Source organism: Lyngbya sp. PCC 8106, from assembly GCF_000169095.1.
Classification (GTDB): Bacteria; Cyanobacteriota; Cyanobacteriia; order Cyanobacteriales; family Microcoleaceae; genus Capilliphycus.
This window is the reverse complement of record NZ_AAVU01000041.1, coordinates 1-57,671: the sequence shown is the minus strand read 5'-3', so window position 1 is coordinate 57,671 and position 57,671 is coordinate 1. Positions and strand designations below refer to the sequence as shown.

49 protein-coding genes (1 of these 49 running past the window's edge) are annotated in these 57,671 nt (G+C 41.8%); 32 read left to right on the top strand and 17 right to left on the bottom strand.

All coding sequences use genetic code 11. The features are described 5' to 3' along the window. A protein-coding gene (locus L8106_RS22680) for a glycosyltransferase family 4 protein (RefSeq protein ID WP_009786808.1) crosses the window boundary here: on the top strand, nucleotides 1–644 show its 3' portion. 433 nt of this gene lie to the left of the window's left edge; 644 of the gene's 1,077 nt are visible here — the last part of the coding sequence; its start codon lies beyond the left edge, outside the window; it ends in the stop codon at nucleotides 642–644. Between the two features lie 40 nt (nucleotides 645–684). Here L8106_RS22680 and L8106_RS22675 read toward each other — a convergent pair whose 3' ends face one another. Together L8106_RS22675 and L8106_RS22670 are read right to left on the bottom strand one after the other, a co-directional pair. Then, nucleotides 685–1,563 carry a restriction endonuclease gene (locus L8106_RS22675; RefSeq protein WP_009786807.1) on the bottom strand — a complete coding sequence of 293 codons (879 nt, stop codon included), beginning with the start codon at nucleotides 1,561–1,563 and terminating at the stop codon, nucleotides 685–687. 31 nt (nucleotides 1,564–1,594) lie between these two features. Then, nucleotides 1,595–3,421 carry an N-acetylmuramoyl-L-alanine amidase gene (locus L8106_RS22670; protein ID WP_009786806.1) on the bottom strand — a complete coding sequence of 609 codons (1,827 nt, stop codon included), beginning with the start codon at nucleotides 3,419–3,421 and terminating at the stop codon, nucleotides 1,595–1,597. Between the two features lie 68 nt (nucleotides 3,422–3,489). On the opposite strand from L8106_RS22670, the gene L8106_RS22665 reads away from it, so the two are divergent. Continuing rightward, a complete protein-coding gene (locus L8106_RS22665) occupies nucleotides 3,490–3,999 on the top strand; it encodes a KGK domain-containing protein (protein ID WP_009786805.1) in 510 nt (169 codons plus the stop codon). Nucleotides 4,000–4,051: 52 nt separating this feature from the next. Here L8106_RS22665 and L8106_RS29900 read toward each other — a convergent pair whose 3' ends face one another. After that, entirely contained in the window at nucleotides 4,052–4,933 is an 882-nt protein-coding gene (locus L8106_RS29900) for an AAA family ATPase (RefSeq protein WP_009786804.1), read from the bottom strand. A gap of 250 nt (nucleotides 4,934–5,183) precedes the next feature. On the opposite strand from L8106_RS29900, the gene L8106_RS22655 reads away from it, so the two are divergent. The 7 genes from L8106_RS22655 (at nucleotide 5,184) to L8106_RS34590 (ending at nucleotide 11,938) form a co-directional block, all read left to right on the top strand. Next, the gene (locus tag L8106_RS22655; protein WP_009786803.1) at nucleotides 5,184–5,375 is read left to right on the top strand and encodes a DUF4089 domain-containing protein; all 192 of its coding nucleotides are present in this window, start codon (nucleotides 5,184–5,186) and stop codon (nucleotides 5,373–5,375) included. A 40-nt stretch (nucleotides 5,376–5,415) separates the two neighbouring features. Further along, the gene (locus L8106_RS22650; RefSeq protein ID WP_009786802.1) at nucleotides 5,416–6,810 is read left to right on the top strand and encodes an Asp-tRNA(Asn)/Glu-tRNA(Gln) amidotransferase GatCAB subunit A; all 1,395 of its coding nucleotides are present in this window, start codon (nucleotides 5,416–5,418) and stop codon (nucleotides 6,808–6,810) included. A 293-nt stretch (nucleotides 6,811–7,103) separates the two neighbouring features. Next, nucleotides 7,104–8,270 carry a GuaB3 family IMP dehydrogenase-related protein gene (locus L8106_RS22645; RefSeq protein WP_039897000.1) on the top strand — a complete coding sequence of 389 codons (1,167 nt, stop codon included), beginning with the start codon at nucleotides 7,104–7,106 and terminating at the stop codon, nucleotides 8,268–8,270. Nucleotides 8,271–9,017: 747 nt separating this feature from the next. Beyond that, nucleotides 9,018–9,341, top strand: a complete 324-nt coding sequence (trxA, locus tag L8106_RS22640; protein ID WP_009786800.1) for a thioredoxin — start codon at nucleotides 9,018–9,020, stop codon at nucleotides 9,339–9,341. Nucleotides 9,342–9,463: 122 nt separating this feature from the next. Then, nucleotides 9,464–10,531, top strand: a complete 1,068-nt coding sequence (locus tag L8106_RS22635; protein WP_009786799.1) for an LOG family protein — start codon at nucleotides 9,464–9,466, stop codon at nucleotides 10,529–10,531. Nucleotides 10,532–10,701: 170 nt separating this feature from the next. After that, nucleotides 10,702–11,532: an RNA-guided endonuclease TnpB family protein gene (locus L8106_RS22630; protein ID WP_009786798.1), complete on the top strand. Its 831-nt coding sequence runs from the start codon at nucleotides 10,702–10,704 to the stop codon at nucleotides 11,530–11,532. A 10-nt stretch (nucleotides 11,533–11,542) separates the two neighbouring features. Continuing rightward, on the top strand, nucleotides 11,543–11,938 hold the full coding sequence (locus tag L8106_RS34590; RefSeq protein ID WP_009786797.1) for a zinc ribbon domain-containing protein: 396 nt from the start codon (nucleotides 11,543–11,545) through the stop codon (nucleotides 11,936–11,938). Nucleotides 11,939–11,988: 50 nt separating this feature from the next. Here L8106_RS34590 and L8106_RS22625 read toward each other — a convergent pair whose 3' ends face one another. From L8106_RS22625 to purE, 3 genes are all read right to left on the bottom strand, one after another. Then, entirely contained in the window at nucleotides 11,989–12,831 is an 843-nt protein-coding gene (locus L8106_RS22625) for an SGNH/GDSL hydrolase family protein (RefSeq protein WP_009786796.1), read from the bottom strand. Nucleotides 12,832–13,014: 183 nt separating this feature from the next. Continuing rightward, nucleotides 13,015–14,532, bottom strand: coding sequence for an ammonium transporter (locus L8106_RS22620; protein ID WP_039896999.1), 1,518 nt, complete (start codon nucleotides 14,530–14,532; stop codon nucleotides 13,015–13,017). A gap of 526 nt (nucleotides 14,533–15,058) precedes the next feature. After that, complete coding sequence (gene purE / locus L8106_RS22615) at nucleotides 15,059–15,622, bottom strand: 5-(carboxyamino)imidazole ribonucleotide mutase (protein ID WP_255348898.1); 564 nt, start codon at nucleotides 15,620–15,622, stop codon at nucleotides 15,059–15,061. A gap of 20 nt (nucleotides 15,623–15,642) precedes the next feature. Here purE and nagA point away from each other — a divergent pair, with 20 nt between their 5' ends. From nagA to L8106_RS22575, 8 genes are all read left to right on the top strand, one after another. Continuing rightward, entirely contained in the window at nucleotides 15,643–16,851 is a 1,209-nt protein-coding gene (gene nagA, locus L8106_RS22610) for an N-acetylglucosamine-6-phosphate deacetylase (RefSeq protein WP_009786793.1), read from the top strand. Nucleotides 16,852–16,905: 54 nt separating this feature from the next. Then, nucleotides 16,906–17,118: a DUF2839 domain-containing protein gene (locus tag L8106_RS22605; RefSeq protein ID WP_009786792.1), complete on the top strand. Its 213-nt coding sequence runs from the start codon at nucleotides 16,906–16,908 to the stop codon at nucleotides 17,116–17,118. Between the two features lie 587 nt (nucleotides 17,119–17,705). Continuing rightward, nucleotides 17,706–18,041, top strand: a complete 336-nt coding sequence (locus tag L8106_RS22600; RefSeq protein WP_009786791.1) for a DUF1815 family protein — start codon at nucleotides 17,706–17,708, stop codon at nucleotides 18,039–18,041. A gap of 548 nt (nucleotides 18,042–18,589) precedes the next feature. Next, nucleotides 18,590–19,468 (top strand): alpha/beta fold hydrolase, encoded by an 879-nt coding sequence (locus tag L8106_RS22595; RefSeq protein WP_009786790.1) that lies wholly within the window; start codon nucleotides 18,590–18,592, stop codon nucleotides 19,466–19,468. Nucleotides 19,469–19,524: 56 nt separating this feature from the next. Next, complete coding sequence (locus L8106_RS22590) at nucleotides 19,525–20,664, top strand: retropepsin-like aspartic protease (protein WP_232228555.1); 1,140 nt, start codon at nucleotides 19,525–19,527, stop codon at nucleotides 20,662–20,664. An 82-nt stretch (nucleotides 20,665–20,746) separates the two neighbouring features. Beyond that, entirely contained in the window at nucleotides 20,747–21,058 is a 312-nt protein-coding gene (locus L8106_RS22585; RefSeq protein WP_009786788.1) for a hypothetical protein, read from the top strand. A 254-nt stretch (nucleotides 21,059–21,312) separates the two neighbouring features. Further along, nucleotides 21,313–21,738, top strand: a complete 426-nt coding sequence (locus L8106_RS22580; RefSeq protein WP_009786787.1) for a KGK domain-containing protein — start codon at nucleotides 21,313–21,315, stop codon at nucleotides 21,736–21,738. A gap of 36 nt (nucleotides 21,739–21,774) precedes the next feature. Then, entirely contained in the window at nucleotides 21,775–22,248 is a 474-nt protein-coding gene (locus tag L8106_RS22575; protein WP_009786786.1) for a KGK domain-containing protein, read from the top strand. Between the two features lie 242 nt (nucleotides 22,249–22,490). On the opposite strand, the gene L8106_RS22570 is transcribed toward L8106_RS22575, so the two are convergent. Beyond that, nucleotides 22,491–23,270 carry a photosystem II S4 domain protein gene (locus tag L8106_RS22570; RefSeq protein ID WP_009786785.1) on the bottom strand — a complete coding sequence of 260 codons (780 nt, stop codon included), beginning with the start codon at nucleotides 23,268–23,270 and terminating at the stop codon, nucleotides 22,491–22,493. Between the two features lie 103 nt (nucleotides 23,271–23,373). After that, complete coding sequence (locus L8106_RS22565) at nucleotides 23,374–23,883, bottom strand: hypothetical protein (RefSeq protein WP_009786784.1); 510 nt, start codon at nucleotides 23,881–23,883, stop codon at nucleotides 23,374–23,376. A gap of 478 nt (nucleotides 23,884–24,361) precedes the next feature. On the opposite strand from L8106_RS22565, the gene serA reads away from it, so the two are divergent. Together serA and prmA are read left to right on the top strand one after the other, a co-directional pair. Next, nucleotides 24,362–25,945, top strand: coding sequence for a phosphoglycerate dehydrogenase (gene serA / locus L8106_RS22555; protein ID WP_009786782.1), 1,584 nt, complete (start codon nucleotides 24,362–24,364; stop codon nucleotides 25,943–25,945). A gap of 162 nt (nucleotides 25,946–26,107) precedes the next feature. Beyond that, nucleotides 26,108–26,998, top strand: a complete 891-nt coding sequence (prmA, locus tag L8106_RS22550) for a 50S ribosomal protein L11 methyltransferase (RefSeq protein ID WP_009786781.1) — start codon at nucleotides 26,108–26,110, stop codon at nucleotides 26,996–26,998. Nucleotides 26,999–27,020: 22 nt separating this feature from the next. Here the strand turns inward: prmA and L8106_RS22545 are convergent, their stop codons facing one another. From L8106_RS22545 to L8106_RS22535, 3 genes are all read right to left on the bottom strand, one after another. Then, nucleotides 27,021–27,641: a chorismate lyase gene (locus L8106_RS22545; RefSeq protein WP_009786780.1), complete on the bottom strand. Its 621-nt coding sequence runs from the start codon at nucleotides 27,639–27,641 to the stop codon at nucleotides 27,021–27,023. Between the two features lie 155 nt (nucleotides 27,642–27,796). Next, nucleotides 27,797–28,537 (bottom strand): trans-aconitate 2-methyltransferase, encoded by a 741-nt coding sequence (locus tag L8106_RS22540; protein WP_009786779.1) that lies wholly within the window; start codon nucleotides 28,535–28,537, stop codon nucleotides 27,797–27,799. 58 nt (nucleotides 28,538–28,595) lie between these two features. After that, nucleotides 28,596–30,983, bottom strand: a complete 2,388-nt coding sequence (locus L8106_RS22535) for an ATP-dependent helicase (RefSeq protein ID WP_009786778.1) — start codon at nucleotides 30,981–30,983, stop codon at nucleotides 28,596–28,598. 308 nt (nucleotides 30,984–31,291) lie between these two features. Here L8106_RS22535 and L8106_RS22530 point away from each other — a divergent pair, with 308 nt between their 5' ends. Both L8106_RS22530 and L8106_RS29895 read left to right on the top strand, forming a co-directional pair. After that, a complete protein-coding gene (locus L8106_RS22530) occupies nucleotides 31,292–32,149 on the top strand; it encodes a segregation/condensation protein A (protein ID WP_039896998.1) in 858 nt (285 codons plus the stop codon). Nucleotides 32,150–32,259: 110 nt separating this feature from the next. Beyond that, on the top strand, nucleotides 32,260–36,060 hold the full coding sequence (locus tag L8106_RS29895; protein ID WP_009786776.1) for an EAL domain-containing protein: 3,801 nt from the start codon (nucleotides 32,260–32,262) through the stop codon (nucleotides 36,058–36,060). 355 nt (nucleotides 36,061–36,415) lie between these two features. Here L8106_RS29895 and L8106_RS22515 read toward each other — a convergent pair whose 3' ends face one another. Together L8106_RS22515 and L8106_RS22510 are read right to left on the bottom strand one after the other, a co-directional pair. After that, nucleotides 36,416–36,844, bottom strand: coding sequence for an NUDIX hydrolase (locus L8106_RS22515; protein WP_009786775.1), 429 nt, complete (start codon nucleotides 36,842–36,844; stop codon nucleotides 36,416–36,418). Beyond that, nucleotides 36,831–37,412, bottom strand: coding sequence for a shikimate kinase (locus L8106_RS22510; protein WP_009786774.1), 582 nt, complete (start codon nucleotides 37,410–37,412; stop codon nucleotides 36,831–36,833). The genes L8106_RS22515 and L8106_RS22510 overlap by 14 nt, the downstream gene beginning before the upstream one ends. A gap of 174 nt (nucleotides 37,413–37,586) precedes the next feature. Between L8106_RS22510 and L8106_RS22505 the strand changes: the two genes are divergently transcribed. After that, on the top strand, nucleotides 37,587–39,302 hold the full coding sequence (locus L8106_RS22505) for a DEAD/DEAH box helicase (protein WP_009786773.1): 1,716 nt from the start codon (nucleotides 37,587–37,589) through the stop codon (nucleotides 39,300–39,302). Nucleotides 39,303–39,613: 311 nt separating this feature from the next. Beyond that, a complete protein-coding gene (gene clpP, locus L8106_RS22500; protein WP_009786772.1) occupies nucleotides 39,614–40,225 on the top strand; it encodes an ATP-dependent Clp endopeptidase proteolytic subunit ClpP in 612 nt (203 codons plus the stop codon). Between the two features lie 98 nt (nucleotides 40,226–40,323). On the opposite strand, the gene L8106_RS22495 is transcribed toward clpP, so the two are convergent. After that, nucleotides 40,324–41,139 (bottom strand): hypothetical protein, encoded by an 816-nt coding sequence (locus L8106_RS22495; RefSeq protein WP_009786771.1) that lies wholly within the window; start codon nucleotides 41,137–41,139, stop codon nucleotides 40,324–40,326. Nucleotides 41,140–41,583: 444 nt separating this feature from the next. On the opposite strand from L8106_RS22495, the gene L8106_RS22490 reads away from it, so the two are divergent. From L8106_RS22490 to L8106_RS22480, 3 genes are all read left to right on the top strand, one after another. Beyond that, a complete protein-coding gene (locus tag L8106_RS22490) occupies nucleotides 41,584–43,890 on the top strand; it encodes a ribonuclease R family protein (protein ID WP_009786770.1) in 2,307 nt (768 codons plus the stop codon). 72 nt (nucleotides 43,891–43,962) lie between these two features. Next, nucleotides 43,963–44,577 (top strand): flavin prenyltransferase UbiX, encoded by a 615-nt coding sequence (locus tag L8106_RS22485; protein ID WP_009786769.1) that lies wholly within the window; start codon nucleotides 43,963–43,965, stop codon nucleotides 44,575–44,577. A 441-nt stretch (nucleotides 44,578–45,018) separates the two neighbouring features. Continuing rightward, a complete protein-coding gene (locus L8106_RS22480) occupies nucleotides 45,019–45,903 on the top strand; it encodes a LapA family protein (RefSeq protein ID WP_009786768.1) in 885 nt (294 codons plus the stop codon). A gap of 99 nt (nucleotides 45,904–46,002) precedes the next feature. Here L8106_RS22480 and L8106_RS22475 read toward each other — a convergent pair whose 3' ends face one another. Beyond that, entirely contained in the window at nucleotides 46,003–47,118 is a 1,116-nt protein-coding gene (locus L8106_RS22475; RefSeq protein WP_009786767.1) for an acyltransferase family protein, read from the bottom strand. A 572-nt stretch (nucleotides 47,119–47,690) separates the two neighbouring features. Between L8106_RS22475 and L8106_RS22470 the strand changes: the two genes are divergently transcribed. From L8106_RS22470 to L8106_RS22445, 6 genes are all read left to right on the top strand, one after another. Beyond that, entirely contained in the window at nucleotides 47,691–49,805 is a 2,115-nt protein-coding gene (locus L8106_RS22470) for a mechanosensitive ion channel domain-containing protein (protein ID WP_009786766.1), read from the top strand. Nucleotides 49,806–49,973: 168 nt separating this feature from the next. Further along, a complete protein-coding gene (locus L8106_RS22465) occupies nucleotides 49,974–50,366 on the top strand; it encodes a DUF2809 domain-containing protein (RefSeq protein ID WP_009786765.1) in 393 nt (130 codons plus the stop codon). A gap of 51 nt (nucleotides 50,367–50,417) precedes the next feature. Next, a complete protein-coding gene (gene rimO / locus L8106_RS22460; RefSeq protein ID WP_009786764.1) occupies nucleotides 50,418–51,740 on the top strand; it encodes a 30S ribosomal protein S12 methylthiotransferase RimO in 1,323 nt (440 codons plus the stop codon). A gap of 165 nt (nucleotides 51,741–51,905) precedes the next feature. Continuing rightward, on the top strand, nucleotides 51,906–52,700 hold the full coding sequence (locus L8106_RS22455; protein WP_009786763.1) for a hypothetical protein: 795 nt from the start codon (nucleotides 51,906–51,908) through the stop codon (nucleotides 52,698–52,700). 399 nt (nucleotides 52,701–53,099) lie between these two features. Continuing rightward, on the top strand, nucleotides 53,100–54,518 hold the full coding sequence (locus L8106_RS22450) for a DEAD/DEAH box helicase (RefSeq protein WP_039896992.1): 1,419 nt from the start codon (nucleotides 53,100–53,102) through the stop codon (nucleotides 54,516–54,518). 189 nt (nucleotides 54,519–54,707) lie between these two features. Next, complete coding sequence (locus tag L8106_RS22445) at nucleotides 54,708–55,511, top strand: tryptophan-rich sensory protein (RefSeq protein WP_009786761.1); 804 nt, start codon at nucleotides 54,708–54,710, stop codon at nucleotides 55,509–55,511. 217 nt (nucleotides 55,512–55,728) lie between these two features. Here L8106_RS22445 and L8106_RS22440 read toward each other — a convergent pair whose 3' ends face one another. Together L8106_RS22440 and L8106_RS22435 are read right to left on the bottom strand one after the other, a co-directional pair. Beyond that, nucleotides 55,729–56,862, bottom strand: coding sequence for a substrate-binding domain-containing protein (locus tag L8106_RS22440; protein WP_009786760.1), 1,134 nt, complete (start codon nucleotides 56,860–56,862; stop codon nucleotides 55,729–55,731). Between the two features lie 450 nt (nucleotides 56,863–57,312). Continuing rightward, a complete protein-coding gene (locus L8106_RS22435) occupies nucleotides 57,313–57,540 on the bottom strand; it encodes a hypothetical protein (protein WP_009786759.1) in 228 nt (75 codons plus the stop codon). Nucleotides 57,541–57,671: the final 131 nt, after the last annotated feature.

The following is a 57,671-nucleotide window of genomic DNA, read 5'->3' as shown; positions in this document are numbered from 1 at the left end:
TTGAACAGTTTCCGAATACCATTGGTTTTTATACTAAAACTCAGGCAGAAACTTTTAATATTATTCCCCAAAACTTCACTTGCTTGCAAAGTGGAATTAGTCTTGAACAGTATCAATTTTGTGCGACACCAAAACATCAGTTAGCTTGGTTGGGTCGAATTGCACCGGAAAAAGCGTTAGAAGATGCAGTTTTAGCAGCAAAAATCACCGGAATTCCTCTTAAGATAATGGGAAAAATGCAGGATGAATCCTATTGGCAAAAAATCAATCAAGATTACCCCGATGCACCGATAGAATACTTGGGATTTCTATCAACAAATGAGTTACAAAAACACCTGCGAGAGTGTCAGGCACTATTGATGACTCCCCGATGGGTAGAAGCCTTTGGAAATGTCGCTATTGAAGCCTTAGCCTGTGGGGTTCCGGTGATTGCCTATCGTCGGGGTGGAACAGCAGAAATTGTGCGAGAGGGCGAAACAGGTTGGTTGGTTGAACCCGATAGCGTCGAAGGGTTGGTGGAAGCAATTAAAAAGCTTGACAAAATTGACCGTTTGTGGTGTAGAAAACAGGCGGAAACTGAATATTCTTTAGAAGCGTGGGGTCATCGCGTTGAAAAATGGCTGTTTGAGGTCATACAAAGTTGATCTAAATCATCTAAAATCGATCAAAATAAATCACTTAAATTTAAAGTTTAGCAAACCAGGTTTGATTAATTTCAATCACTTCTATGGTCTTGGTTTCAATACCTAACTTCAAATCTTTAAGAAGTTGACAGAGTTGTTCTCCATCAATTAAATCAATCGCAGGAGCGCCATCTCGGGTTGCTTCCTGTTGAGCCGAACGAGTAAAAGTTCCAGTTGTTATCAACAAACCTTTATCGGTTCTACCCACCATTGCACCTCGAAAATCACGAATCTCCGAAGACCCTACAGAGCCAATATATCGTTTACATTGAAAAAAAACTTGAAAACTCAACAAACCAATTTTCAAAACTCCAATCCCATCAATTCCTCCATCACCCCTTTTTCCGGTCACTTCAACTTTCACAAACCCAGACTCTCTTAAGAGACGCTGACATAATCGTTCAAAAGCATCAGGAGAAAGTTTCTGTAAAACCTGAAGTAATTTCTCCACCCAAACATTAGACTCAACTAAATCTAAACTTTCCTCCCCGTCTTGAATAAGAGCTTTTTCTTCTATATTATTATCTAAGTTATTAGAGGAATTATCTTGGCGTTTTTGCCGAGTATTTAACTGCACAAAACGCTGAACTTTTTTTGGGTCAATCGACGTCAGATTTCGCCCTTTCTCAGTCAAAGACCATACGCCTCTCCTAACACTTTCTATCACTCCATATATTTTCAGATAACTTTTAGCCCAGGCTAATCGATAGCTAATTTCTGTTTGTGGCCCTTCTTTATGAAGAACACTCTGCTGTTCCTCAGAAAAGTTTTCTAATTCACAAACTTTATCATAAATTTCCTGATTATTTCCCGAACCTCCTAAAGATTTTAAAGCGTTAAGAGTTGGCTGGAATAAATCAGTATGGGCTGGAATAAACATCGATATTTATTTGACAAACTCCTTCATAAAATTACTGCGTTGTTTTTACCCATTCTACAATTCCATCCGCCAATGCAACTGCTAACTTTCTCTGTTCTTGGGGGTTAACAATCCATTCAAACTCAACTGGATTAATCATAAACCCCAATTCTAATAAAATAGAAGGAGTCACCGCCGGACGAGTTAAAGCCAGATTATTCCAAAATACCCCATAAGACGGACGGTCTAATGTTTCTACTAAATAATTATGTAAAAACACGGCTAAACTGTGGGCTTGAGGATGATACCAAAACGTTCCTATTCCCTTTGTTTTAATCGCATCTCCGTTATCCGGTAAAGCGTTATAATGAACAGAAATCGCCAAATCGGGTTCTTCATCGTTAATCATTTTAACCCTATCTTGGGGAAATAAATCCTCCTCAGATTTGCGCGTCATATACACCCTCGCCCCCCGTTTAATCAGTTCATTTTGCAATAAATAAGAAACGATTAAATTTACATCTTTTTCGGGATATCCCGTCGGCCCCTTTGCCCCCAAATCGTTCTCGCTACCATGTCCAGGGTCAATCAAAATATACATTCCCGCCAACGGTTTCGGGCCAAAAATATCCCCAAAAAAACTCGACTGAGAGACTTCTTCAATTTTCGGGGGATGCTTTAATGATAACACTAAAGTTGTGCCTTCATACCGCAATTTATATCCCCATTGTTGGTTGGTTTTAAAGTGAAACGTATATTGAACCGCCTGCTGTTGTTCTTCCATCGCTGAAAGAACGGGTTCCCAGTCCATCCGTTCAATTAACGGACTATCATCAAAGCGAATTGTATCCGTTTGTGCAGTGGTATTATGGAGAGTGAGTGTTAAACTTTGATTATCTTGTTTAACCGTTACTGGAACTGGAATTTGTAGGGGAAAATAAACCTCTGTCCACTCTCCAATTTGACGAGAACTCGCACTTCTAATAAATGATTGGGGCGGTAATTTTCCTTTAAAAGTTCGGGTTTCATCTGCTTTTATCCAACCCCCATAATCTAAGCGTAAATAATCCCCTTCTCGCCCGGTAATTCTCGCCCGAGTTCCTTTCGGTAAAGGTGTTAAACGGGAATAGGTTGTACTTGGGCCAGTTCGCGCTACGCCTTCATCAACGGTAACTTCTGCGATTTCAAATTCAGCCGGAGAAATAATCGTAATATTTCCCGGCGCATTTCGGGTCACAGTTTCCCCTTTTAAGGTGAGTTTATATTGCGGTTGACCTAAATTAACTTGATTTCTCCGACGAGGAACCGGAAAACTTTTTCCAATCTCCGCACAACCTTGATATTTACTAATTTCTAACTCTATCGGTTGATTATTTCCGGTTAAAACCGCAAAATTACTGGGCAAATCAAAGGCTTGGTTTTGACGAGATAACGGTATAGTTTGACCTGCAAACTCAACTGAAACTCGACCATTAGGCGGTGCAATTGCACTAAAACAAACCAACTCCCCCGGAAGTCTAGCTAGATTAACTTTCGGTTCGAGAGAATCTTCAACAAAAGCCACACCGTCAGGAATTTCCGGTAAGTTAGAAGTACGATTAATTTTGAGTATTATTTCTTCGTCTTTGTGTCGCAGCTTGAAAATATTTTCTCCCATATCTAAGGAAAAAGACGGTGCAAAATGACCCGCAGGAGAACGTTCTATTACTTCTCCATTAACGGTTACTTCTGCATCGGGAGAAGCACTTCCAATGAAAAAAATGCGGTTTGAGGTCGTTTTGTGTTCAGGCGGAGGATAAGCAATATAGAGGGGTTGTTCCGCCCAAGCTGGTGATACTATCATACATCCAAACGCCGCCAGTCCTAAAATTCGCTTCATTTTTGCTTCCGTTCACTCACACTTTATAATTGTATCGGATAGAAGTTAATTATAGTTCAAGTTTTCCCATGAGTGAAGAAAATTTTTGCCGCCTAGACTGCGATGATGATATTGTCATGCTAGAAAAAGATACATTTACTGTCGCCAGACTGAAAGAGTTATTGAGTCAAAATTTAAAAGAATATATCGAGAAAACTGGACAACAAATAGGTCGAGATGGAAGACAAAGGAATATAGCTATAGCTCATGATAAGAATGTAGCTTCTATTAGTTACTTGCTTTATCAATTGTGCTGGCTACCAATTACTGACAAATCTCTGAAACTGGATTTATCTAACATTCTGTTAATATTTCCTCCCAATGGAATTGAATGTAAATTGTTAGAACTAGAGTCTAGAAAATGGATTGAAGGAAAAATGAGAATTCAGTGTAATCTGCAAATTAATGCCTACAATTCAGCAGAAGTTAAACTGGAATTAGAATTCTCTCCTGATGAAACTAATCTTACAGAAGAATCTGTAAACGAAGAAAGATTAGATGACTTAAGATCAAAATTAAATCAACTCAACGAAATGTAAAAAACAACAACCCGGTAACTCATAGAAACCGGGGTTTTAGGGTGTAACTAACTTAACTCATAGATAAACACTCCATCGGTTGATTAACCTTTAAATAAGAGAGAATTTGAGAAGCCGCTTGTTGAGGATTATAAACCGTTGTATCAATCACTAATGTTCGTTTAGGTGCCATTTCTTCTAAGGTTAAGCGAGTCGATACAGAATCATAATTTTGTTGTTCTTGAATCACAATTTTTAACTTATCTTGTAATTCTTTCAGAGTCACACTTCCGTCACGAACCCAACCTAATATTTCCTGTTCTTCTGTTGAATTAAAAACAGAACTTGCTTCTGACATTCCCAACGCTGCAAAACTTGTTAACTTCTCTAAATCTACACTTTTATTTTGACTATTAGAATTGATAGTCTTTACAGAATCAAAAGCATCATTCCGTTTTAAAATTCGCTGTAGACGAACTTTATTCGGCGCATCTAACACAATAAATTTAGCCTTTGGAAACACTTTAACTGCATAGTCTACCTCATCTTTTCCTCGTAAACCATCAAATATCAATTGAGTCTGAAGCTGTTGAGGGTTTATCCAAAGTTGACTTAAAACATGAGCCATTCCACCCGAAAACTTTTCCCGATATTGACGAGTATAATTAAACCGTTGTACTCGACAAAAATAGGATAAACTCTGTTCATCTTTTGCCATTTTAGGAATAATAATATCATCCGTTAATGTGCGTCGGTTTGGAAGCAATGATAAGTCTAAACGTTCCTCCATTAAATTAGAGATAACGGTACTTTTTCCTACCCCCGTTAAACCAACAATAATCAGTAAAGGCTGTGTCAGTAAAGACAACCAACCTTGAGGAACAGATGAACCAAAGCCAACTCCTAAGCTTAACGGTTGAAAAGCGGAGTTTTTTTGTATTAATTGAATTGTCATTTGTCGTTAAAAGGGATTTGAATTATTGTTTATCAGTTGTTTTTCAGAAGACTTGGAGTGTTCACCCCATCAAAAAATCTTTCCTAATGACTCTAGTATACATACATTTACACACAGTCTCATCTATTTTTAGAGTGAGAAGTTTGGTAATTCGATCCAGTTGAGAAAGTTTCCTACCAGAAAACAGGTTAAATATTGACAGATATAGCGTACAATTAATTTATAAACATTTCTTATAAAATTGATCAGAATGAATAATATTGCAGAATACGTTGATCAAACGGCTAAATTAATTGATTTACCCATTGATCCAGAATACCGTGAAGGTGTAATTTCTAATTTAGAAAAAATTGCCGTACTCGCTCAACTAATCACCGAATTTCCCTTAACATATGAAATCGAAATAGCACCTGTATTTGACCCCAGTTTTCCCCCAAAATAAACATCAAATCCCCAATCATCCTTGAGTTAACAAAATCAAAATGTCTTTTAATCTCAAACAAGCCGATGCGGTAAAAATATCTCTAGCTGTGCGATCTGGTCATATTTCGGCCCAAGAAGTTTGTCAACAAACTCTCAGTGAAATTACTCAACAAAATCCGACTTTAAACTGTTTTACAACAATCTTATCAGAACAAGCGATCGCCCAGGCAAAAACCCTCGATCAAGCGATCGCGAAAGGACAAGATCCAGGCCCATTAACAGGTGTTCCTTTTGCGGTCAAAAACTTATTTGATATTGCTGGAATCACTACATTAGCCGGATCAAAAATAAACCGTGAAAACCCTCCAGCTACCCAAGATGCTACAGCAATTCAACGCCTCAAACAAGCAGGCGCGATTTTAGTGGGGGCGTTGAATATGGATGAATATGCCTACGGGTTTGTTACCGAAAATCATCATTATGGAGCGACACCAAATCCCCATGATCTGAGTCTAATTTCCGGGGGTTCTTCAGGAGGTTCAGCCGCTGCTGTCGCCGCAAATTTAGTTCCATTTACACTCGGAACAGATACCAATGGATCAATTCGAGTTCCCGCCTCTTTGTGTGGAGTATTCGGCTTCAAACCCACCTATGGGCGCTTGTCACGAGGGGGAGTAATTCTATTTTCAAGCAGTTTAGATCATATCGGCCCTCTAGCGCGATCGCTGCGAGATATTGCAACCGTGTATGATATTTTGCAAGGAGAAGACAAGCATGATCCTGTGTGTACAAAACGTTCGCCTCAACTGAGTTTACCCGAGTTAGAAACTGGAATTAAAAATGTTAAAATAGCCGTGTTAGGGGGATATTTTTCCGAGGCTTGGGAACCGGAAGTTTTAGAAGTCGTTAGCCAAGTTGCCAAGGCTTTAAATGTCACTCAACAGATGATAATACCCGAAGCCCATCGAGCCAAAGCAGCCGCTTATTTAATCACAGCTTGCGAAGGGAGTAACTTACATTTAGCAAATTTGCGATCGCGTCCACAAGATTTTGATCCGGCAACTCGGGATCGGTTCTTGGCAGGTGCATTAATTCCAGCAACGTGGTACAATCAAGCCCAACGATTTCGCCGTTGGTATCAACAGCAGGTGCGAGAAACTTTTCGGCAGGTCGATATCCTATTGGCTCCGACAACGCCCTGTGTTGCACCAAAAATTGGTCAAGAAAAAATGAACATTGACGGCGTTGAACTGTTAGTTCGTCCTAATTTGGGGTTATATACTCAACCGCTTTCGTTTGTGGGTTTACCTGTTTTGTCGGTTCCGGTCAAGCGTTCGGGTCAATTACCTTTAGGGGTACAAATTATCGCTGCACCGTACAACGAAGCATTAATCTTACGAATAGCAAAGCGTTTAGAAGCCCAAGGGATGATCGGAGTTGGAGAGTTTCCCTAAAATAATCAGAGATAATTGAATCTAAGATAAATTAAAATAAAGGGATATTTTTACAGTTTTCTCAAGTTGACAAAGTTCTCAAGCGGTTAAAACGGATCAAGCTGCAAGGGGTAGGAATTTTTTAAATGAGACATCGCATTCAGAGATTGAGGAGGAGTAAAGCGCGAGTCCTTGGCAAGTGTGAACCCAAAACTGATCTACCCAAAATTCAGTTCAAATCAGTTTGACAACACTTGAGATCCTAGAGTCATTGAAATTCAGGAAGTACACTACAATTGCTGGGAAAAGTTCAAGTGAATGATATTAAAATTGGGCGAGGCAAAACAGCCCGCAGAGCCTACGGTATTGATGAAATCGCCTTAGTTCCCGGAACACGCACGCTTGACCCCGGTTTAGCGGATACCCGTTGGACAATTGGTGGTATTGAGCGAGAAATTCCCATTATTGCTAGTGCAATGGATGGTGTCGTTGATGTGCAGATGGCCGTTCTCCTCAGTGAATTAGGGGCAATAGGAGTGTTGAATTTAGAGGGCATTCAAACCCGTTATGAAGACCCCAAACCCGTATTAAAGCAAATTGCCTCCGTTGACAAAACCCAGTTTGTGCCGTTGATGCAGCAGCTTTATGCTCAACCCATTCAGCCCGAACTGATTAAAACTCGGATAGAGCAAATTAAGTCCCAAGGCGGAATTGCAGCCGTGAGTGCAACTCCCGCCGGAGCCATTAAGTTTGGTCAAGTCGTTGCGGAAGCGGGGGCTGATTTATTCTTCATCCAAGCAACAGTCGTCTCAACTGCATTTTTGTCGGCTGACTCTGTAACCCCTCTCGACTTACATCAATTTTGCCAAGAAATGCCCATGCCAGTGATCTTGGGTAATTGCGTCACCTACGAAGTCACGTTGAACTTAATGAAAGCAGGTGCTGCGGGTGTGTTGGTTGGTATTGGGCCAGGAGCCGCTTGTACCTCTCGCGGTGTGTTAGGTGTAGGTGTGCCGCAAGCAACGGCAGTCGCCGACTGTGCCGCCGCTCGGGAAGATTATTATCAAGAAACCGGGCGTTATGTTCCAGTAATTGCCGATGGCGGTTTAATTACAGGTGGAGATATCTGTAAATGTATTGCTTGTGGAGCCGATGGGGTAATGATTGGTTCGCCCTTTGCCCGAGCCAAAGAAGCACCCGGACAAGGGTTTCACTGGGGAATGGCAACGCCAAGTCCAGTCTTACCTCGGGGAACTCGGATTAGCGTTGGCACCACAGGCACATTAGAACAAATCCTGCGGGGGCCAGCTCAATTAGACGACGGAACTCACAACCTCTTAGGTGCTTTAAAAACCAGTATGGGAACCTTGGGCGCGAAAAGCATTCAGGAAATGCAGCAAGTGGAAGTGGTGATCGCACCATCGTTGTTGACTGAAGGAAAAGTCTATCAAAAAGCCCAACAATTGGGGATGGGGAAATAGAGGGGTTATACCCTTTGCCCCGCGAACCCTTGACAAAACTTGTTAATTTGTCGTAAAAATTAGGGTTTACCCACTGGAATTATTTGGAAGAAAATGTCACAATAGAGAAAGCGGAGACGTATGTTTCCGTTCACTCCTCACACCACACTCCGCCTGGACTATTGTTCGGGCGGTTTCTTATTCCCTTGTTATGCCCTGCTCAGGCGAGATCAAGGCTCTCCAAACCACACCCCAAACGAATCAGTCTGCTATCAAGATAAGCACACCCTGTTTGTTGATGCAAGTTTTTCGTCAAGAAATCTGTAATTTTCTGGAGGGGACGCGCGAGAAATTTTCTGTAATCCCTCGCAGAAATCCAAGTTAATCCTCTTTTTTAGCCTTCTCTAACTCATATACAGATATTAATGGTACCAATCTGGAGTAAAATAAACATGACTCCAGATCTCAGAAGTCGCAAACCTCTATCTCCAAAATAATTGATTTTGATTTGGAGAGCCATCAGACCAAACACACTTGTTGTGCTTTTCTGCTGAGGTTAGGGGTTAATTTTGGGAGTCAACTCAAGGCTAATGCTACAATCGCACATCCTTGATCAATCCTCCCCAAGCGATGATTTAGAGAGAACAACGATCAACTGTGCAGCGAGAATGTTAATCTCAAACCAGCAGATCTTTCTGTTCGACTTCGCCTTGTGTTCGCGCAAGGAAAGTCTAAAGAGTAATACGACGTGTATAAGGATAGCAAGGCATGTCAGCAGCCCCACAAGTTACAGATGCTAGTTTCAAGCAGGACGTTCTAGAGAGCGACGTCCCCGTTTTAGTAGATTTTTGGGCACCTTGGTGCGGCCCTTGCCGCATGGTTGCACCCGTCGTTGAGGAAATTGCCGAACAATATGCGGGCAAAGTCAAAGTGGTAAAACTGAATACCGACGAGAATCCCACCGTTGCCAACCAGTACGGAATTCGCAGTATTCCAACCTTGATGATTTTCAAAGAAGGTCAGAGGGTGGATATGGTCGTCGGAGCTGTTCCTAAAACTACACTGGCGAACACTATAGAAAAATACCTTTAACGTTCAATAGCTCTGGGCGTGTAGCCGTCAGGTTAAGCAAGCCTGAGCTTGAAAGAATTACAAGGGGTCGCGCCTTGGAATCATAGGTCTGAGGCGCGTTATAGAAGTTTGTTTGGAAAAGTATGGATTCCTCTGGAACTAGCCTAACGGTCGATTCTCTGCAAGCCGAAATGCGGTCATTAATTCAGCAGCTTCCAGGCTTGAAGCATGAAAAATGGATTTCGCGATCGCTCTCTAGCCTCGTTCGCATGGCCGGAGAAGAATTTGATACCCTTGATTGGAAAATCCTCTCCGCTTCCCTGCTAGATATGGAGCGAGGATTCCAAATCTTTTATCCCTATCGCCACGTTCGCAAAATTTGTATCTTTGGTTCAGCGCGAACCTCACCCGCCGCCGCAGAATATCAAATGGCGGCAGATTTTGCTCGCTTTGTCGCTCAACAAGGCTTTATGGTTCTCACGGGAGCCGGGGGCGGGATTATGCAAGCTGGAAATGAAGGGGCGGGGGCGGATCGCTCCTTTGGTTTAAACATTCAGCTTCCCTTTGAGCAATCTTCTAATCCCTTCATCGAAGGTGATGACAAACTGATTAACTTCAAATACTTTTTTACCCGCAAACTCTTTTTTCTGCGAGAAAGCGATGCTTTAGCGATGTTTCCAGGGGGATTTGGTACCCTCGATGAAACCTTCGAGTGCTTGACTTTAGCCCAAACCGGGAAATTTGGCCCCGCACCACTGGTTTTAATTGATCATCCAGGGGGTGATTATTGGCATGATTGGCACGCTTTTATTGAAAAACAATTATTGCGACGGCGACTCATTTCAGGCGATGATCCGAGTATTTACACGATTACCGATAATATTGAAACCGCTTGTCAAGCCATATCGGATTTTTATCGAGTTTATCACTCTAGTCGCTACGTTAAAGAGTTACTGGTGATTCGCCTCAAATCAGAATTATCAGATGAGGATGTCGAAAAACTCAATGATGAGTTTCATGACATTCTTGTTCAAGGCAAAATAGAGAAATCTCTCGTCCTAGCCCAAGAAACCGGAGATGACAGCGAACATTTACCCCGTTTAGTCCTGCATTTTAATCAACTCGATATCGGTCGATTGTATCAACTCATTTCTACAATCAATACTTTAGGGGTAACCACACCAGAAACCTCTCACCCGGAACAAAAATAGCTGACTCTATCGTAATGGAGCAAGAGGACTGCGACCAAAATCTTTGATTTGGTCGTAGGTGAATTGCGACCAACAAAAAAGACTCGGTTTTGGGAAGCCCGACTGAAGTTCTCCTGTACAAAAGTCTAGCGAGTTAGCATAACGGGATAGAATTGTGGTAACATTCCAGTATGTTAACACTAACCTACGAATTTAAGTTAATCCCCTCTCAAGAACAGATTACCATCATTGAGAATATGTTGGTGGTCTGTAGAAAGGTGTGGAATTACGCCTTGAGAGAGCGAAAAGACTGGATAAACAGTAGAAAGTGTGCAGTTAACTCTTGTTCATTGCAACAAGAATACATCATCTCAGCAGATGCCCATTACCCCAACTACAACGTACAAGCTGCGAACTTAACAAAAGCAAAAAAAACCAACCCGGAAATCAAGAAAGTGAATGCTCAAGTTTTACAACAAGTTTTGAAAACTTTAGAAAGAGCATTTAACAGCATGAAAGAAAAGGGTTACGGCTTTCCTCGCTTGAAAAACAAGTATCGAATGCGGTCGTTTGTTTTCCCTCAGTTCAAGACAAATCCAATCTCTAATGACTGGATAAAACTACCTCAGATTGGATTAGTTCGGATGAGATTATCTCGCCCAATCCCAGAGGGATTTAAGCTCAAGCAGGTGCGGGTAGTTAGACGAGCAAGTGGGTATTTTGCGATGCTGTCATTGCAGAGCAATGTAAATATCCCAGATACTCCGGCTTCTGGGTATCCACTCGGGATTGATATTGGACTCGATAAGTTTTTGGCAACTTCTGATGGTGAATTGATTGAACGTCCAAAGTTCTTGGCTCAACTACATAGCGAGCTGAAATTGCTGCAACGTAGATTCAAGTCAAAAAAACCAGGTTCAGTCAATCGACATAAACTTAATCAGAAGTCTTCAAGAATTCATCAAAAAATCTCGGACACTCGAAAAGATTTTCACGCTCTCACTAGCCCATCATTTGTGTGACCAAGCTGGAATGATATTTGTTGAAGACTTAGATTTTAGAACTTGGGCGAAAGGGATGTTGGGTAAACATACTCTTGACGCGGGATTCGGTCAATTCTTCAATATTTTAACTTGGGTCTGTTGGAAACGAGGGGTTTATTTTGGCAAAGTTGACCACAGATATACCAGTCAAATTTGCCCAAATTGTGGGACGCATACAGGCAAATTTGATTTGTCAGAGCGTATCCACAAATGCCCTGAATGCAACTACGAATGTAATCGTGATGTTGCAGCAGCAAAAGTCATTTGTCAACGAGGTATTGCTGCGGTCGGGCAGATCGTGGTTCAAGAAATTGACTGTGGAGATGGTCTGACGGGGACTGGTAACGGTCTAGTTAAGAATCAAAGATGCAGTAAATCCAAATAGCGATGTTTGGGAATCCCTCTCTATAATCTCTGATTTAGAGAGGGAGGATGTCAAAATTTCAACAGACTAAACAATTGTATTCCTGATTTCCATACTAAATATCCTCTATCGTTGAGATGAAGACCGTCGGTACTGAGTTCTGGTCTGAGTTTTCCCTGCTCATCGGTGAATAAAGGATGTAAATTCAGATAAACCGCACCTTCGGCGATCGCGATTGCTTCTAGTTCTCGGTTGAGTTGACGAATCCGAGAATTCGGAATGGCTAACAAGCGATCGCGGCTTTCCCATGTTGCCTTTTCTGCACTGTGAGGCAAGATAGACTGTACAACAATCTGAGTATTGGGATGAACCCAACGCAAATCCCGCACAATCTCCCGATAGTTGTTTAACAGAGTTTGGTCATCAATGCCCCGAATCAAGTCATTAATGCCAATCATAATAAAAACAGTCTCAGGTTGAGTCATATCCAAAGCTTTGAGTCGCTTTAGTAAACCCGTAGATGTTTCACCGGAAATCCCTTGATTGAGCCAAGTTCGTCCTGTTGGTAGTAAATCAGGAGGAAACCACAGACTAAGGGAATCTCCCGCCAAAACTGTTAAGTGCTTCGGGGGTTTTGTGGCAACAGCTTGGGCTTCTCGTTCGAGTTGGGCAACCCACTCTTGATAAGTCCACTGATGACGTGGCCCAATTCTGGGAGAAGCAGTTTGGCTAGAGTCGAGATCTGCCAGTGAGTCGGTTTCGACCGTATTACTCATCACTGAAGCATTGGCTTGAGAATTTTCCGGCAAAGTTTCACCTCGCACCAAAAGCAATACAACAGCAAGCAGAAGCACTCCGTTGCTAATCAGAGACAACAAAACCCAAGTTGGAATCGTTTTCAAGCGAATAGACACAGGATCGAGATGCCACCGAGAAAATTATCATCTCCTTTGTAAATTTAGCATTCTGACCGCCTTTTCAGGGAACAGTTATCAGTTTTGTTTCCTGAAAAGGCGACAAAAAAATCGTCCTGTTCCCAAAAATCAAGGAAATCAAGGACGAAGGACAATTCTAGCAGTTAAACAATGTGGAGAGCGTTAATCATCGCTCAGAATACTGCCGCCACTGGGAGTTCCGGTTTCACTGCCACCGATACTCGCCGGGCCAACTTCCTTGAGGAATCCATTATAGGCTTCCATACCGTGTTCAGCAATATCGAGGCCTTCATATTCATGTTCAGGACTAACCCGAATTCCAACTGTTGCTTTGAGTGCGAGCCAGAAAATGGTACTGATAACAACCGTAAACGCACCAATCGTCACAACCCCTACAATTTGGGCGGCGAATTGATCAAATCCATGGCCATAGAATAAGCCAGATTCGGTATTAAATAAACCCACTGCCAGGGTTCCCAAAGTCCCACAACCTAAGTGAACTGAAGTTGCACCTACAGGGTCATCGATCTGGAGTTTGTCAAAGAAACCAACAGAATAGACAACAAAGACCCCGGCAATCAAACCGATAATGACAGCACCCGAATAGCTGACACCATTACAACCTGCTGTAATCCCAACTAAACCCGCCAGAACACCGTTAATAACCATCGATAAGTCGGGCTTTCCATCCTTAATCCAAGAGGTTAACGTTGCAGAGACACAGCCTGCGGCTCCTGAGAGGTTTGTGGTAATCGCAATATAGGGAACTGCCTGATTAGCTGCCAATTCTGAACCGGGGTTAAACCCAAACCAGCCAATCCATAGAATCAAACATCCCAGCGTGGCAAAACCCATATTATGACCCGGTAAAGCCCGGGGAGTACCATCTTCGGCATATCGACCCATACGCGGGCCAAGCAGATAGGCTCCTGTCAAAGCGGCCCACCCCCCAACGGAGTGTACAACCGTTGAACCTGCAAAATCTGAAAAACCAGCCTTCGCTAGCCAACCACTACTATCCCAAACCCAGTGACCTGTGATCGGATAGGCAATCCCAACCAGCAAGATGCTAAACAATAAAAAGGCGACAAATTCAATTCGTTCGGCGACAGCCCCCGATACAATCGTGGCACCCGTTGCCGCAAAAGCCACCTGAAACAAGAAAAACACAGTGACAGGTAAACCAGCCGGGAATGGATCTAGTCCATAGGTTGCCGATTGTCCAGAAAGGAAATAACCGCCTCCACCAATAAAAGGATTATCACCCCCAAACATCACAGAAAACCCAAATGCCCAATAAACTAGAGTGGCGATCGCAAACACAATCAAGTTTTTCGTCAAAATATTCACAGCATTTTTATGGCGACAGAAGCCCGTTTCGAGCATTCCAAAACCCGCATTCATAAAAATAACCAGAACAGAAGCAACGACAATCCAAATTGTATTTAAAACACCCTGAACATCTTCTGGGGTTAGCGGTTGGGCATCTTCTTGAGCAACTGCGGCAAAACTCCACAGTCCAATAATCAGAGCTGATATCGGAATACAAGCAATCCAGCTTAGAGATAACCATCTGGGTTTATGAAGTCGAGAAAACCGGCTTGCTAACCGACTTGATATAGAACTTTCCCGAGAAGATAATCGCTGATTAAGGCGTGTTGATTTTTTTCTAGAAAACATTGCGTTAAACATTACAACTACATATCAATAGCGTGTCCGAAACACGCACTCACAAAACATTGAACTCTTTTAAGTACAACCCCAAAAGTCACGAATTTTTTCTAGTGTTTAAAATCATGGGAGGTGTGAGTCTAAAAGTTGTCATTGAACCCTAATTTGTGATCCCATCACTTATTTTGAACACTCCGTCGGATGGGCTATCTGTGCATTCGTCTGCATCTGATCGCATTAACAAGAACTTAACCGTCTCAATAACCATGCTTCCGTTTTAGGCAAAAAGTTTCTCTACTATTAGGAGATAACTGGCCAGTATGATACAGAGGGAAACTTTGGCAAGAGATCTAACCAAGAGATTTGCTCTGTACTCAGAGTTGATGATCTTGAAAACAGATTAGAGTAATTTTCTGTATTTCAGACTACACTTGGGTCTGTCTCGCTGTCTAGACAATCTCTGGCTCGATTAAAGCGGTAGAACGACCGAAAGTTTGTATCACAAACTACAGAAATTCAGCAACTTGAGTTGATTTTATCCGGAATGTTGCCCTTGTTGTTCTTGCAAATACTGAGAATAGCCCAATTGTTGCAAACGCTGTTGCTTATCAAGCACCGATTGTTTCAGCGTCTGGCGATACTGTAAAACCTGCTGTAACAGTTCTGGCTGATGAGAAGCTAAAATTTGCACCGCCAATAAACCCGCATTTTGAGCATTGCCGATCGCGACAGTCGCCACCGGAATTCCTCTAGGCATTTGCACAATCGAATACAAAGAATCCACCCCTTGCAAATGGCGGCTAGATACCGGCACCCCAATCACAGGTAATGGAGTCAGAGAAGCCACCATCCCCGGCAGATGAGCCGCCCCCCCTGCGCCTGCAATGATCACCTTTAGCCCTCGAATATGGGCGTTTTGGGCATAGTCTACCATCCGTTCAGGGGTGCGATGAGCCGAAACAATAGCAACTTCGTGAGCCACCCCAAACTCTTCGCAAATGGCGATCGCCCCCGCCATCGTGGGTAAATCCGAATCGCTCCCCATAATAATCCCAACTTGGGAAGACTCTTGATGTGCTGTGTTTGATAATGAATTCAAAGCTGAACTTGTAACCTACTATGACTAAAACCGCGACACAGACAGCCGCTTCGATAGATATTATCAATGCCCGTTTACCCGGAGACGACAATCTACAGCAAATTTTAATTCGTCAAGGTAAAGTGGCTGCGATTCAACCCGAAAACAGCGAACAATCACCTTTCCCGGTTTTGGACTTAGGAGGAGATTGGGTTTCTCTCGGTGGAATTGATCTGCAAATTAACGGGGCTTTGGGTTTAGCCTTTCGAGAAGTCACTCCCCAACATTACCCCAAGCTGCACGAAATTGGTCAATATTTGTCGAATCAAGGGGTTGATGGATTTTTACCCACCATTGTCACCACAACTTTAGAACAAATTCAGCGATCGCTAGCCACCTTTGCGGAATTTATGCAAACTCCCGCTTCCGCCCATACCGCCCAAATTATCGGGGTTCATCTCGAAGGGCCATTTCTCAACGCCGAAAAACGCGGCGCTCATCCCCAAGACTGTTTACTTCCTCTCACCGTTGATACCGTTAAACAAGTTTTGGGCGATTATGCCCATATTGTTAAAATCATTACCCTCGCCCCAGAATTAGATCCCACAGGCGAAGTGATTCCTTTTATACGCAACTTAGGAATTACCGTCAGTTTAGGACATTCTCAGGCAACCGTTGAGCAAGCTAATTCTGCCTTTTCCCAAGGGGCGACAATGGTAACTCATGCGTTTAATGCCATGCCGAGTCTACATCATCGCCAACCGGGACTTTTAGCCGCAGCATTGGTACATCCAAACGTTCACTGTGGGTTGATTACTGATGGCCAACACGTTTGTCCAACGATGATTCAGTTGTTCCTACAAAGCGCTCGGGGAAAACTCAAAACACCGGGAAAGATTTCGGGTGTTTTTCTGGTGAGTGATGCTTTAGCCCCGTTGGGTTTACCGGATGGCGTTTATCCCTGGGATCAGCGACAAATTGAAGTCAGAGACGGAACGGCTCGTTTACTCGATGGAACTCTCGCCGGAACCACTTATCCTCTGTTAGTCGGGGTGCAGAATTTGGTTAAGTGGGGCGTTTGTGAGGGTTCTGAAGCGATCGCTCTGGCGACTCAAGCCCCCCGAACCGCAATCGGACTATCAGGGATGATTGATTGTCCAGCAACTGAGTTGATTCGATGGACTGAACACCCAGAATTGACCCTCAGTTGGGAACGCCTGTTTCCCAATCTCTCAAAAAGTACCCTTTGAGGGATAATGAAAAAATAGCAGATATCAATTGTGAGATCCTCACACACAAAAATTATGGGAGATGCCAAGCGTCGCAAGGAAGCTATGGGAGATCGCTATGGTAAGGAAGAAAAGATCTTGCCTTGGCTCCCAGTTACCAAAACTCAAAGCGAACAGTTTGTTCAATGGACAACCCGAGGGGCTTGGGCTGGAATTGGGCTTTTGATTCTGTCCTGGTTGACGATTAGATTTGTTGGCCCTGCTTTTGGATGGTGGGAAGTTGATTAACTGATTTTTGAACCGGAATTGCCACTTGAGAGTCTAATAGGGTAAAGAATCGAGTTAGAGGTGTCTGCTGAGAGGATCACTGTTCACTGAAAATCATGGGTAAGGGGGTGTTACATACGCCCCTACTGCTCACGGTTTACGAATCAAGGTTAAAACTCAAAGTGGACAATCAACTTCACACAACTTCATTAGAAATTAACATCAGTTTTTCTTGAAGAAAAGATAAGTTAATTAAAACCCAAAAGCCCAGTTGATATCAAAATCTTTTTAAGAGTTCTAAAAAATGTATAATCTATAACTTATACTTATACTATCAGTTATTCTAATCTTCCTTCAAAAATGGGTGATAAAGACTGTTAAACCCCTGTTATCAGGGCGGTGAAAGTCTTAACTATAAAGTTTTTCAGGCTTCTATTGTCCGAGGTGACGAGTTGAATAATTTCTCAGATATCCGGAAAAATAGTTTAGAATGATGATGATCTTTTTAGGAAATTAGAGTTATACTGTGCCAACATTGAGACACCATATTCTTAAGATTGTGTTACATTTTTTAATAAATCTTAAGTATGGTGATAGGAGGGCAGATTATGTTTCTTAGACTAGCGGAACAACACCGTAAATTCGTACAGGATCTCGTGATGAATCTTCAGGCTTTGGCGATTGTGCTAGAGCGTCAAGGCTATCTAGCCTCTTGCTATACCTGTGGTGGCCAAATGAACAGTGCTTCCTTCATGGTCAGTTTGGGAGATAATCATCTAATTCGTTTCCTGGTTTCGGACTACGGTATCACTTGGACTGAAATGCGAGATGATCGTGAATTGATGAAGTTAGAAGGAGCCGAAGCCATTAGTCAATTGCAAGAATTAGCGAATTTAGTCAAGTACAAGGTCGAACCGTCTATGGTGTTACCGAAGCTGGCTTAATTGTTTAGCGAACGGCAACGGCAATAGAGATGTAATCTAGTATACGATTTGCGTTACTTTGAGTGGCTTCAAGGTATTTTCTGAATGTGATACAATCAAAAAACGCGAAAACCAAGCGATTAAAGCATTTAAGGCTTGACATCCCAGAGAATTCTTGTCTAGTGGGCAGCCTGTAAAAAGGTAACTGAGTAAAGCCATCAGTTTTAAATTTCCTGAAAATAGTGGAGTAGAGATCCAAAGTTGTGATTGAAAACTCAATAATAGGTTGGGTTCCAGCCGATTTTCAGCCTGTGGACAGGGTGCTGCCGACAGTCCTGGTTTGAAACAGGAAGCAAACAGTGCAAAAGTGTTGTAATGCGACGTTTTGTACAGGTTTTGTAGAACAGTAGATTCGACGGCTTACTCATACAAATCAATCTGATTTTGTTGTTGGTGTTACACTTCTCCAGATGTTAACCTTGAATAAAGGACACTGCTTGAGATTGTGATGTCTCTCTCACAAAGTAGACAAAGCTTCCGGCAGTGCTAAGTATCGAAAAAGGCGGTATATGGCAATAACATTGGAGTCTGAGTGGCAGCATTTGTTTGTTGAGACAAACAACATTCGTTTACATTCGGTCACTCAAGGTGAAGGCGAACTGGTTGTCCTCCTACATGGCTTTCCGGAATTTTGGTATTCTTGGCGTTATCAAATTCCGGCTTTAGCTCGTCATTATAAAGTCGTTGTTCCTGATTTACGCGGCTACAACGATTCTGACAAGCCAGCAACAGGTTATGATTTGGATACGCTGAGTGCTGATATTCAGGGCTTAATTGAGCGTTTGGGTTATGCCAAAGCTCATATTGTGGGACATGATTGGGGAGGAACAATCGCATGGCACATGGCCCAAAAATTTCCCCAATATGTTAACCGTCTAGCCGTTTTAAACGCCCCTCCTCCTCATCGCTTTGTCCAAGAGTTGATGGGTAATTTAGATCAACTGCGTCGGAGTTGGTTTGTTTTGGCGTTTCAAGTTCCCAATTTACCCGAATGGTTAATTCAACAAAATTTGAATAACTTTGTGATTGACTTACTGCGTGGCCAAGCGATTAGGAAAGGGGCTTTTAGCGCAGAAGAAACTAAAATTTATCAAGCTGCATTAGAAAAACCGGGTGTGATTGCGTCAGCGTTGAACTACTATCGCCAACTATTATGGCCACCAAACTGGCTTTCGAGTACAATGCGATCGCCTCAAAAGGTTAAATCTCCCACTCTGGTATTATGGGGTAAGGAAGATGAGTTTTTTAGTCATAAACTTTTAGAGGGTTTAGATCGCTTAATTGCAGCACCGTTTAAATTACAATTAGTTGCAGATTGTGGTCATTGGATTCAACAAGAAGTTCCCCAAACCGTTAACCGCGAACTGATCAGCTTTTTGCGAGATTAATTCAATTATTTCATTCTTTTGATTGAGACATTTTTTTGTTGTCAGAGGCGACAGATGTGAGACAGAATCTACAACGGTTTTTACTCCCGATAGTCGTCTCTATCGCAACATTACCCGTTACTGCCAACCTCAATGCTTCAGTTTTTGATTCTGAGCAATCTAAACAATCGACTCAATTTTTGGTTTCACTTCCGGAAATTATTTATCCCTTACCATTAGGAAGATATCACTTTAGTTATCATACCACTGACGATTCAGTTTTACAACCATTAAACGCAATTGTTCAACTCAAAGGACTTAACTTTCCTCCACCTCAAACTCAAGGAGAAGCTACAATTCCCTTAAAACGGTTAGAAGGAAGTCAGGTTTTTACCGTTGAACTTACCCTGGGAAATCAATCCGGTGAGTTTCTATTAGACACAGGCGCTTCGACAACCATGCTATCAACACCCATGGTTGAACGATTAGGGTTGGAAGGAGGAAAAAAAGTTGCAAATGAACAGTTAACCTCAGCCGTTGCGGGGGATGATTGTCCTGAAATGAGTGCGACAGTACATCAACTTCCAACTGTCACTATTGATAGAGTACGGGTTGAAGAATTGAGAGGTTTAGAATTTACAAATACCCTCATTCCAGGTGAACTTTCGGGAGTGTTGGGGATGGATTTTTTACGACACTTTGACCTAAACTTAAACCCCAAAACCCAACAGTTAAAACTCCTGACACCTTCTCAACTCAATTCCGCAGAAACTCAACAAGCCATTCCCTTAAAAAGTCGCTTAGGGGTGATGTTAGCAGAAATAGAAATCAATGGTCAAGGGCCGTTTACTTTTATGTTGGATACAGGAGCCGATACTATTTTTATCTCTCCTTCCCTTAGCTTAACTTTACAACTCGATCAAGCCTCTCGTCAAGATATTCAGGTGATCGGGTTTTGCGGGTTAGAAATGGCTGAACGTTCGACATTAAAACAAGTCAAAATGGGAGACACCGAACAAACTAATCTAGAAGCGGTGATTTTATCTTCTCCTTCGGTATTAGATTTGTTAGAAGTTGATGGAATCTTAGGTCAAAATTTTCTCAATCACTACGAACAATATTGGCGATTTAATTTAACAGAGGATTCTAATATTTTTGATGGAAGTTTGATATTGTTACCAATTTATCAAAACTCCCAACACTTAACTTTTGACTGACGACGAAAAGCTTCTCAAAAAACTACACTTGCAAAAGATGTAAATTTATCTATCGCATCCAGTTAGTAGGATTTTAGACATTATGATTAACATTATTGCATTTTCTCAATTCCGTCAATGTCCGTCTTCTCTATCTATTCCGTTAAAAGCGCTGTGGTATGACTTACAGGGAGATTGGAATCAGGCGCATATTTTAGTACAAGATGAGAGTGATACAGAGAGTGCGTGGGTTCATGCTTATCTCCATCGCAAGGAAGGGGATATTCCCAATGCGCGATATTGGTATAAACGCAGCGAACAACTGGAATGTGTGGGGAGTTTAAAGCAAGAGTGGGAACACATCGCCCGAAATTTGTTGTTAAATGCAGATGAGTACGAAGTGTCAAAGCGTTAATGTTGTCATCTCATCAATAACTATTCAAAATTGATGTCTTGCAAACTTATGAGTTTGTAGTTGGGCTTTAGTCGTTGTTTTTGGCGTTGAAGTCTAACTATGAACTCATTTTTATGTAGTTATCCAACCCTTAATATGATAATCTTATTCATAACTGATAGAACACTCTTTAACTGAAAGAATTATCCAGCAAGTGAGACAGTTGCAGTTTTGTTTTCATTTCAACAGAAAATGTTATTGAGGACTTATGGGTTATGGAAAGTATTTTCAATGATGGGTTTCAACCTCTAACCTGTGATGAGGATGTTTTAATGTTGGGAAAGGATACATTTGTAGTCAGAAAATTTAAAGACATAGTTTTAAGAAATATTCAAAACAACATATATTCTAATTATAACAGTTCTAAGCACCTTTTTCTTTTACGGGAAATGACTGGCGCATTATCGGGCGGAAACATTCATTTTCAATCGTCTGAAAGTCATTGGAAGTTTTGTACTCAAGATGTAGAATGTCAATTATTAGGATTTGGATATTCCGCCTGGCAAAAGGGGAAATTAAGAATTAAAACAGATATTGATCTTTGTAATCACGAGAAATTCATTATTCAAATCAATTTAGAATTTTGTTTAAAGGAACAGAATGAATACCAAGATCCTATTGACAAGCTTCGACAACTTTAATTAGGCTTACAAATAGATTAGGAGAAATAATGGGTTATGAAAAGCAATTTGAATGATGGGTTTCAATCTCTAAATTGTGATGAAGATGTTTTATTATTTCAATATGATATAACATATACGGTAGGATTGTTCGCAGAATTGATTTTAGAAAATATTAGAGCTAATGTCTGCGATAATGCTCGAGTTATTGGTATAGTGAGAAGTGGAATTTTAGTTGATAAAAAGGTTACTTTTGAATTATCTGAAAGTCAATGGGAATCTTCTACTCAAGAATTAGAGTGTCAATTGTTAGGAGTGGGTTATTCAGGATGGAAAAAAGGGAGATTAAGAATTAAAACTGATGTTGATTTTCGTTATCAAAATCCTGATTTTACTGCTCCCGTTATTTCAGCAAGACAATTAGAACTATCTGGAGTAATCATCAAAATTGATTTAGAATTCTCTCCCGACGAACCCGACGAATACCAATCTCCCCTCGATAAACTTCGACAGCTTGAATCTGATTTATAATAAGAATAATCAAGAACAATTATTAGGGTTGTGTAGGGGCGCAAGGCTTGCGCCCCTTGGTTGCGCCCCCAGAGGGAATTTACAATAAAAATAGATGTCTGTATATTGGCGTTTTTATTGGAAATTTCAATAACAGTTATTGGGTATTTATTATAAAAATAGATGGATTTATATCGGCGTTTTTTTATATTTCGACGGCTATGATTCGGGCGCAAGCCTTGCGCCCCTACAGAGAAAAACCCTTACTGATATCTCGTTAACTGAACACGATACCGTTCTTTTTTTGTCACAGCAACTTCCCCAACTTCTAAGCGCCCTTTTCCGCGAATTGCGATTAAATCTCCCGACTTAACTTGATAACTCGCTTGACTAATATCTTTCCAATTCACCCGCACATCTCCCCCATCAATTAAACTCACCATTTTGCTGCGAGACATTCCAAACCCCGCAGACGCCACCGCATCTAACCGCATGGAAGCTTCAACAGTTGTCATTTCTTTTTTCTTAGGTGGACGTATCTTTAACTCACTTAATTCTATGCGTTTTGTTTTGACGGGAACGGAACGAACTTGAGTCAAATTCATTTCTAAAAATTCGACTAATTCAGGAACAACAACCGCGTGGGCGCCTCGTTCTCCCAAGACAATAATATCACCTGTTTTTTCCCGAACAATACCTGTTCCGAGCATCGAACCTAAAAAATCTCGATGAGTAGCCGTATCAAAGAGAAAATTCCCCGAAATATCAATCGCTTCAACTGCAACACTAGAATCATCTAAAGGAAGTTCTTCACGAGCGATCGCAATGCGTTGACGTTCAGCTTGGGGATAACCGCCTCCTGTAACTAATTGTACCTCAGTGAGACGGTTAAAAATGCGTTGCGCCTCTGCCAGTTCCGGCGGTGAAAGAAAGTCTGTATAGGTGACTTCCCAGGTTTTTATCGCTTGTTCGGCTTGATCGATCACCCGAGCAATACAATCTCGATTTTCAACACTATTTAACAGTTCTTCTCTAGGCAGCATTCGTTGATTTTAGAGGTTAAATGATCAGTTTTGCAGGTAAAGTTTTTAATATTCAAGTTCACTATTATCATAACATAAATCAGTGAAACCGGAATAAATCGTGTTAACTGGGTGCGGCATAACCTTGAATATTTTCGGGTTCAAACTGACGTAAAACGCTCGTTGCTTTGCGAGTTGAACTTTCCGAACCTTCAACCACAATCAGATATTTTCCAGCATTTAATCGGTTGCGATAAGGTAAAGCATCACCACCCCCAACAATTAAACCGACACCGCCTCCGGCAACGATACTTCCTAAACCGCCCGAAATCCCTCCGAGAATCCCACCAATAATATGATTACCAATTTCTCCAGCCCAATAAAACGTATTTAATCCCGTGATCAAACTAAACGTATAACCCGCCACAAACCCAAAAGGAATCAGCCAAAACGCCATAAACTTGACTTGTTTCCAAGCTTGTTCTTGGGGATCAATTAAGCCATACTCATCAGCACTTTTGTATCCTTGACCTAAAATGGATACTTTCTCCGTCGGGAAACCTTCTTTTTCCAAAGCAACATAAGCAGCTTCGGCAGAGATGCGATCGCTCAATACGGCTACGAGATAGTTCATAGATGCAAAAAAAATGTTTTAATCCGCTTTTATTGATGAAAAAACTGCTCTTTAGAAGGCAGTCCTCTGTCATTTTACCTGATTTTATACAATTGAGGACTATCAAGATCAATAAATGTGCAGAAAAAAATCCACCAATTATCCGCCCTCAAAATCCTTAATTTCAACTGTCGAAAGAGAGAAATTTGTCAGGCTGAATTTTTGGAGATTAAAAGTGAACAGCCCAAGTCAAATCAAGGAAATCCAGTCGCGATCGTGCGCCACCTGTAGAATCGATTGACTATTTTTTTGGTCACAAAGCTTAATTTTTTCCAACAATCAGCCCAAAAAAGTCCCCCAAAGCAGGTAGAATAACGTACTGCGGTATTATAAACACCAGAAAAGAGATCTGATCCAACAGATTCTCCAAACGGTAAAGACCCCAATCCATAACGGGGTAGCATCTCCCGCCCTACTGTTGCAACCCATTTGCATAATTATGCCTAAGGTTCTTGTCTCCGATTCAATCGATCCAGCTGGAATTGATATCCTGTCCCAAGTGGCGCAAGTCGATGTGAAAACAGGCTTACCCGCAGAGGAATTAGTCAAAATTATTTCAGAATATGATGCTTTAATGATACGTTCCGGCACTCGCGTCACCCAAGAAATAATTGAAGCAGGCGTTCAGCTTAAAATTATTGGTCGAGCCGGTGTCGGAGTCGATAACGTCGATGTAGCCGCCGCTACACGAGCGGGAATCGTTGTCGTGAATTCTCCCGAGGGAAACACCATTGCTGCTGCTGAACACGCCCTGGCGATGATGTTATCCTTATCGCGCTACATTCCCGAAGCCAACCAATCGGTTAAAAGTGGTAAATGGGATCGTAAAAAGTTTATCGGCGTTGAAGTCTATAAAAAAACCTTGGGAATAGTTGGCCTCGGTAAAATTGGTTCCCACGTCGCCGCCGCCGCCAAAGCAATGGGGATGAAACTTCTAGCTTTTGATCCCTACATTTCCCAAGAACGAGCCGATCAACTCAGTTGTCGCTTGGTAGACTTAGAGCTATTACTGCAAGAGTCTGACTACATTACCTTGCATATGCCCAAAACGAAGGACACGTATCACATGATTGATGCGAAAGCCTTCGAGAAAATGAAACCCACCGCCCGAATTATTAACTGTGCGCGAGGGGGAATTATTGATGAAGCGGCTTTAGTCGAAGCTCTCAAACAAGGCCAAATTGCCGGGGCTGCAATTGATGTTTATGAAAATGAACCCTTAGAAGCAGAATCACCCCTAAGAGCATTAGATCAAAAATTGGTTCTCACGCCCCACTTAGGCGCCTCCACCGAAGAAGCCCAAGTTAACGTTGCGGTTGATGTCGCCGAACAAATTCGAGATGTATTACTCGGTTTACCTGCACGTTCTGCGGTGAATATTCCCGGTTTGTATCCCGACGCCCTAGAAAAACTCAAGCCTTATCTTCAGTTGGCGGAAACCTTGGGAAATCTGGTGAGTCAGTTAGCTGGAGGACGAGTTGATTTCTTAGATGTTCGTCTACAAGGGGAACTCGCCACCAACAACAGTCAGCCTGTGGTTGTTGCTTCTCTCAAAGGCTTACTTTCTCAAGCATTGCGCGAACGAGTAAACTATGTCAACGCCAGCATCGAAGCCAAAGAACGGGGGATTCATGTGATTGAAACCCGCGATGCTTCAGCCAATGACTACACGGGTTCGTTACACTTAGAAGCCAAAGGTTCTTTAGGGACTCATTCAGTCACCGGAGCATTACTGGGTTCGAGTGAAATGCGGATTACCAATATTGATGGTTTCCCGATTAACGTTCCTCCGACTCACCATATGCTATTTACCTTACACCGGGATATGCCGGGAATTATTGGTAAAATTGGCTCTCTTTTGGGCAGTTTTAACGTTAATATTGCCAGTATGCAAGTCGGCCGAAAAATTGTCCGGGGTGAAGCGGTTATGGTCTTAAGTATTGATGACCCCTTACCCGAAGGTCTCTTAAGTGAGATTATGAAAGTACCTGGAATTCGGGATGCTTACACCGTTACTCTCTAAGTCGAATTGGCAGTAGAAATCGATTTGGAGTTCGGAAGGTGTGATCGGGGGGTTTTTCCTGAGCTTCTACTGGATAATAGTAAAAAGGCTCAGGCTCACTCAATGCGGATGTCTGCCGACAAGCCATCACAAATTCCGAATTCCGAATTTTGCAGGATTGACATGATACATAGCTGGTGGGAAATTCAAGTTCTATGCGATCCCGTGTTAGAAGAATCTATCTTCTGGCGTCTGGAAAGTTTTGGCTGTCGAGGAACAGCAAGTCAGAATCAAAACAATTCCTGCCTAGTTTCAGCTTATCTTCCTGAAGAAAAAGCTCATTTATTAGATTTAGCCGCACTCGCTCTCTGGCTGCGTCAAGATGCGCTGTGTATGGAAACTAGCCTTCCGGTTGTCCAATGGAATCTCATTGATGAACAAGACTGGGCGAGTAGCTGGAAAAAACATTGGGAACCCACAAAGATTGGTGATTATTTCTTGATTTATCCGGCTTGGCTAGAAACACCTGCTAAGTCTGATCGCATTTTGTTACACCTCGATCCGGGTGTTGCTTTCGGAACAGGCGCTCATGCTACAACTCAGCTTTGTCTAGAATCAATTGAAATGCGGTTGAGTGTCAAGCCGGAAAATTTGGTTGTCGCAGATGTTGGCTGTGGTTCTGGGATATTATCGATTGGGGCGTTGCTGTTGGGGGCGACTAAAGCCTACGCGGTTGATATTGATCCGATGGCGGTACGTTCGGCTCGTCAAAATCGCCAACTGAACAATCTTTCTGCTACACAAATGAAAGTAGAACAGGGAGGAATTGAAGAAATTATTCAGTTAGTGAATGAGCCTGTTGATGGAATTCTTTGTAATATTTTAGCAGAAGTCATTATTGATTTAATTCCTAAATTTACTGTGATTACTAAACCGACAACCTGGGGAATTCTCAGTGGAATTTTACTCGACCAAGCTAAACCCATTGCTGATACTCTCGAACAACATGGGTGGATAGTTGCAACACTTTGGAAGCGCCAAGACTGGTGTTGTTTTAACATTCGACGTTCTTAGTCAAAGGCAAAAGCGGAGATGTTCACTGTTTTATCACCCCTGGCATCGGCCCTAAATATTGAGTTAAATAAGGCGAAAATACCTCATAAATGAGCGTCAACGGTTTACCCTGATGCCAAAATAAATAATGACGCCCCCAAAACGGCCCCTGTTGTTCAAAAGCTAACTCTAAAGCCTTCGACTCCCCATAATATAATCCCTGTACATCCCGATATAACTCTGTTCTCAGACGGGCTAAACTCGCCCAAATTGGCAAGGAACGGTTTTGTAAATATTCATCAACATGACTCGCTTCCCACCAAGACGCCGCATAAGCCAGTCGTTGTCCTGAAGCGGTTTTTAACCAAACTTGTCGCCGTAGTCGTGGCCCGGGTACTAATTCAATGGCATCCGGGGCGCTATCTCTATCTATCCCCACAGGCGACATATCAATCACATCCACCTCTGTCGGTTCGGTTGTTAACAGTTGCAAGTGACGAGTCGGAGAACCATCGCCTAGTAACAAAATTTGCCACGCCGGAGACAGTTGGCTATGGGGTAAGCCCTGACGAACTTTTTCTTCTCCGCCCTCCCAGTGGGTACGGAGACGGTGCCAAGCGGTTGGCTGTTGAATGGGGTCAGTTGATTTTAAACTAGCAGTCAAAGCTCTTTACATTTCTTAATCTTCAGTTTATTATCATAGCGTGTTTATTCTCTAAGAAGATCAAGCTCACAACTTAGCTTAACCCCAATACATCCTCATAGAGTTCACCGACAGCACATTTAAAGCCAATTGAAGTGAGTTCAAGTTTATCTTCTCTATTTGCTTGCTGTAATAAAAACAAAACGGTCAGGAAATTCAAGAATAGACTGTTGAGCATACTTTTGGGACATTTCTGCTAAACCTTCTGCTAATTGTTGATCGTCAAAGAACGAAAGTAAGGACATATAGCGATTTTCCACCATTTTAAAGTATTGATCTTTGGGAATAGCATGAAGATATTCAACAAAATTTACCGAGACGTTAAAGCCTACTTTTTCAAGCAAGTTGCTGAGATTATTATAGTGAGGCTGACCTTTTTTATATCGCTCTAAAGCTTCGCTGAATAAAGGATAATCGATAGTCGGAGGCAGAAGTATCAACAAGAAAATCCCGTTGGGAGGTAGTCTTTTGAATAAGCTGCTGAATAGTAACTCTTGCTCATTTATATGATGAATAACTTCTTTCATAAAAACCTTATTGTAAATTTCCGGTTCGGAAAGAAAATTAATTGCATCTACCGCCCTAGTTTTATATTGATAACTTGATGGCAATTGTGAGAGCATCTCTTCAGAAGGGTCTACACAGATAATCGGATTATCTAACGGTATCTGCTTAACAATTGATTGGGAATACATCCCCGTACCGCAGCCCAAATCGACCAGAGTATCCGTTGATTTTAAGCGTAAATATTTGATTATATTTGCAGTCATAAATCTCATGTAATCTTCCGAAAAAGACCATAAATCATTATAAATACTGCCAATGTTTTGATAGTGTTTTTTGTTTTTTCCGCCCATGTCTAGAATTCCTATTTTTGCTTATTATACACTATTATATCTAGCTCAGTGCATATTTCTACGACTTAAAATGATCGGGAAAACGTTCTTTTAATGCGGGTAAAATCGGACAAGGTTTTTGATCTTGTAAATTTTCCGGTTTGTGCCAAGAATAAGGGGATTGACGCGCCGCAGACATCCACAATAACTGTTTCGCCCTTGTCATTGCTACATACAATAAACGGTATTCTTCTGCTGTTTTTAAATATCCTGCCTGTTCCCAAGCTTGCATTACATTGGGTAAGGGATGTTGTTGATGCAAATTAGCCCGAATTTGTGCGCGTGCGACTTCTGATAGGGTAAACTCTCCTAAGAAGCGACTTTGAGGTAAAACCCGTAAACTTCCCGGAATTGTTTGTTCATGTAGAAACGGTAAAAACACATAATCCCAGTCTAAACCTTTGGCTTTGTGCATAGTAATAATTGTGAGTTGACCCTTACGAGTAAATATACTCTCATTTGATTCATCTTGATCGACAATATCAACGGTTTCAAATCGTTCTGAACTGACAATTTCATTCAACACATTAACAATAGCCGGAATTGAATTATTCCCTAAAGTTTGTTTAACAATTCGTTCGGCTAATTTATCTGCTGTCGCTAATTCACTGCGTTCATATTGCAATGTTAATGCTAAAAATGAAATCAGTTGAAACGGGGCTAATTCTAAACGGGCTTGTAACAAACCCCGACAAAAAAGCCGACATTTCCGAACCTGATCAGAGGGCGAAGTCTCTAGAGGGCCAGGATAAAGAAATTCTTCCGGTTGAATCACTAAAGCGTTAAAATCTTGATTGGGAATTAATTGGCGATCGCTAAAGACTTTTAACGCAGCTTTAAGATAATCTGGAGAATGAGGACGATCAATAAACTGTAATAATGATAAGATTTCAGCCGGAATACGCGAATTTCGGGCGGCTAAAGACGCATCATAAATTTTAATCGGATGCTCTCTTAAATCAACTTTAAAATTAAATTCATCAGGACGAGTCAACAAATTAGAAATAAATTCCCCTTGTTTATTTTCCCGGACTAAAATCGCAAATTTACCATCAGGATTATCTTGAATTAATTGAATCACTCGCTCGGCAATTAATTCTACAGTCTGATAAACATCAACAGGTCGATACAGTTCTAAACCCAAACCGACGGGGGAAGGATTGGGATTCGATTGAGGATCGCCTTCCGTTACCGGACGAATTTCTTGTGCTTGAAACGGCTTTTCTGTTCCGGCTAACTGAGAATTATTCACCCATTTTAACACAAAATTAGCCGCATCAATAATAATCTGTGAACTTCGCCCCGCTTGATCCATCGTTGCCAAACGATCTATCTGTTGACAGTCTTGACAAAAGTTGCGAAAATAAATCGGATCAGCCGGAGTAAATGTCGAATTAATCGCTTGATTGGGATCACCAACTCTAACTAAATTTAAAATATTGTCTGAAGTTGAATCTGTTGCTAATATTTTCAGTAACTCTGTTTGTAAAGGGGTCGAATCTTGGGCTTCATCTTCAAAAACTGCAAACACTCGTTCTTGCCATTGCTGACAAACCCGATCATTTTTGAGAACCCGCAAAGCGGCTAAAATCATCTCATCATAATCGATGAACTGACGTTGTTTTAGCAATTTCTCGTAATTTTCATACAACCCTGCCGCGATCGCTAAAATCTCATATTCATCCGGAATAATTGTCGCTAAATCTCGTAAATCAGAAGGCTTTAAACCCGAACTTTTTGCCTCTTGAATCACTTTCCAAGACAAGTCTGGTAAAACTTCTGTTCTCAACACCGACTGACGCCGCAACCGTTCAGTTTCTTCCCCATCAAACTGCATTCCTTCGATTAAGCGCTGATAGTGGCGAGGATAATTATTGATCCACAACTCTACACAAGTTCGGGTTAAACGATTACTCGGAGTCGGTAAAATTAGCGTCGAATTCTCTAGATCTAAACCCGATAATTCTGGATGTTGGCGGGCGATATTCAAAGCCAGGGCGTGTAACGTATAGACCAAAAAACCGCCCATCGGTAAACCCAGATTTTTCAGTTGTTCATTAATTTTAGACCGAATATTAGCTGCTGCTGCCCGAGTAAACGTCACTACCACTAACTGACGATGAGTATTAAGATGATAACGGGCGATCGCAATAGCCGCAGCAGATGCCATTCCGGTAGACTTTCCCGCCCCTGGAACTGCCGACACCGCTAAAGGCCCGCCTTCCCAGTCTGCCATTTGTTGCTGTCCTGGGCGCAAACCGTCGCGAATTCCCTGCAATGCTGCTTCTCTAGAGGCCGGGATCGCTTTTGAGTCATTCCCGGTCAAAGTCAATGAAACGGACGCCGGATGGAGGGTTTGCGTCGAGCTAGAAGGTGAATTCAAGTCTGAATCAAAATCGTCTGTCAAGGTTAGAGACTACTATCAGAATATTGAGGGGGGTTTATTTTTTCGGTGTGACAAAATGGATAAACTTTTACCAAATGTCTATAGTTGATTACAATATCGTTAATTGTTGTCAGTCGTCAAGTGAATTATTGCAAAAGTCAGAAGCCAGAAGTTCAGTTTACAGAATGATTGTCATGTTGAGAGAAGCAAAGAATCTCAGACGCACACATTTTACTCCGGGTGACAGGATGAACACGGATAATTGATTAATGATCCCAATCAAACGGGTGACTGTAAAAATTCGCGCTCATTTAACGCTTAGAAATTCAATGATTGTCGAAACACCGCAAGATGCTTTAAATCAACTCTCCGAAGGAATTGCCCTGTTAATTGACTTGGCAAAACGAGGAGAAATTGACCCTTGGGATGTACAAGTGATTGAAGTGATTGATCGCTACTTGAGTCAACTCACGCCTCAACAAAATTCTTCTCCTGGTCAAAATTTTACTGAATTGTCTCAGTCGGGTCAAGCTTTTTTGTATGCTTCAATGTTGGTTTTATTGAAAGCTGATAGTTTAATGTCGGTTGATCCCTTAGAAGGAGATGGAGAAATAATCGTAGAAGAAGAATTTGTGGATGCTGAAAATGGGTTAAATGGGCTGCAACGTCCCCAAAATCTAGAACGTCAAATTCGACGACGAACTGTTGGTAAAGTCCCGCAAAAACGCCGAGTGACTTTGCAAGAATTGATTGATCAGTTACAATTAATGGCAACTGCGATCGCTGAACAAAAGGCACGTCCGAAGCGTCGTCAAACCAGTTCTCAAGCCAAAGCCCAAGCTGCAAAAGCGATCGCTGAACTTGCTCACCAAGAAAATTTAACTGAAACTGCAACTAAACTTGAACAATTATTCAGTAATCAATGGTCAGATTTTAGTGCAGAATGGTTAGATTTAGAAAAGCTTTTAGTGTTATGGTCAGATGCGACTGCCCCTGAAGCCCTATCGCCTGAGTTGTCTGAGGAAGACAATGATGAAGCCAATTTAGTTCATCAACCTCCTAATGAACGAGTCGGAGTATTCTGGGCATTATTATTGTTGTCGGCTCAATCTAAAGTAGAATTAACTCAAGAAGAATTTTACAAAGATCTTAAAGTTCGCACGTTACCAATGCCAGATTCTGTTTAATATTTAGGAGTCAGTTTTCAAGACAAAAAGTTGGTCAGAATAATTTTGATGTTTTTTGTTGAAAAAATGTTAAAGTTAGACGAAAACCTAATACTACAGGGAAGTTATCCATGTATCACTGGTTTAGTTTATCCAAAATTTATCTGTTCTCTCTAGTTTATAAAAAATATTATTTTTTGTCTCTTAAATTCGTCTCGATTTCAAGTGTATTTGATTCTTTAACTTATTTACAAACTTCCTCAATTTTAATCATCATAGCATACTTTATCTATCAAACAAAAAAGTCTAATTTTCAGACCGATGATCGCCCAATTAAACCAGAAATCAAAGAACATCAAACAACTGAAGAACTCTATCGTCAGACTGTCGAAAACTCTCCTAACCCGATATTTTCAGTCAACAAACAAGGTAAAATAAAAATTTGGAATGTAGCTTGTCAGCAAAACTATCATTATCATCAAGAAATCATCGGTCAGTCTTGGAAAATCCTATTGGCTGATGAAAGTTTATCTCCTCTTGAATCTATTCTCACCCAAGTCTTTCAAGAACAAAAGTCATTTAGTGGAGTTGAAATTACTTATCGAGGCGCAGATCAAACCAAACATTTTGCGATTTCCCGTCTTTATCCCTTGTTTGACTCTCACCAACAAGTCAGTCAATGTGTCATTGCCAATACTCACATTACAGAACGTAAGCAAGCCGAACTTGAACGGGACAAGTTACTCGGACAAGAACAGGCTGAAAAAATCAAAATCGAGAAAATTCTAGAGCGAATTAGTGATGGCTTTTTTGCCGTAAATCGTCAGTGGAAGATAACCTACTTAAACTCTCAAGCCGAGCCATTGCTCGGTAAAGACAACGAAGAATTAATCGATAAAAATCTCTGGGAAGCTTATCCCGAAGCAGTAAATACTCTGTTTTACCACAAATATCATCAAGCTTTAAACACAGATAAAACCGTTGATTTTGAAGCCTTTTATCCTCCCTTTAATTGTTGGTATGAAGTTCATGCCTATCCCGACGAAGACGGACTTTCTGTTTACTTTCGAGAGATCACGGAACGCAAACAGTCACAAATCGCTTTAAAAGAAAACGAACAATTTTTACAGACCATTTATGATAATACTCAATATGGCATCTTTATTATTGATGTCTTAGAAAATGGAACCTTTGAATATGTTGAGCTAAACCCGATCCATGAGCAACTCACCGGAATTTCAACCGCAGAAATACAAGGAAAAACCCCCGCCCAAATTCTTCCCCCGGAAATTGCCCAAGCAGTCGAACAAAACTATCGTCGCTGCGTAGAAACAGAAACCATAATCACCTACGAAGAATTTCTTCCCTTTCGCGGACAAGATCTTTGGTGGCTGACGAGTTTAGCACCCTTAAAAAATGACACTGGGCGAATTGTTCAAATCATCGGAACAGCAACCAATATTACCGCTCTCAAACAAGCCGAAACTCGTTTTCAAAATCTAGCCGCCAATATACCCGGAGCGATTTTTCGTTATATTTTGCATAGCGATGGTTCTGATTCAGTTATTTATATGAGTCCCGGTTGTTATAAACTCTGGGAAATTGAAGCCAGGGAAGTTGAACACAATACCGAAATTCTCTGGAAGCTCGTACATCCCGACGATTTACCCGGTATGCAACAATCAGTATTGCTATCGGCTCAGACCCTAGAACCTTGGTCTTATGAATGGCGAATTATCATGCCCTCCGGTATTCACAAATATGTGCAAAGTGCAGGTAAACCCGAACAACAAACCAATGGTGATGTGATTTGGGACACGATGATAATAGAGGTAACAGCCCTCAAACAAGCCGAAAAGCGTCTGCAAAACCTAGCGGCGAATTTACCGGGAGTAATTTATCGCTACGTCTTGTCTGCTGATGACTCTGATGCGGTGACTTATATGAGTCCAGGTAGCCGAACACTCTGGGAAATCGAATCCTCCGAGATCGAACAGGATGTTAAAGTTCTTTGGGAGTTGATCCATCCCGAAGATTTATCCAGAATGCAAGAATCGCTTCAGGTGTCTGCGGAGACTCTAGAACCCTGGACTTACGAATGGCGAATTACCACCCCCTCGGGTGATCAAAAATGGCTACAAACCTTAGCAAAACCCGAGAAACAACCCAACGGTGATGTGATTTGGGAGGGTTTAATTCTCGATATTAGCGATCGCAAACGAGCAGAAATGGCATTGCGCGAAAGCGAAGAACGGTATCGGTTATTGGCCGAAAATATGAGTGATCTCGTTTGTATTCACAATGCAGAAGGTCAATATCTCTATGTGAGTCCTTCTTGTCAGCTTCTACTCGGATATGACGACAAAGAACTGATTGGAGAAGATCCTTATACATTCTTTCATCCCGAAGATCGCTCACGCATTCTCCAAACGTCTCATCTGGCGGCTCTCAGTGGTGATCCGATTCCCATGACCTATCGGATGCGAAAAAAATCAGGAGACTATATCTGGCTAGAAACCCTAACTACACCAATTTTAAATATTAGGGGTCAAGTCGTTCGTCTACAAACCACTTCTCGGGATGTCACAGATCGAGTCCAAGTCGAACAACAACTCAGGCATGATGCCCTACATGACTCTCTGACGGGATTACCTAATCGGGATTTATTAATTAGTCGTATTGAACTGGCTCTCCAACGCTTAAAACGTTATCAAGACTTTCAGTTTGCGATTTTATTTTTAGATCTTGATCGCTTTAAAGTGATTAATGATAGTCTGGGTCATTTAGTCGGAGATGAACTGTTGATCTCTGTTGCTCAGACCTTACAGGGATTAATTCGTCCAGTTGATCTAGTGGCTCGGTTTGGCGGTGATGAATTTGTGATATTACTTGAAGAAATTGACAATATTAATGAAGCAATTTTAATTGCCAAACGCATGATCACAAAACTTCAATCTCCATTTATATTAAATCAACAAGAAGTATTTATTACGCCGAGTATTGGGATTGTTTATGGTTCGAGTGATTATCACCAAGCGATTGACTTGTTGCGGGATGCGGATACAGCCATGTATCGAGCTAAAGCAAAAGGGGGAGAACGCTATGAAATTTTTGACCCGTCTATGTATCTACAAGCCCTCAAACGTTTACACTTAGAAAATGATTTACGTCAGGCTTTAGATCGAGAAGAATTTATTTTATATTATCAGCCGATTATTTCTATAGAAACGGGAAAAATTACGGGAATGGAGGCTTTAATTCGTTGGCAACATCCTCAAAATGGGTTAATTCCTCCGTCTGAGTTCATCCCAGTCGCTGAAGAAACTGGACTAATTGTTCCGATGGGAATGTGGGTGTTAAAAACGGCTTGTTCTCAGATGAAAACTTGGCATCAACACTTTCCAAACACTCAAAATTTAAAAATCAGTGTCAATCTTTCCGCGCGACAACTACGAGAACCGACTTTAATTGAACAAATTAATCAAGCCTTAACTGAGATAGATTTTCCTCCCCAACTTTTAACTCTAGAACTAACTGAAAGTATGTTATTAGATGATATCGAAAATATTATGACATTACTCTCTAATATTCGATCCCATTCTATTCAACTCAGTCTAGATGATTTTGGCACGGGTTATTCTTCTCTGAGTTATTTACAACGATTGCCGTTAAATACTCTCAAAATTGACCAATCTTTTGTTAATTGTATTGGAGAACAGGGAGAAAATAGCGCAATTATAGACATTATTATGACTTTGGCAACAAAGTTAAATCTAGAAGTGATTGCAGAAGGAATTGAAACCCGAACGCAATTTGAATACTTAAAAAACATCGGATGTCCCTTTGCTCAAGGTTACTTAATTGCTAAACCTTTAACTGTCGAAGCTTTAACTGCATTATTTCAAGATGCTTGGCAATATAGCGCTACTTGAATCGGGAACAGGGAACAGGGAACAGGGAACAGGGAACAGGGAACAGGGAACAGGGAACAGGGAACAGGGAACAGGGAACAGGGAACAGGGAACAGGGAACAGCGCAAAGTGCGGTGAGTCTAGTGCGGTCTTGCGGTCAGACCCCGGCGAGGTTTCCTCGCTTAGGGAACGCTGACCAAGAGAGGGGGTTTCCCCCATGAGCAACTAGCGAACCCAGAGGGTCTTGGTGGTTTCCATCAAGGAGCAACTTTGCAAGTGAGGGAACAGTAGACTAGGTAGGGGTTTTAGGATTTATAAATGTCCTCATATATTCGCGTAGTGCAATACCAATTATAGCAGGGGTAGCTGATCACGGTTAAAGTCGGGGTCTAAGAGAAAAATGACGATAACGTAGATAATCTTCTAAAATCCGATCATGATCAAAACAAAGATCAGTTGGAATACGCCACGGTTCAAAAATCTCTAAATTTTTAGCATCATCTGCAGCTGATGGTTCTCCTTTTGCAGTCGCTAAAAATACAATCGATAAAGTATGTTGACGCGGATCACGATTTGGGTCAGAATAAACATAAAATTGTTCAATTAATGTTACATCCAAGCCCGTTTCTTCTTGAGCCTCTCGTTTAGCCGCAGCTTCGACAGATTCTCCATAATCAACAAAACCGCCCGGAATTGCCCAACCATAAGGCGGGTTACGACGTTCAATCAAAACAATCGGTCGTTCGGGTTTATCGCCCAATTCAATAATAATATCAACAGTCGGAGTGGGATTACGATAGGTCATTAGGATTTAGATTATATTCAGGGGGTTTTAAAGATTCCGTTTTCAGAACAGTCGGAACTTTTTCGAGAATATGATCCACCACCTGTTCTGGTGTATCATGTTGAGTAATAGTCACCTTCACATCCGCTTCAGCGTAAAGAGATTCTCGCTGTTTAAGCAATTCTTGCAATCGACCCAAAGGATTATCATGTTGGAGTAGAGGTCGGGTTGTATCTTCTTTTAAGCGTTGATAAAGATCTTCTGGAGAAACATCCAACCAAACAATTAAACCATGACGGAGATAACCCCAGTTCGCCCGTTGGAGAATAATACCCCCTCCTGTTGCTACGACCAAACGCTGATGGGCGCATAATCCCGACAACACCTGAGATTCTAACGTTCTAAACGCTTCCTCGCCTTGTTCGGTAAAAATTTGGTTAATGGACTGACCCGCCACTTGAGTAATCACCTCATCCGTATCGATAAAGCGATAATTAAACTGTTTTGCCAACAATTTTCCCACCGTCGTTTTACCCGCACCCATCATACCGATGAGATAGAGATTAATTCCTCTCAATAAATCATTCACGAGATTTGTTTTCAAAAAACTGCAATTATTATAGCAATCTGATTTCAGTTGTGAAAAAAATCTTATCCTAAAAGGCAAGGAAAAGTCAATTCCAACGGGTTATCATTGAGGGTCAACCCTTTTCAAACTGCAATAAATCTCGTAAACTTGACAAGGCTCAGTTCAGGCTCAAGAATGTCTAATCCTTACTCTCTGTTAACTGGAGTGAAGTCCCAAATCTCTCAACAGCAAACTCCGCCGACGACAAGCCAAGTCCCCTCTCAACGGGATAGACAATCGTTAATCCAACTCAGAGATTATCAACAACAGGACAAACAACAACTCTATCAACTAATTCAAAACGGATACAAGCGAGTCTTATTTGTTGCACCTTGCGCTTATGGTAAAACCATCGTTTTTTCTTCAATTACCTATGATGCGATTCAAAAAAACTGTAAAGTTTTGATTGTTGTTCCCTTTCAAGCCCTGATTCAACAAGTTTTAAAAAGTCTAGCATTATTTGATCTCAAAGCAGGAGTCATCGCGGGCGGTTGGAAAGAAGATCGACAGCCCAATATTCAAGTTGCAATGAGACAAACCCTCGAACGAGGTCATCGAGAATCGTGGTTTGATCCTGATCTCGTAATCATTGATGAATGTCATCAAGTTATGTGGTCAAAGTGGGCAAAAAAACGATGTCCGCGTCTGAATAAAAACCCAGATTCATTAACCTATTCTCCACTATTAATTGGGTTTACAGCGAGTCCCTGGAGACTGAGTAAACGGGAAAATTTTGGTCATATTTTTGAAGTTCAAATTGCCAGTCAATCTCCAGCCAGTTTAATCGAAAATGGTTATTTAGTTCCAACCGTTTACTATGGTATCGCTGGAGCCGATCTCAAAGGGGTTAAAATTCGACAAGGAGACTTTGCTATTGGTGAACTCGAACTCCGATGTAACGCCCCGGCGGTAGTTAAAGCAACAGTAGACAACTATGAAAGATTGTGTCCTCAGCGCTTAACTTTGGTTTATGCAGTCGGGGTAAAACACGCCCAATCCCTTTTTCAAGAGTTTACAAATCGAGGTCATACTTCAGCTTTAGTCACTGCAAAAACATCCGATGAAGAACGATTACAAATCTTTGATTCTTTTTCGCAAGGTGATGTTAAAATTCTGATTAATGTTGGGGTTTGTTCGACTGGTTTTGACAGGCCCGAAGTTAGCTGTATTATTCTCGCACGACCGACTCAATCTAAAGCACTTTATGTTCAGATGATTGGTCGAGGAATGAGGTTATGTCCGCAGCAAGGAAAATCAGATTGTTTGATTTTAGATCAGGGCGGAAATATTCAGCGTCATGGGTCAGTTGAGGAAATTGAGTATGAACCTTTGACCGAATTAGAGTTATCTCAAAATCGAGGAGAACCAGCGGTTAAAACTTGTCCTGAATGTGGTCATCTGATCAGGTTATCTCAAAAGCAATGTGATCATTGTGGGTATGAATTCCCCTCCTTAGAAAGACCTGAACCGGAAGATGAACTGAAGTTACTATTTCAGAGTCATGCAAAAAAATCCGTTCATCAAGCCTTTCGGACTCTGTTAGAACAGTGTTATTTTATGCGAGTTTCTCCAGAAATTGCGCGTCGAGAAGCCAAGATTTTCCTCCAAGAGCAAGGTTTAAAAAGTGTTCCGGTGTTAACGTGGTCGAGAGAAATTGCCGGGTTAAAATCAGAGTGTTTTGAAGATCAAGTTAGCTATTTATCTTATTTATTGCAAGTTGCAGAGTCAGAGTTTTCCATTCATCCCCGACAGAATTCTTGGATTCTCTATTGGTTTATGGCGGTGTTTGGGTTTCCTCCTCAACAAAATAAGTTGTGGGAGTTAGCCCTATTGAAGTCTAGAACAATTTAACGTTTATAAGACTTAAAATCCAGTCTACCTTCTGTTGCAGGTTAGTCGTCAACGGGAAGATACTGATTGGTATTAGGATTATTCGTAGATTTTGTCATCCTTAAATACTTACCTCTAGAAAAAGTAAAGTATGAAATCTACCAGCAAACACCGAAATCAAAACTCCTCCGCCACCCAACAGGAGTCCAAAAAGATTGAATAAAGCTGTTCCTGACTCACCCCAGTCGGTAGTGATTTCCCTAACCCGTAATCCCCAAGCTGACAACAATCGCTACAATCAATTACAGTGAACTTGTATTGGTGGGTTAGTTATGATTCCAACCGTTATTGAACAATCGGGTAGAGGTGAACGCGCCTTTGATATCTATTCCCGACTGCTACGCGATCGCATTATCTTTCTCGGACAACAAGTAACCGCAGATTTAGCCAACCTGATCGTGGCTCAAATGCTGTTTCTCGATGCAGATGATCCCGAAAAAGATATTTACCTGTACATCAACTCTCCAGGGGGTTCAGTGTCCGCAGGATTGGGGATTTACGACACCATGAACCATATTCGCCCCGATGTGAGTACCATTTGTATTGGGTTAGCGGCGAGTATGGGCGCATTCTTGCTGAGTGCAGGTGCCAAAGGAAAACGGATGAGTCTACCCCATTCTCGGATTATGATTCACCAACCGTTAGGGGGCGCTCAAGGACAAGCCACTGATATCGAAATTCAAGCCAAAGAAATTCTTTACTTGAAGAAACGCCTCAATCAAAGTCTCGCCGATCATACAGGACAACCCATGTCTCGAATTGAGCAAGATACCGAACGAGATTTCTTTATGTCTGCTCAAGAAGCTGTTGATTATGGCTTAATTGATCAAGTCTATGATCGTAAAGCAATGGCTGCTAGTGCTGCTGCTAACAATGGCGGCTGATCATTGAGTTAACAGGTGATAGGGAGATAGGGCGATCGGGTGATGAGCAGGTTAAACCCCTAAATCCTCAGTCCTAAATCCTATTCCCTGTTTCCTGTTTAAATGTCTGCGTGAGGTGCGGGAGTTGGGAGAGATTCGAGATAGTGTAGAAAGTCCAGCAATTCATCTTCAGTGAGAATATGACGGGAGCGCTTTCCATAGGTTTTTTGAAGATGTTCTACCCCTTGTTCAGTTGTCCAACCCAACCGTTTGAGTTCGAGATCCGTGCGAGCAATTTCTGAGGAAAAATCCGTAGACTCAATCGAAGATTTTGGCTTTTTATTTTTTGAGGTTTTAGACGTAGAAGACTGAGGAGAATGATCTTCAGAAGGGGATGAAACTTCATGACTCTCCTCTGAAGACGTATCTGGTAAAGGGGGTAATGAAGCACTTCGTCCCTTCGTTGGTGAAGTCGAACTCGCCTCTGTTGTCGGGGAGGGAGAGGAAGAACTAGGATTAATATAAGTTGCAGAGAGCCAATCATCAGAAGACGTTCCCCCTGAAGACCAATCTTCCAATTCTGAAGGGTTTGAAGACGTTTCAACCCCAGACTCTTGTACCGCAGCTTCAGGAAGTTGAGCCGCTTCAGGTGCCGAATTGAGTTCAAATGGAGGAGTATTCTCCGTCCCCGCCAAAGAACGAGTTGTCGAAAAATCAGGTAAAGCCGTAGAAGTATCAATCCCGAGAACTTGCAGCGATCGCTTCCGGGCGGAATCTTCAGCGAGTTCAACGGTATCAGCGGCAGCCAGCCCCGAAGAAATAATCACACTATCGACTTCCACCAGTACACGAACCACAAACTTACCATGATCAATCGCCAATAACTCAGAGATTAAACCCCCCGTCGGGTAGCGAGATCGAAATTGAGCAAACATAATAATATCCTGATTTAAGGTATACTAACTTAAGCATTTGTCATTGACGCAGCACTCAATCATGCTACCGTCTCGATGAATCAATCTACTTTCAGGTGGACTTCATCTAGATGAAATTACGCCGTAGCTAGGGTAATTAATGGTGAAGACAGTCCTCAATCTGTTGGGCTTCTTCTCAGCCCCAAAGGAGCAGTTGCCCTCAATTGTATCACTGTATGCTTGAGGGAATAGGCGCGGGAAAATCAGCGTCCCCGCCCACTCGGTTTAGACAATCTCCTTGCATCCCGCACCGAACCTTCCTTAAATGGCGGCTGTTTTCTTTCAGATTCGTTGAATGATTCGCGTCGTGTCTCCATTATGAGAATCGCGTAGAGTTACCCAAACAGATGAGGAAGTGTCAAGACAAGTCAACTGATCGCAGAGATAACAAGGAAAGACCGCTACATGGAATTTTCAATCGCTACACTTTTGGCTAACTTTTCCGAAGATAAACTGGTAGCCCCCAAATCATTAGAAAAAAAACTGGCTCCAGATGACGACAGTTTACGAAAATTTCAAATCGCCTTAGATGCGTTAGAGCGAATTGGAGTCCTCGAAAAAGATAAAGGCCGCTATCGTCGAGTCGAACAAGAAACCGTTGTCGAAGCCAAACTTCGCTGTTCGAGTAAAGGATTCTGCTTTGCGATTCAAGACGCAGAAGGTGCAGAAGATGTTTACATTCGTGAAAGTCATTTGAGTAATGCTTGGAATGGCGATCGCGTCCTGGTCAAAATTATCAAAGAAGGGAGTCGGCGTCGTTCTCCGGAGGGGGAAGTTTATCTGATTCTCGAACGAGCCAACCCTTCGGTACTGGCACGAGTCAAACGCACTCCCAAAACCTTTCGGGCGGTTCCTCTCGATGATCGGCTTCTATTTGAATTAGATTTGATTGATCAATCTCCAGAACTTCAAGAAGCCATTGATCATTTAGTTCATGTCGAGGTGGTTCGTTATCCGTTGGGAATACATCGCCCCGTTGGTCAGGTGGTGCAAATTTTAGGATCAGATGCCGAAGTTGCAGATGATTTGGATATTGTCTGTTGTAAACATGATTTACCTCGGGCTTTTTCCCCCTACGCCTTACAAGAAGCCGAATCTTTACCCACACAAATTAAAAAATCTGATTACAAAAACCGGGCGGATTTACGCAAACTGTTCACGATTAGTTTCCACCCGGATTTAGGGAACTCCGAATTTTCCGTTTTAGATGAAGAAGAAAAAGAGTCCGCCCAATATTGTGTTGATCGGGCTTTCAGCTTAGAACAAAAAGATTCTGGCGATTGGCACTTAGGGATTCATCTTGCCGATGTTGGCCACTACGTCGCCCCCGATACAGCCCTCGATCGCGAAGCTCGTAAACGCGGAACGGCGATCTATTTAGCCGATAAATACATCCCGATTATCCCGAAAGAACTCAGTTGCGATCGCCTCGCCCTTTTACCGGAACAAGAACGTCTCACCCTTTCGATCTTAATTAAACTTGATCCCACCGGAAGACTGATCGAGTTTGAAATTCAGCCCAGTGTGATCCAAGTCGATCATCAAGTAGACTACAAAACTGCTCAGGCTATTCTCGATGACGTCGAAGCAGGTTCTCCAGAAGTGCTATCAATTTTAGAAAATCTCTTAGAAGTCAGTCGAGCGGTTCGACAAATGCGATCGGCACGGGGCGGCTTTGAACTTAACCTGCTAGATACTCACTGTCATTTTGATGATGAGGGAGAACTTGGGCCGATTGTGGTGGCTTCTCTATCGATCGCTCAGGCGATGATCTCAGAACTCAATGTTTTAGGCAATCAAGTGGTTGCCAATCATCTACAAGCCCTGAGTTTACCTGCGATCTATCGGGTTCAACCTGCACCTGATCCGACGGATGTGAGTGAATTGGCAAAACTCTCCACCCACTTAGGCTGTGAATTAGAACTCGAAAGTGAAGAAGAAGTTCAGCCTTCAGATTTTCAGTCTTTCGTGGAAGCTTTAGCGGGTTCAAAAGCAGAACGAGTGTTAACTTATTTGCTCGAAGATAGCCTCAAACCTGCCGTTTATAGCATCCTCCCTAAACCTCATTTTGGACTAGCTCTAGACTGTTATACCCATTGCACCGCACCTTTATCGCGATATACCGATATTCAAATTTCCCGAGTCCTGAAGGCGATTTTTGAAGAAGGACGAGATCGACGTTCCACTCGGTCTAAAGATCGGGTGAATTTGGGTCATTCCTCCTGTCACGGTAAAATTGCCTGGAACGTTCTTCCCCCGGATTTACAAGCTGAATTAGAGTCTCAATTTGCTCAATTGGTGGTGCATTTGAGTGAACGGGAAAGTGTCGGTGTTGATGCCGAAGAAGATTTAGAAGGGTTGAAGAAAACTGGATTTATGAAGGCCCGCACAGGTCAAACCTTTGTCGGATTGATTACAGGGGTACAGTCTTATGGGTTCTTTGTCGAAATTGAAGTCGAATCTCCTGGCGGTTCTCTACTGCGGGTAGAGGGGTTAGTTCATGTGTCTTCTCTCAAGGATGATTGGTATGAATACCGCTCCCGTCAACAAACGCTTGTGGGTCGCAAAAACCGCAATCAGTACCGTCTGGGTGATAACGTCGAAGTGCAAGTCAAGAGTGTAGACTACTATCGCCAACAAATTGATTTGGTGGCTGTGGGCGGAGGTAGTGAAGCCGTTGATGACAACGACGATTCCTACAACAATTATTAAAAGATTCGTTTGGAGTCGTTTGAGGTAATGCCTGATCACGACTCCAATTCACCATTAAAAACTAACTAACTTATGAGCGCTCAAAAACCCCTAATTGTTGGTGTCTGTGGCGCCTCTGGACTGATCTATGCTGTCCGAACGCTAAAATATCTACTAGAGGCTGACTTACCCATTGAGTTAGTCGCTTCCAAATCGGCTTATATAGTTTGGCAAAGTGAACAAAATGTTCGGATGCCTTCTGACCCTTCTGGGCAAGCTGAATTTTGGCGAGAACAGGCGGGAGTCCCAAAGTTAGGTCAATTGCGTTGTCATCCTTGGCAAGATGTCGGCGCTAATATCGCCAGTGGTTCTTTCCGCACTTTGGGAATGGTTGTGATTCCCTGTAGTATGAGTACCGTGAGTAAACTCGCCAATGGGTTAAGCTCAGATTTGCTTGAACGAGCAGCTGATGTACAACTTAAAGAAGGGCGTAAATTGGTTGTGGTGCCGCGAGAAACCCCCTTTAGTTTGATTCACTTACGAAATTTGACCACTCTAGCTGAATCAGGGGTTCGCATCGTTCCGGCGATTCCGGCTTGGTATCATCAACCTCAAACGATCGAAGATTTAGTAGACTTTGTAGTAGCGCGTACTCTCGATCAACTGGAGATCGACTGTGTACCGATCAAGCGGTGGAAAGATGACTGAATTTTACGAAATTTGATTCACTGTTCTACAAAACCTGTACAAAACGTCGCATTACAACACTTTTGCACTGTTTGCTTCCTGTTTCAAACCAGGACTGTCGGCAGCACCCTGTCCACAGGCTGAAAATCGGCTGGAACCCAACCTATTATTGAGTTTTCAATCACAACTTTGGATCTCTACTCCACTATTTTCAGGAAATTTAAAACTGATGGCTTTACTCAGTTACCTTTTTACAGGCTGCCCACTAGACAAGAATTCTCTGGGATGTCAAGCCTTAAATGCTTTAATCGCTTGGTTTTCGCGTTTTTTGATTGTATCACATTCAGAAAATACCTTGAAGCCACTCAAAGTAACGCAAATCGTATACTAGATTACATCTCTCTGCCGAGTAAAGCCCCATCACCGCTCATGCCCACACCTAGCAACTGACCTATCATACCAATGTCTGTAGCGAATTTAGTTATCTTTTTGATTGCTGTCGCAGGACTGGCTTTGCTGGTCGCGCAGAATCTTTCCCCGTCTGTGTCCCTGGTTTTTTTGGGTACTCAGTCGCCTGCATTTCCTTTGTCTTTTTGGATTGTGATTGCGATCGCCGTTGGGGTAATATTATCGCTGCTAATCTGGGGTTTATTTCAGTTGTCAGGGCCGGGTACTGCTGTTTTGAGAAGTTCGCCGCCTCGTTCTCCTAAACCTCCGGTTCGACCGACAACAGGTTTTACTCCTGAACCCACTCCATCTTATTCTGCGGGTCAAAATCCTTCCAAGACGACAACGACTTCTACGGGTTATTCTCCACCGCCTCCTCCCCGTTCAACAACTTCGACTACTGATGATTGGGAAACAGAAGTCAGACCCATTCGTCAATCTTGGGATGAGGAAGATTGGGGACTAGACGAAGAAGAATCTGTTAATTCTACACCTTCTCAAACGACTTGGAAAGATCCCGAAGGGGCTTCTAATTTTGATGATAGCGAAACGACTGATGAAGCTTCTGAGGAAAGATCCTCAAATAACACAGAATCTGAATATTCTCGCCGAGATCACTACGAAGTCGAACAAAAACCCAAACAGCAATCTTGGTCAGGTTCGGTGTATTCTTACGGATATCGCCAAGGAGAAGATACAGGAGTTGGAAAATCGGAATCGGTTTATGATGCTGATTATCGTATTATTACACCCCCACCTCCGGCAACGGAAATTCAAGACGAGGAAGAAGAAGAAAACTGGGAATTGCAAGAGTCTGAAGATCAGATCGAAGCATCCTCATCTGGTTCATCCGGTGAACAGTCTCAAACTGATGATGATCGACGCTCGATAAAAGATTAGAATATTGGGGGTAGGGCTGTTTTATTCTAACAAAATTTACAGCTTAGACCACCTAACTCTCCTCCAAATCCTCAACCCTAAAGGTGAGGTTTTTTGATCTCAAACTTTTATAAACCAGCGTTTCTGATACATCCCATACAATACCACCCACCAAACTAACACAGTGGCGATCGCAAAGGCTAGAGATCCATTCATTTCACCCGCCCAAGACACAAACCCATTTTGATAAATCCAAGTTTTCAAACTAATTGATTCGCCATTTTGAGGAATCTTGGTGTAGATTAAAATTCTCGCCACAAACCCAGAAGCGACAAATAAAAAAATAGAGTTTAGTCCCATGACTTCAAAAGGAAATCCCCACTTTTGTTGCTGACGAACTTCGATGAGTTCATAACAAGCTGCGAGTAAAACTAACGCCCAACCTGCGGTGACGAGAACGTAGGAACTTGTCCATAAAGATTTATTAATCGGGAAGATTAATCCCCATAAATGACCGACAATAATATTACATAAACCGATAATCACTAAATTTAAGCTAGTTTGACTGTTGATCGGTTGTTTTTTTAGCCAGTTTCCGGTTAGATAGCCAATTAAAACAGTGACAACTGCGGGAAGTGTACTTAAAAGTCCTTCTGGATCATATTTTCCACCCCCTAATAAATGATGTTCTCCCAAGATCAGGCGATCAAGATAAGCGGCGAAATTTCCTTCTGGGGTTAAGTTTACCACTCCAGAATTAGGAACAGGAATCAGTTGCATTACCACTGCATATCCGATTAATAGACCGATTGATAAGCCCCAGATTTGTTTGCGGGAGAGGTGTAAAATAGTTATTGCAGAGAGTCCGTATGCTAGACTAATTCGTTGTAAGACTCCCATAATTCTAATATTGGCTAAGTCATAGTTTGGATAACCATTGAGGAGAAGTCCGAGTAGAAATAAGATTAAACAACGACGCAGAATTCGTAGATAAATTTTGGGGGAAATGTTTTCCTCTAAGTTTCGGTTTTCCGGTAGATATTTAGACATGGAAAAAGTCATCGCCACACCAACAATAAATAGAAAACTTGGAAAAACTAAGTCAGTTGGGGTATAACCATGCCATTCAGCGTGTTTTAAAAGGGGATAAACATGATTCCAACTGCCCGGGTTATTAACGAGAATCATACTAGCGATCGCAATTCCTCGAAAGACATCAAGTGAAGTTAAGCGCATTGAATTGAGAAGACTAAATTTTATTTATTGTAATCTGAATTACGACAATATTTTCGGGATAATTGCAGAAATGGTAACATAAAAGTTTTGATAAAATCCCCACGAAATTAACAGTTATACAAAATTATCATACTTACCTATTTTCATCTTTTTCAATTTTATAAAGCTTGCTAACGCAGGAGACATAGAATCTACAATTTGGGTTTGTACTTTGATTGATGGGAGTAGACGATGTTTACCATGATTTTTTTAATTTTCGTAAAATCGTTACATCTGTGTTATGTTTTAACGAGGGATAACTTGCTCTACATGGAACGTTATAAGCACCTGTACAGAATTTTTACGCTGTACTACCCTTGCTAGACAAGGCTTTAAGCCGTCTGTAATGGGTAATTTATTGTGCCTACCTACTTAAAAATTTCCATTTGTCTGTAACAACACGTAAGTAAAAAGGGAAAATAGCCTAGCCTGTACCAAAAATTTACTTTTAAAGTTCCGTATTTTCCCTGATGCGCTGACTGATTAATTCAAACTAAGATTAAAAACAAAGAACTGAAATGAGAGGCAAAAAAATGTTGAGCCGTCAGATTCGCAGATTGATTGTCATGGGGATTGTTTGTACTGCTATCTCCTGGGGAGTTCCCAGCCAAGCTCAAGAAGTTATAATCGGAGAATCACAAACAGAAGAAGCCGAAGCTGAGTCAATCTCTACAATATCGAAAGCTGTGACCACACAGGATCCTGAAATTCCAATTGATGAACTAAAACTTTTAGTCAAGCCATTAACACAACCAGAGCTAGAAAATGAAGCGGCAGCATGGCTAATTTTACTCAAAGAAAAAGTTCAAGAAATTAGTACGGCTGAAATTGTTATCAAACGCGAAAACCGAGCCATAAACAAACAAGAAGAGGCAGCTAAAGCTTTAGAAGAAGCCACAACAGCTCTCGAAGCCGCTCAGGAAAGTCAATCTGTTGCAACAGAGGGATCACCCGAATATGAAGAAGCAGCAAGAAAGGTTGAAGCTGCTCAAGAAAGCCTGAAAAAAGCTCAAGGATTAGTTGAAGAAGCGACAATAATCAAAGAAGAGATTAAAGAGGACGAAGCTTTAGGCAGCACATTAGAAAAAGTTGCAGAAATAGGTGAACTAGAAATAGCGCAGCAAGTTCTTGAGAATGCCAAAAAAGATCGAGAAAAAATGGAAGCTTGGTCTTTTGAGTATGAAGAAATTACAGCTCAGATTGAACGTCTAGAAATAGCAATTGAAGATTTTGAATATACTGAAGAAATTAAAGAAAATACTACACCCGACACCTGGGAATATGATGATGCAACTCAACAACTAGAAGCAGCACGGGAGTCTCTCAAACAAGCAACAGAAGTAATTGAAGGTGCTAATACTACTCCATCGAATTCTACAGAGCAATCTTCCAGTAACCTAAATGAAGCAGCAAATCTTCTTGAAAATAGTGAAATCGAAGGAAGCTTAGAGGTAAAAGTTGCAAGTTCAGTTGATGGGGTTGAAAACCTAGAAAATCTTGACCAAAAACAAGATCAACTTGAAGAAGTTCAAGAACAGTTGGAAGAAAATGCTGAAGCCGATTCAGACTTAAAGAACGAATTAGTGAGCAATGTTACTACACTTCAATCGGAGCGCACAGCAATTATTGATCGGTTTGAAATTGTATTAGATGAACTCGAAAAAAAAGGAGGTGAAGTTACCTCCTATGAAAACTACATTCAAGCTATTAGTGGTATTGAAATCGATCTGCAAGATACCGATGGTTTAAGTGTGCGGTTGATGGGTTGGCTGAAATCTGAAGAAGGGGGTCTGCGTTGGGCTATAAACTTCAGTAAGTTTGTTAGTATTGTTATTGCTTCAATTATTGTTTCTCAAATTCTTGCTCTGATTCTCAATAAAAGTTTATCAAAATTTGGGAATACCTCTGATATTTTTCGACAATTTATTGTTGCGTTAGTTCAGCGAGGCGGAATTTTTGCGGGTTGTCTGATTGGTTTAACCGCCTTAGAAGTCAGCCTGGGGCCAATTTTAGCCTTGGTTGGGGGAGCAAGTTTTGTCTTAGCATTTGCTTTGCAGAGTAATCTTTCTAATATAGCCAGTGGGTTAATGCTAATGATTTACAAACCCTTTGATACAGGCGATGAAGTAATCGTAGGAGAGATCTGGGGTTATGTGGACTCTATCACCCTAGCGAATACAACAATTAAGGGATCGAAAAAAGAAGTGATTAGCATTCCTAATAATATGGTTTGGGGAAGCATCATTAAAAATTTGACCTCCCAAGACATTCGTGGAGGTATGATCAAAGTCCCAGTTCCTTTTTCTCAAAATATAACTGAGGTCGAACGAATTCTTAAAGAAATTGGTGAATCCCATCCTTTGATCATCAAGGCGGGAACTTTTCCCTGGGAATATGCCGAATATTATGTGTACCTTTGTTTTTCGTTCTCAACCAAAACCCCGGACTTTTGGACGGTGTGGTCGGATTTAATGCACAGTATTCAGGAACGGTTTGAGCAAGAAGGAATTGCGCTCGCAGTCCCAGTACAGGAAATGCGGATACAATCAACACCCAACGGCGCACTTTCTCAACCTACTATGGATTTATCCCACAAATCATTTCAGGAGTATTCATCAATTCCTCAAGCTCAATTGCCAAAAACTTGAACCATTTGTTTCAACAGTTTGAAAAGTCTCGAAAATCGAGTAGGATGAGCATTAACCATCCTACTTTTTTTATTTTAGTTATAGAGCATATCAAATTCTATCCCGGTTGCTTGAGTGGAAAAATGTTGATTTTTTGATGCAGTCTACAGATTTTTCTGGGTCTACATTATGAAGACTTATCGTTGGATTGTGTTTGGGATTTTAATCGCTTTAATTCCGATTGGGTTAGCGAGTAAGTTCTATCAAGGGCCACTAGCGTTTTGGGTGAATAACTCTTTTAGTAGTCTTTTTTATGAGATGTTTTGGATGTTTTTGGTGGTGTTTATTTTGCCGCGACTCTCGCCGGGATGGGTGGCGTTTTGGGTGTTTATTGTGACTTCGGTGTTGGAGTTTATGCAGTTGTGGAAACCGCCTTTTTTACAAGCCATTCGAGCAACTTTAGTCGGGCGGTTACTCCTGGGGAACAGTTTTGTTTGGGGAGATTTTCTGTATTATGTGATTGGATGTGTTGTGGGTTGGTTGATTCTGCGAACTTTAAAGACTAAATATGTAAAAAGCTAAATTGTGTGTTAAACTAATGGATTCGTAGTTTAATTTTATGATAATCTATTAATGGCAACTCAGCCGACGATCGCAATTTCCCATTTAGGGTGCGAAAAAAATCGCATTGATACCGAACATATGCTCGGCTTGCTGGTACAGGCGGGCTACCAGGTTGATTCTAATGAAGAATTAGCTGATTATGTGATTGTTAATACTTGTAGTTTTATTGAAGCGGCACGGGAAGAGTCTGTTCAAACCATTGTAGACCTTGCTGAAGCCAAAAAGAAAGTTGTGATTACAGGCTGCATGGCGCAGCATTTCCAAGACGCACTCTTGGAAGAACTTCCCGAAGCGGTGGCGGTGGTGGGAACGGGAGATTATCACAAAATTGTGGATGTGCTTCAACGTACTCAACAAGGGGAACGAGTTCGAGAAATTTCGGCTGAACCGACTTATATCGCTGATGAGACAGTACCTCGTTATCGTACCACAACCGAAGGCGTGGCTTATTTGCGGGTTGCTGAAGGGTGCAATTATCGGTGTGCCTTTTGTATTATCCCTCATTTGCGGGGAAATCAGCGATCGCGAAGTATTGAGTCGATAGTCACCGAAGCCCAACAACTGGCAGAGCAGGGGGTTAAAGAGATTGTTCTGATTTCTCAGATTACCACAAATTATGGGGTAGATCTCTATGGCGAACCGAAACTGGCTGAATTATTAAGGGCGCTGGGAAAAGTGGATATTCCTTGGGTGAGAATGCACTATGCTTATCCTACAGGATTAACGCCGAAAGTGATGGAGGCGATTCAAGACACTCCAAATGTTTTACCTTATTTGGATTTACCGTTACAACATTCTCATCCTGAAATTTTACGGGCAATGAATCGACCCTGGCAAGGTCGGGTGAATGATGAGATTATTGAGAAGATTAAACTGGCGCTTCCGAATGCAGTTTTAAGAACGACTTTTATTGTTGGTTTTCCAGGGGAAACCAATCAACATTTTGAACATTTGCTGCAATTTGTTAAACGTCATCATTTTGATCATGTTGGGGTATTTACCTTTTCAGCTGAAGAAGGAACTCCCGCTTATGATTTACCTCATCAAGTTCCGCAAGCAGTGATGGATGCCCGTCGGGATGCGTTAATGCAGGTACAACAGCCGATTTCATTGAAGCAAAATCAAAAGAGTGTGGGAGAGATTGTAGAGGTTTTAGTGGAACAAGAACAGCCGAGTACGGGGAAATTGATTGGACGTTCTGGGCGGTTTGCGCCGGATGTGGATGGGGTGGTTTATGTGGAAGGAATGGCACGTTTGGGGTCAATTGTTCCGGTCAAAATTACGGATGCAGATGTCTATGATTTGTATGGCTCTACCGTAGAAATACAGTAGATTGGTTTCAAGAGCGATGACTCCTCGGAATCATTTTTTTAATGTTATAGTGGAGATGAAAGCATAAAAAGACAGCAATTTCAAGCTAGATTTGAGTTGGGGTGTTTGTGAAGAAATCGGGTGATGATCGCTTGAGGTTGATGAATAACTTCCATTTTTAAGTCGATGTTACCTTCAGGATTTGAGCAAACCTCGCTTGTCAAGAAGGATGAGGGAGAAGGTTTAGTGAGTCTGGTGAGTTCTCCGACCCCAACTCAGAGGTGTGTTGATCAGGTAGAAGTCAAAGTTTTTTTTGATCCGAGTCAGTTTCCGGTGCTGGCGAATCGGTTTCACCTTCACGACCAAGCCAATTTCAAGCGCTTTAGTTGTTTTTTTGACACACAAACGTTACACTTGTTTAGGGCAGGAGTAATTCTGCGAATTCGTCTTCATCGGGATGCTAAGGATTCCCTCACGCTGAAGCTGCGAAACTTCGACTCTCGTTTGATTCATCCAGAATTTTACACCCAGAGTCGTTTTCGGTTAAAAATCAATCGAACGGGAGCGCATCAAACCCAAATTGCCAAAGTTGAAACGCGCACCTCAAACGGTCGGTTGAAGCGAGTGGTTCAGGGGAAAAAAAAGATCCAACAAGCTCTCAACCCTGTTCAGAAGCAACTGTTTAGGCAATATATGGGTTCAGTTGAATTGCTAGATCAACTGACTTTGTATAGAATGGTGGAGGCTGAAATCTGGAAGTGGTCTGATCAGACCTTTCCCTATCGCCTGACTTTAGAACGATGGTTTCTTCCGAGTCAGAAACCTTTGCTGGAGTTATCAATTAAAGTGGCTCCCCCCAAGGCTGAAGTCGCTCAACGGCGATTGCATCAATGGTTAGAACGCCAGGGAATCATGTATGACCTCTCCAGATACTCGAAAACGGCAATTTGTCTGACTACTCAGAATCAGACAATCTCATAGTAATAGTGTAGGATTACAGAAAAGCCAGTGAGCAGAACAGGCTGAAAAAATTTCAAAATCCCCCAAAGTGAATCTAAGAAAGGGTTTGACGATTTTGGTACGGGAATTTGGAGATAATTTTAAGCAGTTAATGGTTTTGTTTCTGATTGTTAAGCGTTATCCTATAAGTAAATAAGGTTGAGTTGGCTCTCAAAAGCTGGATGCCCTGATTGGGGAAATTTGAGTGAGTAGAAAGTCAAGAAAGACCTGCAAACAATCAAATATGGTTCCGCAATTCCCTTGGTAACGGTGTATCGCTGGAGCGACGCTCGCGGTTTCGGTGCTGGAGTAGAGCTAAGACCTGAATCTGAGGAGGGCAATGGAAGGAACCAAGCGAAAACTTGTGATTTAGGAGCATTAATGAGTCAATCCTTTGTAGAACTAGGTATTTCAGAAGCCCGCGCTCAACATCTCGAATCAATCGGTTTCACAGAACCGACTCCCGTCCAGATTCAATCTATCCCACAAATCCTATCAGGTCGAGACATTGTGGGACAAGCTCAGACTGGAACCGGGAAAACCGCTGCATTCTCATTGCCAATCCTCGAACAAATCGATCATCAAGCCAAAGATGTTCAGGCTCTGATTTTAACCCCAACCCGAGAGCTGGCGATGCAGGTGAAGGACGCCATCCGCAAAATGAGCAACGAGCGCTCATTATATGTGTTAACCGTGTATGGAGGTCAGTCGATAGAACGACAAGTCCAACGGTTAGAGCGAGGCGTACACATAGTTGTGGGTACACCCGGACGAGTATTAGATTTGCTCAGTCGGGGTAAGCTTAAACTTCATGGCATTAAGTGGTTGGTTCTCGACGAAGCAGACGAGATGCTGAGTATGGGATTCATTCAAGATGTCGAAAAAATCCTAGAAGCGTCTTCTAAAGACCGACAAACAGCATTCTTTTCGGCAACGATAGAGCCTTCTATCTGGAAATTGGTGCGGAAGTTCCTCAATTCTCCCGTTACTGTCAAGGTTGAACAACCGAAAACGACACCGAAACAGATTTCTCAAGAGGTTTATACAGTACCTCGGGGTTGGACAAAAGCTCGGGCTTTACAACCGATTCTCGAACTCGAAGATCCAGAATCTGCAATTGTTTTTGTCCGTACTAAACAAGCCGCAGCCGAGTTGACAAGCTGCTTACAAGGCGCGGGTCATAGTGTTGATGAATATCACGGCAACTTGAATCAATCTCAACGGGAACGGCTTCTGGTTCGGTTCCGCAAGCGTCAGGTGCGATGGATTGTGGCGACTGATATTGCCGCACGGGGTTTAGATGTAGACCACTTAACCCATGTGATCAACTACGATTTACCGGACAATGCCGAAAGCTACGTTCACCGGATTGGTCGTACAGGTCGTGCAGGACGAGAAGGAAAAGCGATTACCTTACTCCAACCGATGGATCGCCGTAAACTACGGATGATTGAGCGTCATCTCCGTCATAATTTTACAACGCTGACGATTCCGAAGCGATCGCAAATTGAAGCCCGTTATATCGAACGTTTGAAAGATAAGGTGTTAGAAGCCTTAACAGGAGAACGGATGGCTTCTTTCTTGCCGATTGTTGCTCAGTTGGGTGAGGAATATGAACCTCATGCGATTGCGGCGGCAGCGCTACAAATGGCTTACGATCAGACTCGTCCAAATTGGGAAGAAACCGATTATCCCCACGAGGAGGAAGTCAAATCGATTCCTAAGCCTAAGTTAACCAAAAAGCGTCGTTCTCGGGATTCCGAACCGCAGAATAAGTCCTCAGTTGGAAGTGGGAACTAGGCTTCCGTCTAGAAATGAGTGACTCGGTTTCGAGAACTGGTAAGATAAATAGAAGATGAACCTAATTTGGAGACGCGATATTCGTGTCTCTAAATTATTTTTAGGGGAAAATCAAGTTTCTTGCTATGAGCAATTCCTCTAAATTTTGGCATTTTTAGGTTGTCAAACATTCAAAGTTAATGAATTAATATGACTTCTAACTCTAACCCCAATCAATTCAAACAATGGCTGACTTTAATTGCCATTATTGTAGCGTTTGCTGTCAATGTCTTGTCTAATTTTTTTCCTCTCAATGGATTAACAATTGGAGAAATCTCTAATTCACTCTTTAGTGAGGTTAAAATTATTCCCGCTAGCTATGCTTTTGCTATTTGGGGACTGATTTATTTAGGATTATTTAGCTTAGGCATTTATCAATGTCTTCCCTCCCAACGAGACAATCCTCGCCTACAAGATATGAGAGATTTTTTAATCATGGCTTGTGTCGCTCAAATAGTTTGGGTATGGGTCTTTTTATCTCGGTTTTTTCTTCCCTCTTTAATTGCCATGGTCGGAATTTTATTAGCTTTAATTGCTAGTTATTTGTCACTCAATATTGGTAAAGAACGAGTTCCTAAAGGAGAAAGATGGTTTGTTAATGCTCCGATCAGTATTTATTTAGCTTGGATTAGTGTAGCGACAATTGTAAATGTAGCGATTTTCTTAAAGAGTTTGGATTGGAGTGGGTGGGGAATTCCGCCTGAAATTTGGACTGTAATTTTATTAATTGTAGCCGGAGTAGTCGCTGTTTTAATGAGAATTAACTATCAAGAAACTGCTTTTCCTCTAGTTTTTTTATGGGCAATTCTGGCAATTGCAGTGCGACAATTTAACGAATCTTTAATTGTTTTAACGGCGTTGGGTGTTTGTTTAACGATTTCATTAGTGGGTTTGGGTTCAACGGTGTCGAGTCATTCTCAGGTTTCAGATTCTACAAGTGTTGAGAAAAGATAATTGAGAGTTTGAAATCACATCTTTCCTCACAAGTAACTTCATGTTCTAAATATTTTATCACTGATCTCGATTAATTCCTTGTTCTCGCAGAGGTTGGAATCAATCGCATGGACACAATAATAGACTAACAATATTATATTGAGAGTCAATTCTCAACTGAAAAACAACTGGGCTGTAATCATAGCATAATTTACTTTAGATTTGTTGAAATTAATGATTACTCAATGGTGGCGACAACTTCTCCTGTTTGCGAGGTATCATAACCCCCAAGTGCTGTAAGTTGGGAATGTAAACGAGGATGTCCGAGCGTATTTAGGAGTTGTTGAACTGGAGTTTCCGCTAAATAATCTTTAAGAACCACTAAATCATATCGAGATTTATGCAACGGAATAAAAGTGAGTCCAAATGCTTGAGCAACCGCTTGGGTACTCACACCCGCATCAACATTTCCACTCGCCACTGTTCTAGCGACAGCAACATGACTATTCACCACTGAATTAAACCCTTTCACCCCATTAAATGGAATCTCGGCTTTTTGTAATAAATATTCTAATAATTGACGACTTCCTGACCCGATTTCTCGATTAATAATGGTAATATTAGAGTTAGCTAAATCTGCAACAGTTCTCAATTTTTTAGGATTATTTGGTTGAACGAGTAACCCTTCTTCCCAAACTCCTAAATTAATCAATACCGCCCTTTTATTCATCACCGCTTCTTGAACAAAACTAACATTATAAGAATCATTTTCTGGACTATACAAGTGCATTCCGGCGATGTGAACTTCACCTCGACACAAGCGTTCTAGCGCATCCATACTATTTGCAAAACTCCAGTACACTCGCAAGTTAGGATACCAATATTCTGCCACTCGCGCCCACAAAGACAACACCGGAGTACAACCCGCCACCGCCACCGTTTGATTAATCGTGTCGGGTTGCGCCCACAATTTCACCTGCACCGCATCGTTTTCAGTTTGTCCCCAACCCTCACCATCGGCGGGAATCATCTCGGTGCGAAAGGCGTCCTCACCCAACAACGGATAGGCCATCAACTTTCCCCCAACTCGGGCTAAGGTGAACCGAACATCCTGATCGACGGGAACAGCTTGGGCGGGGGTTGCTTCGACTCGCAGACAATCTTCTTCCAGCCAAAACAAATCTTCCATCTGACACCCCAAAGCCTTGGCCAACCGCAGTGCAATCCTAGCAGAAGGGGCATATTGTCCAGACTCCACACCGCTAATCGTTTGGCGAGAAACCCCCACCACTTTAGCTAAATCTTGTTGACTCAAACCTAAACGAGTGCGAATTTGTTTGAGGCGATTTTGGAGTTCGTTGTCCTGCTTCATCGCGACTTCCTTTTATTCAGAGGCGGGGTGCTGACTCTTATTAGTTTACGGGTTTGTAAACGAGTTTGCTCAATACAAAATATAATTTATTTACATTTAAAAAACTGTTCAAAAAAAACAGTCTTTTGTTGAAAAATATAAATTTTAATCTTTGTATGATCCGAAAACACTCTGAATCGACTTGTAGTTAATTTATATATTAGAGCTTCGTCTATATTTTGTGATCGCATTTCTGTAATGACGTTAACTATGAAGTAAAACTAAAGGAAACTATGCAAAATCATCAGTCTTAGTTGCCCCGCAATCGGAGTTAAATTCGGTTATAGCTCGGACGATATTTTTATATCTTTAGTCGTTATTTGGAGTGGTATTTTTTGAAGATACTGAGTCCTAGTCAAGAGATTGTTGATCGGCAAAATTATTAAATTTTTGGGAAGTAATTCTTTAGTTTTAGATTGAGTTGACATCTATTGCTTGTTGGGAAATCTCGATATCCCATTCTCCTTGAATATCCCTCGCCAATTTTACCGCCAGAGACGTTTTACCCATTCCCAAAACTGCAACCAAATGACAGTGATTGGTGAGAACCCATTGTTTGAGGGTATTGAGTTCGGTTGTTCGTCTATAAAACAAGTTCACATCAACTGCATCTCCCCAGTCACGAGTCAGGTAACTCACCGAATAGCCAGAAGCGTTGGCGATTTGTGCATAGGAGAGATGAGATTAGATTACACGTTAACTTCAAGATGGTCTATATCTCTTTCAACAGACTGAGGGATAATGCGGGAAATCCGCTATCGTGATCATAG

Excerpts from the sequence above, each read along its gene's own strand:
- L8106_RS22635 (WP_009786799.1), top strand. The coding sequence starts at position 9,464 with ATGGATTCCTCTGGAACTAGCCTAACGGTCGATTCTCTGCAAGCCGAA.
- L8106_RS22465 (WP_009786765.1), top strand. The coding sequence starts at position 49,974 with ATGAAGACTTATCGTTGGATTGTGTTTGGGATTTTAATCGCTTTAATT.
- L8106_RS22585 (WP_009786788.1), top strand. The coding sequence starts at position 20,747 with ATGATTAACATTATTGCATTTTCTCAATTCCGTCAATGTCCGTCTTCT.
- L8106_RS22455 (WP_009786763.1), top strand. The coding sequence starts at position 51,906 with ATGTTACCTTCAGGATTTGAGCAAACCTCGCTTGTCAAGAAGGATGAG.
- L8106_RS22630 (WP_009786798.1), top strand. The coding sequence starts at position 10,702 with ATGTTAACACTAACCTACGAATTTAAGTTAATCCCCTCTCAAGAACAG.
- trxA (WP_009786800.1), top strand. The coding sequence starts at position 9,018 with ATGTCAGCAGCCCCACAAGTTACAGATGCTAGTTTCAAGCAGGACGTT.
- serA (WP_009786782.1), top strand. The coding sequence starts at position 24,362 with ATGCCTAAGGTTCTTGTCTCCGATTCAATCGATCCAGCTGGAATTGAT.
- L8106_RS22605 (WP_009786792.1), top strand. The coding sequence starts at position 16,906 with ATGGGAGATGCCAAGCGTCGCAAGGAAGCTATGGGAGATCGCTATGGT.
- L8106_RS22540 (WP_009786779.1), bottom strand. The coding sequence starts at position 28,537 with ATGGGCGGAAAAAACAAAAAACACTATCAAAACATTGGCAGTATTTAT.
- L8106_RS22530 (WP_039896998.1), top strand. The coding sequence starts at position 31,292 with ATGATTGTCGAAACACCGCAAGATGCTTTAAATCAACTCTCCGAAGGA.
- L8106_RS22505 (WP_009786773.1), top strand. The coding sequence starts at position 37,587 with ATGTCTAATCCTTACTCTCTGTTAACTGGAGTGAAGTCCCAAATCTCT.
- L8106_RS29900 (WP_009786804.1), bottom strand. The coding sequence starts at position 4,933 with ATGACAATTCAATTAATACAAAAAAACTCCGCTTTTCAACCGTTAAGC.
- L8106_RS29895 (WP_009786776.1), top strand. The coding sequence starts at position 32,260 with ATGTATCACTGGTTTAGTTTATCCAAAATTTATCTGTTCTCTCTAGTT.
- L8106_RS22495 (WP_009786771.1), bottom strand. The coding sequence starts at position 41,139 with ATGTTTGCTCAATTTCGATCTCGCTACCCGACGGGGGGTTTAATCTCT.
- L8106_RS22470 (WP_009786766.1), top strand. The coding sequence starts at position 47,691 with ATGTTGAGCCGTCAGATTCGCAGATTGATTGTCATGGGGATTGTTTGT.
- L8106_RS22580 (WP_009786787.1), top strand. The coding sequence starts at position 21,313 with ATGGAAAGTATTTTCAATGATGGGTTTCAACCTCTAACCTGTGATGAG.
- L8106_RS22450 (WP_039896992.1), top strand. The coding sequence starts at position 53,100 with ATGAGTCAATCCTTTGTAGAACTAGGTATTTCAGAAGCCCGCGCTCAA.
- L8106_RS22620 (WP_039896999.1), bottom strand. The coding sequence starts at position 14,532 with ATGTTTTCTAGAAAAAAATCAACACGCCTTAATCAGCGATTATCTTCT.
- L8106_RS22480 (WP_009786768.1), top strand. The coding sequence starts at position 45,019 with ATGTCTGTAGCGAATTTAGTTATCTTTTTGATTGCTGTCGCAGGACTG.
- L8106_RS22650 (WP_009786802.1), top strand. The coding sequence starts at position 5,416 with ATGTCTTTTAATCTCAAACAAGCCGATGCGGTAAAAATATCTCTAGCT.
- L8106_RS22600 (WP_009786791.1), top strand. The coding sequence starts at position 17,706 with ATGTTTCTTAGACTAGCGGAACAACACCGTAAATTCGTACAGGATCTC.
- L8106_RS22655 (WP_009786803.1), top strand. The coding sequence starts at position 5,184 with ATGAATAATATTGCAGAATACGTTGATCAAACGGCTAAATTAATTGAT.
- L8106_RS34590 (WP_009786797.1), top strand. The coding sequence starts at position 11,543 with ATGATATTTGTTGAAGACTTAGATTTTAGAACTTGGGCGAAAGGGATG.
- L8106_RS22665 (WP_009786805.1), top strand. The coding sequence starts at position 3,490 with ATGAGTGAAGAAAATTTTTGCCGCCTAGACTGCGATGATGATATTGTC.
- L8106_RS22475 (WP_009786767.1), bottom strand. The coding sequence starts at position 47,118 with ATGCGCTTAACTTCACTTGATGTCTTTCGAGGAATTGCGATCGCTAGT.
- L8106_RS22515 (WP_009786775.1), bottom strand. The coding sequence starts at position 36,844 with ATGACCTATCGTAATCCCACTCCGACTGTTGATATTATTATTGAATTG.
- L8106_RS22490 (WP_009786770.1), top strand. The coding sequence starts at position 41,584 with ATGGAATTTTCAATCGCTACACTTTTGGCTAACTTTTCCGAAGATAAA.
- L8106_RS22575 (WP_009786786.1), top strand. The coding sequence starts at position 21,775 with ATGAAAAGCAATTTGAATGATGGGTTTCAATCTCTAAATTGTGATGAA.
- nagA (WP_009786793.1), top strand. The coding sequence starts at position 15,643 with ATGACTAAAACCGCGACACAGACAGCCGCTTCGATAGATATTATCAAT.
- L8106_RS22595 (WP_009786790.1), top strand. The coding sequence starts at position 18,590 with ATGGCAATAACATTGGAGTCTGAGTGGCAGCATTTGTTTGTTGAGACA.
- prmA (WP_009786781.1), top strand. The coding sequence starts at position 26,108 with ATGATACATAGCTGGTGGGAAATTCAAGTTCTATGCGATCCCGTGTTA.
- L8106_RS22670 (WP_009786806.1), bottom strand. The coding sequence starts at position 3,421 with ATGAAGCGAATTTTAGGACTGGCGGCGTTTGGATGTATGATAGTATCA.
- rimO (WP_009786764.1), top strand. The coding sequence starts at position 50,418 with ATGGCAACTCAGCCGACGATCGCAATTTCCCATTTAGGGTGCGAAAAA.
- clpP (WP_009786772.1), top strand. The coding sequence starts at position 39,614 with ATGATTCCAACCGTTATTGAACAATCGGGTAGAGGTGAACGCGCCTTT.
- L8106_RS22440 (WP_009786760.1), bottom strand. The coding sequence starts at position 56,862 with ATGAAGCAGGACAACGAACTCCAAAATCGCCTCAAACAAATTCGCACT.
- L8106_RS22565 (WP_009786784.1), bottom strand. The coding sequence starts at position 23,883 with ATGAACTATCTCGTAGCCGTATTGAGCGATCGCATCTCTGCCGAAGCT.
- L8106_RS22570 (WP_009786785.1), bottom strand. The coding sequence starts at position 23,270 with ATGCTGCCTAGAGAAGAACTGTTAAATAGTGTTGAAAATCGAGATTGT.
- L8106_RS22445 (WP_009786761.1), top strand. The coding sequence starts at position 54,708 with ATGACTTCTAACTCTAACCCCAATCAATTCAAACAATGGCTGACTTTA.
- L8106_RS22485 (WP_009786769.1), top strand. The coding sequence starts at position 43,963 with ATGAGCGCTCAAAAACCCCTAATTGTTGGTGTCTGTGGCGCCTCTGGA.
- L8106_RS22675 (WP_009786807.1), bottom strand. The coding sequence starts at position 1,563 with ATGTTTATTCCAGCCCATACTGATTTATTCCAGCCAACTCTTAACGCT.